Source organism: Streptomyces telluris (assembly GCF_024519335.1).
Lineage (GTDB): Bacteria > Actinomycetota > Actinomycetes > Streptomycetales > Streptomycetaceae > Streptomyces > Streptomyces telluris.
In genome coordinates this window covers 1-57671 of sequence record NZ_JANIID010000011.1, presented here as the reverse complement: position 1 = coordinate 57671, position 57671 = coordinate 1, and the positions used below count along the sequence as shown (strand labels likewise).

Genomic DNA, 57671 nt, shown 5'->3' with positions numbered 1-57671 from the left:
GGGCCGATATCGATGAGCCCGCTGCTGCAGGCAGCCAAGTAGTACTCGGTCCCGCCTATTCGCGCTTCCAGCACTCCGAGCATGACGGCGGCATCCGGGGTCAGCTTCTTGTCCGCCTGCATCGCGTGGTAGATCTCACCGACGGCGTCCCTCAATTGCTTGCTGTCGACAAGTTCCGGAACGCTGTGCCGCGGCTTATTCCCGCTTCTCACATGACCGCAGCGCGGGCACTTGTCGGACGCGTATCCGCCGTGCCGGAGATTCACTTCCCGATTCGGGCTCCGGGGCTCCACTTTCGCCATGTCCACCCTCCGTCAGTTTTCCGTGGCGCGGGGAAAATAGCACGCAACGGCCCGGCCGCCGGCCCCGGGCCGAAGCGCAGCGGCTACTTTTGGACGTGATCACGTGACGCTCGGTTGCCGCGACGTCACCTTGCGAACGTCGCCTCCGGGCCCGCTTTCGGTCCACCGGGCCATGACCTGCCGCAGGTCACGCCCACATCCCGGCAGACATCGGCGATGAGTCGCCACACATGTCGACAAAACGGTCAACAGCCGGATTTCCCAGTGGAATCCGACGAAAGCTGCGCACCCTCCCGCGCACCACCTGGCTTGATCATCGCCGCCCCGGATTCGGCCGTTGATAGTGTGCGCCCGAATTTCACCTTCACATACTCACGGCGGCCCGTGCCCGGCGCGGCCGATCGGTCAGGGAGGAATGCGTTGTGGCGATGACCGTCGGCGAACTCAAGGAATGGCTCAAGAGCCTTTCGCCGCCCACTCCGGAATTGGCGTTACCCGACGGCCTCCCGGACGCGTTAGGGGACCTCAAGGACGCGGTGAACCTCGGCGCCCTTTCGGACTGGTTCACCATGGGGGCCGCCCTCACCGAGATGGTCCCGGACCCGGACAAGCTCTGCGTCACCGGAATCATCGCCAAGGAAACCCCGAACCTCTCCCTCTGGTTCTTCAGCGATGACGAGGCCAACCCCGACGACGCCCCCGTCACCGGTGTCCAGATCGGCCTGTCGCTGAAGCAGCACGCCGTGATGTCCGTCCTCAGCGCTCTGGGGCTGCAGGACGTCCTGCTGGTCTACGAGATCCGCATCATGGACGGTGCCGCGGTCCGCGAGCTCTACGCACAGGCCGCCCTCGCCGCCGGCGGCGGGGACCCCCTTCTCATCACCTGCTCCCTCGACTTCGCAGCGGACCGGACCAGCTACGAATTCGCCGTGGAGCCCGAGGACGGAAGGGAATGGCACGTCGCCGAAGCGTTCTTCGGGCTGTTCGGCGTCACGCCACCGCCGGTCCTCAAGGACATCGCCCTGCACCGCCTCGTGCTGGCCTACGACCGGGGCAAGGACTCCACGGGATTCCGTATCGAGGTGGGCGCCGGATTCCCGCTGGGCGACACCACGGCCGACCTCGACGTGAAGGCGACCCTGTCGAAGTCCGGCGACAGCGGGACGTACGACCAGGAATACGAGGGGACCCTGGTCCTGGCCGTGCCCGCGCCGGGCGGGGGCGACGACGTCCGCACGCTGACGTTCACCGTCAAGGACGCCCAGCACGCCGAGTTCAGCGCGAGCTGCGAGGACTCCAAGGGCGTGTCCTTCACCGATGTCGCGACCCTGCTGGGCGTGGCGGAACCACCGGCGTTCCTGGCCGGTCCGACCGTCAGCGGCCTCACGGTCGGTTACGCGTCGGCCCGCAAGTCCATCGTGTTCGCCGCGAAGGAGAACGGCGGCGGCTCGCTCGTCGTCGTGTCGGACCAGCCGGCCGGCGGCACCCGCGCGTGGGCCATGCGCGCCGGCGTCGGGCTGGACGCCAAGCTCTCGGACGTACCACTGCTCCACGGGCAGATACCTGAAGGCCAGGACCTCGGCGTGTGCGGGCTGGGCATCCTGCTCACCTCCGACCCGCTGGACACCGCCCGCGTCAGCGAGCTCAACAAGGCGCTCGCGGCGAGCGACGGTTCGCTGCCGCTGCTGCCCGCCGACGGCCTGGGCAAGGGCCTGGCCTTCACCGTCGACCTCCAGCTGCCCGGCCACTCGGAGACGACGTCGGTCGTCGTCCGTGGCGACAGCAAGAAATCCAGGGCCGCAGCCCCGGCACCAGCAACGGCACCGGCCCTCGCCACGGCCGTGGCCACGGACACGGCCGCCGCCCCCGCCGGACTCCCCCTCGTCGCCTGGATCAAGGTCCAGCGCAACGTCGGCCCCCTGAACCTGAGCCGCGTCGGCGTGGGCTTCGCCGACGACACCGTGTGGGTGCTCTTCGACGCCACGCTCGGCATGGCCGGCCTCACCATCGGCGTCGACGGCCTGGGGATGGGAATCCGCCTGTCCGACCCCGTACCTCCGGAGTTCCGGCTGGACGGGCTGAGCGTCGGCTACTCCCGCCCCCCGCTGGCGATCAAGGGATCCCTGGTCAACCGGGCCAGTGACGACTACGACCCGTTGATCGAGGGCGCGCTGGCCGTTTCGGCGGAGGAGTTCGGCCTCACGGCGCTGGGCGCGTACGCACGGCCCACGGCCCACCCCGATCAGCCGTCCTTCTTCCTCTTCGGCAAGGTGAACGGCGAATTCGGCGGCCCGCCGCCCGTGCAGGTCACCGGCATCATGGCCGGCTTCGGGCTCAACACCGACCTGCGGCTGCCCGAGGGCGACGAGGTCCTGGACTTCCCGTTCCTCGCGGACATGTCGTCCCCGGAAACCGACCCGCTGAAGGTCCTCGGCAACCTGATGGGCGGCCAGGACGCCTGGGTGCGATCCGCATCGGGTCAGTTGTGGTTCGCAGCGGGCCTCGAGTTCAAGGTCTTCGAATTCCTCGACGGCCAGGCGCTGCTGGTGCTGGAGGTCGGCGACGACTTCGCCGTCGCCGTGCTCGGCACGGCGGAGGCCCGCTTCCCCAAGGACCAGTCCCTGCCCGCGTATGCCCGGGTGCGGCTGGGGCTGTCCGCCAAGTACCGGGCCAGTGAAGGCGTGCTGAAGCTGACCGCCCAGCTCGCACCCGGCTCGTTCCTCCTCGACGAAGCGTGCGTGCTCACCGGCGGATTCGCGCTCTACACCTGGTTCGACGGCCCGAACGCCGGTGATTTCGTCCTGACGCTGGGCGGCTACTACCCCGGCTACCCCGTGCCCGCGTACTACCCGCAGGTGCCGCGGCTGGGCTTCAACTGGCCGGTCACCCCGGAGCTGACCATCAGCGGCGGCTCGTACTTCGCGCTCACCCCCGGCGCCATCATGGCCGGCGGGGCACTGGACGTGAACTTCCGCTCCGGCGACCTGCACGCCTGGCTGACGGCCCACGCCCACATCCTCATCGAATGGGCCCCCTTCCACTTCGATGCCGGGATCGACGTGAGCATCGGTGTCAGCTACGTGCTCGACCTGTGGCTGGTGCGCGAGACGATCAGCGTCGAGGTCGGCGCGTCCCTGCACCTCTGGGGACCGCCGACGGGCGGTGAGGTCACCGTCCACCTCTGGTTCATCTCCTTCACCATCGGCTTCGGCGAGGGCAGTGCGAGCGGCGACAAGGCCGCGTCCTGGTCCGAGGTGGTCAAGCAGCTGCCCTCGGCGCAGGACGCCGTCCGGCTCGTCCCCATGGACGGCCTGATACCGGTGGAGTCCAAGGACGAGCCGGGCCTTTGGACCGTCGGCACCGGTGACTTCTCCTTCGCGGTGCGTACGGCCGTCCCGATCGGCAAGCTCTACCTCGGTGACCAGCAGCACGCGGTCGACGGTACGGACGTCGACATCCGGCCCCTCCGGGACGGCGGCGAAGCCCTCGACTCGACGCTCACGGTCACGCTCACCAGGGAATCCGCCGCGCAGGACCTGAGTGCCTGGGCCGCCACGCCGAACGTGGTGAGCCTGCCCGCGGCCCTGTGGGGCAAGTACGACGGCAAGCTGACCACCGGCAGCGCGCAGCGCGTCGACCACCAGCTGACCGGCGTCGACCTGCGGCTGCCGCAGCCCACGCAAGGCAGCACACCGGGGCCGATCAAGGCCGGGACGATCGCGCACGACGACCGGACACCGAACGGCAGACTGCCGCTGGTGCGGCCGGCCGCCGTTCGGGCCGCCGCCGCAGCGGAGTCCGCGCCCGTACAGGCCGAGGCCCCGCAGCCGGTCACCGTGGAGCTCGTCGCCGAGGCCGCCCCGGTGGCGGAGGTCCGCGCAAGCGTGGGCGCCGTCACCAGCGGTCAGGCCGGCGCACTGGTCGACCAGTCCCGCGACCGGCTCTTCGCCGCGATGGACTACCTGGGCGTGAGCCCCGGTCCCGGCACCAACGAGCGGCTCACGGCCACCGACGGCCTGGTGGCCGGTGACGTCACGGTCCAGCCCGCTCCCCCGGTCCCGGGCCGGCCGGCCGCGAGCGAGCGGCTGTACGTGCTGGGCGCGGGGGCGACCGTGACGCCGGTCGACGCGCAGAGCCTGACGGTGTACGAGCCGATCGCGCTGGCGAATCCGGGCCCGGCCTACTTCGCGGTCAGCCCGGACGGCAGTCGACTGACCACAGCCTCCCCGGGGCGCGAGCACTTCGACGCGTTCGACATCACCGCCAACCCACCAGGGAAGGCAGTCGGTCTGAAGCCCGCCCCGTTCTCGGTGCCGACGAACGCCAAGGGCGTGGCATTCGCACCGGACCACGCGTGGGCATACGTCACCTACGCGCAGCCGGATCAGATGCTGATCCTCGGCTTCCAGGGCGACACGCCGGCCTCGGGCCACACCTACGGCATCCTGACAGCGGACTGGAGGTCGGCCGAGCCCGCGGACGTGGTCACCGCCCTGCCGTGGGACCAGTCGGTCTACATTGCGCTGCCCAAGGAAGACTGCGTCATGAAGGTCGACGTCAGCAGTCTGGCCAACCCCACCGCGAAGGCGTACCTGCCCGCCGGCCCCTCCCCCACCCGCCTCGCCGCCGACCCCAAGGGCCGCTGGGTGTACGCACTCAACACGGGCAGGTCCACGGTGACCGTCATCGACGTCACCGCCAAGGCGATCGCCGCGACCCTGCGCACGGGCACCGCGCCGAGCGCGCTGGCCGCCTCCGCCGACGGCAAGCGGCTGTACGTGGCGAACGCCGTGACCGGCACCGTCTCGGTCTTCGACACGTCCGGCGATCTGCCCCGGGAAGCGGCCGAGCCCGTGTGGGTGGGCGCGCGGCCCGTCGCGCTCGCGGTGTCGGCCGCCGGTGACCGGCTGTACGTCGCCCGGTCCAAGGGCCCGGAGAACGGCGAGGTCGCGCCGCTCCACGTCGTGGACGTCGTGTCGGACCCGCCGGTCCTGCTCCCCGTCACCGTCCCCCTCAAGGACGAACCGGTGGCGCTCGCCGTCACCGTACCGCCGACGGTCACCGGCACCCCGGCGGTTCCCAGCATCACCCGAATCACCGAAGGCGGTGCGGCATGAGCCCCTCCGAGTACGCCCTGGATCCCGACCCGTCGCTGAACGTGCAGTTCGTCGACTCGCTGGTGCCCCGGCTCACCGCCGGGCGCTACACCCTCACCGCGCACCAGTCCCTGACCAAGGGCGGGAACCGGGTCGACACCGACAACTACCTGGACACCCCGGTGACCCAGGAGGTGGAGGTCCGCGCGCCGCGCTTCACCGTGCAGCCGGAGTGGATCCACGGCGCGTACCCGACGCCGGGCGCCAGCGGCTTGTACGACGACGTGCTGCCGCACGTCACGCTCGACCGCGCGACCCTGCCGTGGGAGCGGGACGAGGCGACGGCCAAGGACGGAACGCGCCTGCCGTGGCTGGCCCTCCTCGTCTTCGGCGAGGGCGAGCTGCCCGGCACCGACCCCCACTGTCTCGGGCGGACCGACGCGCGGACGGTGGCCGACCTGACCGGCACCGAGGACGGCGTCCTCCTGCCCCCGTTCGACCGGCACGCGGACCCGATCACCGACGACGATAAGCCGACGACCTGCCGCACCGTCCTGGTGCCGAGAACCGTCTTCCGCGCCGTCGCCCCCGCCCAGGACGAACTGCCCCTCCTGACCCACGTGCGCCGCGTCAACGAACAGCACCAGCGCGTGGCACCGGGCGACGACCTGATCCAGGTGGGCGACTACGCGGTCGTGGTCGGCAACCGGTTGCCCCGCGCCGCGGGCGGCCGCTACGTCGCGCACCTCGTCTCCCTGGAGGGCTGGCTGCCGTACCTGCCCGGTGGTGCCAAGGAGACGGAGGGCCCCGAGCAGGCGGTGCGGCTGGTCTCCCTGTGGTCGTGGGCGTTCGAGACGATCCCCGACCACGCACCCGGATTCGCCGCGCTCACCGAGCACTTCGTCGACAGCGAGGGCGAGGGCGGCTCCGCGCTGCTGCTGCGCGTACCGCTGCCGTCCGGCAAGCCGCTGTCCGGGTCCGACCAGCAGGAGATCGCCGACCGGCTCGCCAAGGGCTACCTGCCGATCTCGTGCCGCACCGAGTCCGGGCGCTCCACCTTCGGCTGGTACCGGGGCCCGCTGATCCCCCGGCCGGCCGAGCCGCAGTCCGACCGCGAACGCCGCCGCTGCGCGGCCGAGGCTCTGATCCACCTGGAGCAGTACGGGGTCTACGACGTCAGCCTCGCGACCGCGTTCACCGCGGGCCGGGGCGTCGCCCTGGCCGACCACCAGTTCGGCGCGGCGCTGCTGCGTCTGCGCGGCAAGGTGCAGCAAGCGGCGGAGAAGAAGAGCCGCGTGGCGACGGACACCGGGGCGCGGGCACGTATCGAGCATCTGGCGGCGAACGGCCTGGCCGGCCACCTCGGCGAGGTCCTGACCGCACCGGCCCGCGACCGTCAGGCCGTAGCCGCCCCCGTACGACGCCCCGCCGTCACCCCCGTGCCGGCCGCGACGGCGCTGCCCGCCACCGCCGGGCTCACCGTGGAGCGCCTGCGCGCCGACACCGAGCTGCACGCGAAGCTCACCGCGGCCGACGCCCCGCTCGTCGACCCGCACGACGACGACCTCGCCCTCGTCCGGAACCGGCTGCTGGGCCTGCGCAACCTCACGGGCGTGCCGTTCGCGCATCTCGTGCCCGACACGCGGATGCTGCCGTCGGAAAGCCTGCGCTTCTTCTACGTGGACCCCGACTGGACCGCGACGCTGCTCGACGGCGCGCTGAGCGTGGGACTCGCCCACACCTTCGACCTCACCTCGGACGAGCTGGTCTTCGGACCCACGGGCCAGGCCCCGCTGCCGCCCTTCACCGCGCCCGTCACCGGTCTCCTGCTGCGTTCGCAGCTCGTCAGCGGCTGGCCCGCGCTGGAGGTCCGGCCGTACACGGATCCCGAGGCCACCGAAGGAGAAACGACTCTGCCGGTCCTGCGCCGCGAGGCGCTCGCCGACGACGTCCTGCTCGTCCTCATCGAGGGCGTGCCGGGCCGGGTCGAGCTCGCCGAGCCGCAGCAGGGCGTCCACTTCGGCATCGACGAGCCGAACACGGACGACGAGACCGACCCGGTCAAGGACGGCATCATCCGGCTGCGGGCCCTCTCGGGAGCCGGCATCGGGAAGGAACTGGACCCGAAGCAGTATCCGTTCCCGGCGACACCCGGGCTCGGCGACTACCTGCGCGCCGCCTCCGGCACCGGCAACCCCGACACCGTGCTGAACGTGGCGAAACTCGCCGACGGGCTGAGGAAAGCCCTGGGCGTCAAGGACCGGCCGCTGAGCCCCAGCGAGTTCGCCATCCAGATGATCAACGCCGCGCAGCGTCGCACCTTCACCACCGCTCCCGAAGAGCACCATCTCACCACGACAGGAGACCACCCCAATGGCTGACCGCGACGACACCCTCATCGTCCCGGTGAACGTGGACGCCCTGGTGGTCAACCAAGACCTGCGCCAGCGCGACGGCCAGGGCTTCCGCCGCTGGCGGCCCGACTTCAACCTGCTGCGCCACAGCCTCAGCCCCGAGGTGGCCCCGTTCACCAACGAGGACCAGTGGAACGCCACCGGGGAGCACGAGAGTGACGACGCCTACAAGCAGTACGACGGCGTCTACGTGCGCTGGGAGCTGCCCGACGCGCTGCGCCAGGGCGGCGCGCGCACCCCGGGCGGGCGTACGGAGTTCCCGCTCGTGCCCAACCGCTGGCTCGTGGTCCGGCAGGTTCCGGGCAGGGACGACCTGACCACCGGCTGGGTGGTGGAGAGCGACTTCCTGGACCCCGAGGACGGCACGTCGCGCTTCATCCACCCCGTCAGGCCCGGCGCCGGGGACCCGGCGAACACGCCGTACCGCTCGACGATCATCACGACGCAGATCGGCAGGAAGCAGCCCATCGGTACCGGCGGCACCGCGTGGAGCGAGCCCGCCGACGCCTCGCGCAAGGAGCTGTTCCTCACCGCGGTCGGCCCCGGCATCATGACCTTCCACGCCTACCAGCCGTACCACGAGAACGTCTTCTCCCTGCACGACCCGCTGACGGGCGTGGACAGCGCGACCGTCAACTACCAGATCGTGGGCTGGTATTCGGACCCGGCACAGGAGGAGCTGCGCCGTCGCCTGGACGTCGCGGGCGCGACGGTCGGCTCCGTACTGGCCGGGCTCGGCTGGACGGTCACCGACCTCGCGGAGAGCTGGAAGCCCGGCAGCACGACGTACTGCGGCCGCGCACTCCAGGTGCAGTGGACCCGCGAGGGCGCCGCCCCGGACTCCGACCGCCCGGAGAAGACGGACGTCCGCGACCGGATCGCCGTCGGGAGCAGCGCGGACGAGGCGCACGCCGCACTGATCGCCGGAGCCCGCGCGGCCCTGCCCGACGGCTCCGGGAACGCCATCGACCACACCACCGACCCGGCCCTGCTGCACGCCCTCGCCGGCGGCCTGCTGAACACCCTCGACGAGCCCGACGGTGACGTGCTCACTGCCCAGGCCCTGCACAAGGGCTGGTTCCAGCAGATACCGGGCGGCTACGTATGGCGGCTCGCCGACACCAACGCCAAGGGCAACGCCTCCGGCGATCCGAAGTCGGTCACGTGGTCCGGCGTCTCACCCGAGCACGAGGCATGGCTGGCGGAGCTCAACGGCCACCAGCGCGCCTACGACGAGGCGGAGCGTGAACTCGCGGCGCTCCAGCAGCGCTTGTACGCCCTGTGGTGGATGCACAGCCTGCCGCTCATTCCGCCGCAGTACAGCCGCGAGCGGCTGCGCGCCGAGATCGACCCGTCGAACGGGGACGGCCTCGCCGCCCGGGTGGCCGTCGCGCAGGGCGACCTCCGGAACACGCTGCAGAAGGCCATCACCGACTGCATCAACGGCCACCCGCTGCCCGACGGCTACGAGCTGCGCAAGGAGACGCTCCCTCCCTTCTACCAGGCCACCGACCCGACAGTGGTGCTGGCCGGCGCGAAGAGCCACACCGCCCACAAGCCGCTGACGGGCGACGGGACGGCCCTCCCTTGCCGCATGCCGTCGCAGATCGTCGACGACGGGCGTGCGAACCCCTTCGCCTCGCTCACGACGGGCAGCGGACTGCCGCCGGTAGCGCCGGCCCTGCTGGTCGAGTTCGCGTGCGTGATCGACCCGAAGGACGCGGGAAAGTACACGCCCGACATCGCACCGGCCCCCTGGCGGCAGCCGTGGAAGCCGCTGCTGTTCCAGTGGCGCGTCGACCACTGGCAGGTCCCCTACGGCGACCTCAACGACCCGAACTGGACGTTCGACGGCAGCCACTACCAGTGGACGAACGGCTCGGCCGCCACCGGCGCCGTCGAGGTCACCGGGCGCCGCTTCCTCGTACCGCTGCCGCAGCACACGACGAGCGGCGGACTCGAACGGCATGCTGCCGGCCACCCCGACGCGGAGACGGCGAAGGCCCTCACCGCCGCGGCGGCGCAGGTCAAGGACCTGGACCTGCTCTCGCAGCGGCTGGACGGACTCACGGACGCCTTCGCCCTGCGCAACCCGGCGCCCGGCGTCAGCCCGCCCGGCAGGATCGGCGAGCTCGTCGGTGACGCGTTCCGCCACCTGCCCGACCCGGGCAAGCTGCCCGAGCCGTTCAAGGGCTGGCAGGACTCCGGCTTCACCCAGATCCGGGCCGGACAGTTCGAACTGCGCATGCTGAGCATCGTCGACGAGTTCGGCCAGAGCCTCGACGTCCTGCTGCCCGGCGACGCGAACACCTTCGTCCCGAAGGTGGGCGACAGCCTGCACACCGGCCCGAAGACCGTCGAGCCCACGGACCCGGGGCGGTTCGTCCAGCTGCCGCCGCGCCTGCTCCAGGCCGCCCGGCTGCGGTTCGACTTCGTCGCCGAGCACAACGACGCGCAGCTCGTCGACCTGACCGCGAACACCACGCCGGTGGGCGCGTGGATCGTCCCCAACTACGTCGACCGCTCCCTGCTCTGCTACGCGCCGACCGGCGAGCCCCTCGGCGAACTCCGCCTCGAACTCCGCGAGGGCGATGCGGGCGACGTGACGACCGTGCTCGGCTGGGGGCCCCTGCCGGACTCCCGGGTGCGCACGATCGACGACCTGCGGGACGCGCGGCCGCAGCTCTACGCGTTCGCCCGCGAACTGGCCGCGAAGGGCCCGGACGCCTTCGCGGACCTGTTGACCACCGTCGACCACACGCTCGCCGGCATCGACCCGGGCACTCCCTACGGCGACGAGGTCCTCGGCGCGCTGCTCGGCCGTCCGCTCGCCCTGGTCCGCGCCCGGCTCGGCTTCGAGCTGGACGGCCTTCCCGTCGCCGACGCGGGCTGGCAGTACGCGCTGGACTGGAAGACCCAGGCCGCGTGGGGCACACGCCCCGACGGGCAGCCCACGCCCCCGGAGATGGCCCACCTCGACTACCGGTGGCCCGTCCGCCTCGGCAACGCCGGCCAGAAGGGCGACGGCCTGATCGGCTACTTCTCCGAGGACGACTACGGGACGTTCTACGCGGTGGCCAAGCCGGACACCCGGACCGGCTACGTGGCCGAGATCGCCGACGCCAACTGGCCCCGCCTCCGGGCGGACTCCACGCAGCAGACGCACCTCACCCTCCTGCTCGACCCGCAGGCCACCGTCCACGCCACCACGGACGTCCTCCCGGTGACGACACTCCGGCTCCCGACGCGCTTCACGCGGACGGCCATGGCCGCGATGCAGGTGGCGCTGCGGCTCAGCCCGGTGCTGACCACGACGCGGAAGGTCCCGGGCAAGGACGTGGGCGCGGGTGGCGGTAACGCACCCGCGGGCTTCGTCAACGCCCTCGCCGTGCCGCACCCCGCTTCCCCGCAGGGCACGTGGGACTGGGCCGAACTGGTCGTCCCCGACGCGCCCGCCGGAGCCGGCCCCGCACCGCAGTGGGCCCACGAGCCGATCGTGCAGATCGACCAGGCGGCCCGGCTGGACGAGGACGGCCCGACCGTACGGACCGGCTTCCTGCGCCTGACCGGCGGCTTCGACTCCAAGTGACTCCGCAACACCAGCACCAGCACCTACCTGTACCCACCCCGAAAGGAGCCGACTCCGTGAGCGAGCCGGACGCCCCTCTGCTGGACTACGCCATCATCAGCGAGCCGTTCCCGCTGTACGCGTCGACCGGCGCCGACGACCCTGCGACGGCGCTGCACATCGTGGTCTCGAACGGCGGCGGCGACACCGTCTACTGCAGGGAGATCGTCTTCTCCCTCCCGGAGGGCGATCTCGCCCAGAGCCTGGTCGAGGCCGACGCGGGCGACGGACAGGCCCCGGACTGGACGGTGCAGCGCATCGAGCCGGGCACGCAGACCATCCTGCCGCCGGGCGACTACGCCCACTTCGCGGCCAAGCCGAAGGCGGGCGACGCCGCGGTCGACGTCTCCGGCATCACCATCACGCTGGAGAACCTGAAGATCAGTTCCCGGCCCGGCACGGCCCGGATCGAGATCCGTGAGGTCGCCACCACGAACACGGACAAGTGGCCCGAGAACCCGCACTTCACCAGGCTGGCCCTCACGAAGTTCCCGGCGCCGAAGATCCCTGTCATGGCCGTCTCCGACTTCACGGCGGACAGCCAGGAGGTCGCCGCCGGCACCACGGTCCGCCTCACGTGGAACGGCCCGTCGACCCTCGACTACACGGTCTCGCACGGCGGCACCCCGCACACGGTGGGCAAGAGCCACGAGTACAACACGACGATCGATCGCGATACGACGTTCCAGCTCTCGTACGTCACCGGCGGGACCACGCATTACCTGACGACCACGGTCACGGTGAAGAACCCGAAGTTGACGGGGCTGGAGGTGGACGGCGGACTCACGGTCACCGGCTCGACCGGCGTCGCGGGCCTGACGGTGGGCGGCGGCCTTTCGGTCACCGGCGCGACCGATGTCCAGGGGCTGACGGTGAACAAGGACCTCACCGCGAAGCAGGCACTGACCGTCAGCGGCTCCACCGAACTGCAGGCGCTCACCGTGGACAAGGACCTCAGTGCCAAGGCGACGCTCACGGTGACAGGCGCAGCGGGCGTGACCGGCGCCCTCACCGTCGGTGGGTTCCTCCAGGCAAATAGCGACATCACCGTCGCGTACGGCGGTACGACCAAGTTCACGACGTCCGGCCTCACGGGCATCGAAGCACCGTACGTCTCCGTCAACGGCAACGGAGTCGCACACGACAAGAGTTCGATCCATCTTGAAAACGGCTGGCTCGGCGGAGGCTACCTGTGGGCCCACGATGGCCTCGGTGACGAAGCAGAGGTGCATAACGGCGAGACGGACAACGCCCGGTCCTTCTGGACGGTCCACATCGCCTAACGGCGATCAGCCATCTGCCGCCCAGGCGCTGGGTCACCCCAGCGCCTGGGCACCACGGCCCGTCACCGCATACCCCGCCCCACGCCCCTCCGCCCGGGCCACGATCAGGCCCTCCTGGACACGGATCGCGACCTCGGCGGAGTCGTCCGCCGGGGCGCAGCCGATGGCCGCGGGGACCGCGCCCGTCTCGTCGAAGACGACGCGCGGGTGCGGTAGGTCCCCGGGCGCGAAAACCCGCCGCAGGCAGGCGATCAGATCGACGATCCTCAGCCGGGCCAGGCGGCCGGTCTCGGCGGGGTCGGCGGTTACGACGGCGAACGTCAGCCGGTCGCCCGATCGTGCAGAGCGCATTGCGTCCTCGGCCGCGGACAGGCGTCCGGCACCGAGCACGACGACCACGCCGTCGTCGTCGAGGTCGACCCGGCGGCCGGTGATCTCGTCGCGGAGGTCGCGGGGGGCCGTCCAGGCGTCTCGCGTGGGCCGGGCCGGAGGGACGTAGGGCAGGTGGGGCGGGTCCGCGTCGTCGAGGAGGGGGAGGCCGGCGAGGTGCTCGGCGGCGCGGGTCAGATCGAAGGGGTCGCCGGCGCCGGGGGCGTTCTCGGCGAGGCTCGCCGCGCCGTGGAGCAGGGTGAGGGTGAGCTCGGCCCGTCGTACCGTCCCCGTGCGCAGCGCGGCCCGCGGTTCGAGGGCCTGGGCGAGCAGGAGGGCTTCGAACCGGAGGAGTTCGGCCAGGGCCGCCCGGGCCGGTTCGGTGTCGAGGACGCCGGTCAGCGAGCGCAGCCGGAGGTGGCCACTGCCGGGGGTGTCGGCGGCGAACGGCAGTCGTTCGAGCCAGATGCGGGCGAAGACGCCCAGTGCCTGCGCGGCGGTGCCGGGTGATGCGGTGGGCGGTTCGGCCGCGGACCGGGCCTGTTCGGCGGTCTCTGCGAGTACCGCGAGGTAGAGCGCGCGCTTGCCGGTGAAGTTGGAGTAGACGGCGCCCCTGGTCAGGTCGGCGCGTTCGGCGATCCGGTCGACCTTGGCCTCGGCGTATCCGTGTTCGGCGAACTCCTCCCGGGCCGCGATCAGCACGGCCGCGCGGGTCCGTTCCTGCTGCTGTGCCCGGGTCAACCTCGCCATTCCATGGCCCCTTCCGCTCGCGCCGTGTCATGATACAGATGGCATCCAGATGATGGCGTCATCGGAATGTCATGAGCATCTGAAGCGAGGTGTGGGCATGGGCGTGGGCGTGGAGGACAAAGGGTTCGAGGTCGACGGGCTGGTCAAGAAGTTCGGCCGGACGACCGCGGTCGACGGGGTCAGCCTCTCGGCTCCCCGGGGGCAGGTGCTGGGGCTGCTGGGGCCCAACGGCGCCGGGAAGACGACCGTCGTACGCGTACTGGCGACCCTGCTGCGCCCCGACGCGGGCGAGGCGCGCGTGGCCGGGATCGACGTACGCCGGGATCCGGGGCGGGTCCGCCGGCGCATCGCGCTGTCGGGGCAGCACACGAGCGTCGACGACGAGCTGTCCGGGCGCTCCAACCTGGTCATGATCGGCCGGCTGCTCGACCTCCGGCGGGAGGACGCCCGCCGGCGGGCCGGCGAGTTGCTGTCCCGCTTCGGCCTCGACGACGCGGCCGACCGGCCCGTCGCCGCCTACTCGGGCGGGATGCGGCGCCGGCTCGACCTGGCCGCCGCCCTGGTGGGGCGGCCCGAGGTCGTCTTCCTCGACGAGCCGTCGGTCGGGCTGGACCCCGGCAAGCGCGACGAGCTGTGGCAGATGATCCGCGGGCTCATCCGGGACGGCGTCACGGTCCTGCTCACGACGCAGTATCTGGAGGAGGCGGACGCCCTCGCCGACGAGATCACCGTCATCGACCACGGACGGGTGATCGCGTCCGGCACCCCCGCCGCTCTCAAGCGCGAGGTCGGCGGGCACACGATCGTGCTCCGGCCGGCCGACGCCGCCGACCTCGGCCCCGCCGCGGCGATCGTCGCCCGGGTCGCCGGGCGGGAACCCGAGCGCTCGCGCCGCCACGAACTCGTCGTGCCGGTCGCCGGCGACGCGGAGTTCTTCGAGATCACCGCACAGCTCCGGGGGCAGGGCATCGAGGTCAGCGAGCTCGCGTTCCGCCTGCCCAGCCTCGACGAGGTCTTCCTGTCCCTGACCGGGGCGCCCGCAGCCGACACCGAGGACGCCGCAGCATGACCACGACCCTGCCGCAGGCTGCTCCCGGGGAAACCGGGCCCCGCCCCTTCGCCACGCTCCGGCACAGTGCGGTGCTCGCCCGGCGCAGCCTCGTGAAGACCACCCGCAACCCCGGCCCGATCATGAACGGCATCGTCACCCCGGCGCTGTTCATGGTCCTGTTCCTCTACCTGTTCGGCCGCCCGGTCGCCGGGACCACCGCCGACTACCTGCAGTACCTCTTCCCCGGGATCCTGGTCATGGGCGCCGGGCTGGCCGGCATGATCTCCACCGGGTCGGCCATCAACCTCGATCTGAAGAACGGCGTCACGGACCGGTTCCGCAGTCTGCCGATCAGCCGTACGGCGCCGCTGCTCGGCTCCGTGACGGCCGACATCCTCCGCTATCTGATCGCCGTGGCGGTGCTGTCCGGCATCGGCACGGCGCTCGGGTTCCGTGCCCGGGGAGGCTTCCTCGACGCGCTGGGGGCGGCCGGGCTCGCGATCCTCTTCGGTTTCTGCCTCAGCTGGGTCACGGTGTTCATCGGGGTCCTCGTCAAGAGTGCCGAGGCCGTGCTGTCGTTCAGCTTCATCGCCTTCCTGCCGCTCCAGCTGGGCAGCAGCCTCGCCGCCCCGACGGACACCCTGCCCGGGTGGCTCCGGGCGTGGGCGGACGTCAACCCCGTCACGCACGTCATGGACGCCTGCCGCGCCCTACTGAACGGGACGCCGGTCGCGAACAGCGTCGGCCTCACCCTGCTGTGGTCGGCGGGCTTGTTCGTCGTCTTCTGCCCGCTCGCCGTCCGCGCCTACGGCCGCCAGGAGTGACGGTGCCGCCCCGCCGCAGCCTTCCCGCACACCGAAGCGCATACCGAACCGCACACCGCATACCAGAAGGACACGACGTGAACCGGCCTCACATCCACGCCACGGACACGAACCTGTTGGTGCTGCACGCCCTGCGCTGTGCCGGCGCCGCCAGCCTCACCCGCCTCCATCTGGTCACGGGCCTCGACGAGTCCGACGTGGAGTCCGAGCTCATCGACCTCGGCGCCGCCGGGCTCGTCACGCGCATGTCCGGGGGCCTGCCCGGCTGGAGTCTCACGGACGCCGGCCGTGTCGCCGACGCCGAGCGGATCACCGGCGAGCTGGAGTCCGCCGGTGCCCGCAAGGCCGTGACGGCGGCCTACGACCGGTTCCTCGTGCTCAACCCGGAGCTGCTCGACCTCTCCACCGCGTGGCAGCTCCGCAACGTCGACGACGTGCTGAGCGCCAACGACCACAGCGACTCCGTCTACGACGCCCAGGTCCTCGAACAGTTCGCCGACCTCGACCGGCGCGTCACCCCCGTGTGCGCCGAACTGGCCGCCGCGCTCCCCCGGTTCGGCCGGTACCGCGTCCGCCTCGCCGAAGCCCTCCACCGGGCCGCCTCCGGTCATCCGGAGTACGTGACCGACAGCACCGCGTCGTACCACACCGTGTGGGCGGAGCTGCACGAAGACCAGCTCGCCACCCTCGGGATCCAGCGATGAAGAGGACGACGCAGTGGATCCGCACGATCTCCGCCGAGACCGAGGAGACGGCGGAGACGCTGGGCGGCAAGGCGCACGGCCTGGTTCTGCTGCACCGCCTCGGGCTGCGGGTTCCGGCCGGGTTCGTCGTCACCACCGACGCCTGCCGTGCCTTCCTCCGTGAAGGACGCCGTCCCGACGGGCTCGACGACGAGCTCGCGGCGGCCGTCACCGGCCTGGAACGCTCCACCGGGCGGGCCTTCGGCGGGCCGCACCGGCCACTGGCGGTGTCGGTGCGCTCCGGGGCCGGCGTCTCGATGCCCGGCATGATGAGCACGATCCTCAACCTCGGCCTCACGACCGGGGCCACCGAGGGCCTGGCCGCCGAGACGGGCGACCGGCGGTTCGCCCTGGACTCGCGTCTGCGCTTCCTGTCGAGCTTCGCCTCCGCGGTCACGACCGCGGACGTGGACGGCACGTCAGCCGCTCACGCAGGAGACGCCGCCGCCGCGATGAAGGCGGTCGAGGACCTCGTACGAGAACGCTGCGACCGGCCGGTTCCGGACGATGTGACCCGCCAGCTGGAGTGGGCGGTGGAGGCCGTGTTCTCGTCGTGGGACACGCCCCGCGCCCGCACGTACCGCACGCTGAACCGCATCCCGCACGACCTCGGCACGGCGGTCGTCGTCCAGCAGATGGTGTTCGGGAACCGCGACGCCCGCAGCGGCACCGGAGTCGCCTTCAGCCGCGACCCCAACACCGGGGGGAACGTCCCGTACGGCGAGGTCCTGTTCGGTCACCAGGGAGAGGACGTCGTCTCGGGCAGGTCGACGACCCGGCCGCTGGGCGAGCTCGCCGAGCGGGAGCCGGGCGTGTGGGCGGAGCTGCTCGACGCGCTGCGCCGGATCGAGGGGCACTACCGCGACGCCTGCTACGTCGAGTTCACGTTCGAGGCCGGCGAGCTGTGGATCCTGCAGGTCAGGCCGGGCCGCTTCGTCGGCGGCGCCGCCGTCCGCGTTGCCGCCGAACTCGTCGACGAGCAGGTCATCGGACGTCACGAGGCACTGCTCAGGGTCTCGCCGCAGCACCTGCGGCACGTCCGTACGCCGCGCATCGCGCCGTCCGAGGGGACCGACGTCCTCGCCCGGGGGCTCGGCGCCTGCCCCGGCGTCGCCGTGGGCCGCGTGGCGACCACGGCGGAAGGGGCCGTGCGCATGGCCCGGGACGCCCCGGTCGTGCTCGTACGGCCGGAGACCTCCCCGAACGACATGCACGGCCTCGCCGCCGCCACCGGGATCGTCACCGCGCGGGGCGGGCCGGCCAGCCACGCCGCGGTCGTCGCGCGCGCCATGGGCAAGCCCGCGGTGGTGGGCGTCAGCGGCCTCACCGTCGACGCCGGCAGCGGCTCCGTGACGGTCGGCGGCCGCACCGTCGGCGAGGGCACGCTCGTCACCATCGACGGGACCAGCGGCGAGGTCGCCCTCGGCACCCCCCGCGTCGTCGCGAACGCGGCCGACGAGCACCTCCACCGGCTGCTCGCCTGGGCGGACGACGTCTCGGGCGACCACTCCGCGCGCGACGAGGCCCAGCGCCTCGACGCGGCCCACACCATCCTGCGTCACCGCTGACCCGGGTCCCGGCCCTCACCGCACCGCCCGAATCATTGATCACGAGCCCGACCTGCAAGGAGATCGGCCATGGCAACTCGGCATGTGTACCTGGTACGGCACGGAGCGGCGGACCCGTTCGGTGAACTGACCGACGTAGGGCAGCAGCAGTCGGACCTGGTCGGGCAGCGCCTGGCCGGCCTTCCGATCGACGTGGTGTGGCACTCGCCCCTGCCCAGGGCGGTGCGGTCCGCGGGCATCATCGGCACCCATCTGCCGAAGGCCGACGTGCTGGAGGCGCCCGAACTGATCGACCACGTCCCGCACGTACCGGAGCAGGCGCCGCCGGCCTGGGCGCCGTTCTTCGACGGGTACGGCGCCGAGGAGGCCGAGGAGGCGGAGCGCCGTTCCTCCGCTCTGACCGCCAGGTTCGCGCGCCCCGCCGCCACCGAGACGCACGAGGTCCTGGTCACCCACGCCTATCAGGTGGCCTGGCTGGTCCGGGACGCCCTCGGCGCGCCTCCGGTGCGCTGGCTGGGCCTGAACTGCGGGAACACGGCGCTGACGGTGATCGAGTACCGCGACGGGTCGGAGCCGACGATGCTGCTCTACAACGACATGGGGCACCTGCCGGCCGATCTGCGGTGGACGGGGTTCGGGGCCGGCGTGCGGCCGTGAGGCCGTGAGGCGGGCGGCCGGCGGTGGCGGGTCCGCCGGTGCCGCCGTCACCGCCGGTCGTTCAGGCCCGTCCGCTGCCCGCCGCGGTCCAGGCAGCCGGGTCCTCGGTACGGTCGCGTCGTCCCGCGCCGAACGTGGGCGGGTTGACGTCGTGCATCTGCGGCGAGAGGTAGATCTTCCGCCGCAGGCCGGATCCTCCCGGCCGCCAGGAGACGTAGTTGTGGACTCCGGTGCCCGCGTCGAGCGGACGGTGGGCCACGTCGGCCAGGAGCCGCTCGTAGCGCCGCGCGGCACCGGGCTGCGCGGCGAGGAACCGGCGCATCCGGTCCCGGATGAGGGCGTCGTCGGGGGCGTAGGTCCACAGGGGCACGTAGAGCGTGGCCTGCGTCCGGTCCACGCCGCCCGCGTCGGCCAGGGACACGCAGGTCACGGCGGGCTGGGTGCTGAAGTCCGGCCGCTCGCCGGCCAGCCGGCACAGCGACCGGACCTCGCCGGCCCGGAAGCCCGGGTAGCCGGCGAGGGTCGCGGCCATCTCGCCGGCGCTGCCCGCGAAGTGCCGGGCGTAGACCTTCACCCGGGCGGTGGCGTCGTTGGCGAGGTCCAGGGAGAGCAGAAAGGGCACGCCCCGGCCTCTGTCGTCCGGGCCGGCGCCGAACACCGGCCTCCGTGCGGACAGCCCGAGGCGTTCGAGCGCCGCGTCGAGCAGGTCGAAGTTCCGCAACGGGCCCTCGACGTCGAGGTAGAACCAGACCTTGAACCGGATCGGCCCTTCCCGGCGGGCCTCGGCGCCGTACATCGCCACATGCGTACAGGCCGCGTCGTCGGGCAGCAGCACCTCGGCCACGGCCGACCACCGCTCGGCGTCGACGCCGTACCGCTCGACGAGCGTCGACATCACCTTCCGTGCCGCCGCCGGGTCCTTGGCCGGTACCCCGGGCGCCAAGGGCTCGACGGCGAACTGAAGTGCGGGGTGGGCTCCATCGAGCTCGGCGGCGAACTCGATCGGCGACCCGTCGGGAGAGACGTCGGACAGGGGAAGCTCGTCGGCGGCCGCCGTGCCCCAGCACCGGGTCATGGTGTGGAAGGCCGCCACGAGGCCGGCTCCGCCCGCGCCCAGACCCAGGGTCCGGGCCATGCGTTCCAGCGTCGCCGCACCGGCCCCTCGGACCGGTATCAGATCGTTGACCACAATTCTTCCTTCGGCTGGGTCGGTTCACGAATCGGAGGCCGACCGCACCGGTGCCGCACGGGCCCGGTGCCGTCGGCACGGCGCGCCTCGGTGAGCAGCCGGGATGCGGTTCTCAGCCCGGACGGCCGGGGGTCACGCCCGCTCGTGCCGCATGGCCTCCACGAGGCTGCGCGGCCGCATGTCGGCCCAGTGCTCCTCGATGTACTCCAGGCACGCCTGGTGCGTGTCGGAGGGGTGGGCGACGTCCCAGCCCGCCGGTACGTCGATGGCGGCCGGCCACATCGAGTACTGGCCCTCGTCGTTGACCAGGACGGTGAAGGTGCCCTCGGTGTCGTCGAACGGGTTGCCCATCAGTTCTCCTCCTCAGGAGTGGTGGCCGGGTCGGGGGTGGTGGCCGGGACCGGGATGACGGACCGCAGGTGCTCTTCGAGGATCGGGGCGATCAAGGCGAGCGACGGCGGCGTCGTGATCCGGCTGTGGCTGGTCGGGATCGGGTGGTAGGTGATCGTCCCGGCGACGATGTCCCGCCAGGACTCCGGGTCGAGCACGCGCTCGGGTTCCTCCGCCGCCCCGAAGATCAGCATGTCGGCGTCGACGCGCTCGGGCCGGTACTCGGCGGCGAGGGAGATGTTGCGGTGCAGGATCTCCATCAGCAGGCCGAACTCGTCCTCCTTGATGGTGCCCAGCACCGTGCTCGTGGTCCGGGCCAGCTCGGAGAACTGTGCGAACGTGAGCTTGCGGCCGGGCAGTGCGGAGACGTCGACGCCCAGCACCTCCAGGATGCCCGCGTACACCACGGCGGTGGCCTCGACCACCTGCTGCTGTTCCCGCTCGGTGAGGGGCCTGGCCGGTTCGGAGTCCAGCGCCACGATCAGGCCGACCCGCTGGCCGGCGCGCTCCAGCCGGGCCGCCATCGCCTGGGCGACGACGCCGCCGAAGGACTGCCCGAGCAGGTAGTACGGGCCTTCCGGCTGCACTCGCCGCATCTCCGCGATGCAGGCGTCCGCGACCTCCTCAAGGGTCTCCGGCAGCCCGTCCGGGCTGCTCAGGCCGGGCGACTGCAGGCCGTACACCGGGAAGTCGGGGCTGAGGTACAGCAGCAGGTCGGCGTAGCCCCAGCAGATCGCCGCGCCCGGGTGCACGCAGAAGAGCGGCGGCAGGGTTCCCTGCGTCCGCAGCGGCAGCAGGATGTCGAAGGCGTCGTGCCCGCCGCCCGTGCCGAGCTGCTCGGCCACCTGGGCGACGGTGGGGCCGCCGAAGAAATTCCGGATGGGCACCTCCACGCCCAGCACTTCGGTGATCCGGGCGATGAGCTTGTTGGCGAGCAGCGAGTGGCCGCCGAGGTCGAAGAAGTTGTCGTCCACGCCGACCTGAGGGAGCCCCAGGACCTCGGCGAAGAGCGCGCACAGGATCTCCTCCTGCGGGGTGCGCGGCCCGTGGCCGCCCGCTCCGGCGAGCTCCGGCTCCGGCAGCGCCCGCCGGTCGACCTTGCCGCTGGGCGACAGCGGGAAGTCCGTCACCGGCACGATCGCCGCCGGCACCAGGTGCGCGGGCAGCGTCCGGCGCAGGCCCTCCCGTACGGCCGCCACGTCGAACGCGCCCTCGCCCCCGGCGGGCACCACATATCCGATGAGTGCGGGCTCGCCCTGCCGGTCCGCCCGGGCCACCACCACCGCCCGTGCCACGTCGGGCCGTTCGGTCAGCGCGGCCTCGACCTCGCCCGGTTCCACCCGGAAGCCCCGGATCTTGACCTGGTCGTCGTAGCGGCCGGCGAACTCCAGCTCGCCCTGGTAGGTCCAGCGGCCCAGGTCCCCGGTGCGGTACATGCGCTCGCCGGGCGGGCCGTAGGGGTCGGCGACGAAGCGGCTCGCGGTGAGGTCCGGGCGGTGCAGGTAGCCGCGGCCGATGCCGGGACCGGCGACGTACAGCTCGCCGTCGGTGCCCGGCGGCAGCATCTTGAGCCGCTCGTCGAGCACGTAGACGCGGACCTGCGGGTTCGGCCGTCCGATGGTGACCGGTCCGGTGCCCAGGGGCTCGGTCATGGTGCAGGCGACGGTGGTCTCGGTCTGCCCGTAGACGTTCATCATCCGGCGGCCGCCCTGTGACCACCGCTCCGCGAGGCCGGGGGTGCACTCCTCTCCCCCGACGATGACGCCGCGCAGCCCCGGCAGCCGGGACGGCGCGTCCGGCGGCATGGACGCCAGGACCGAGGGGACGGTCATGAAGTGCGTGATCCGTGCCGCGTCCAGCTCCCGGGCCAGCGGTTCGCCGGAGGTCAGCTCCGGGTCGGGCAGGACCAGCTCCGCCCCGGCGGCGAAGGCGACGAGGAGGTCGAAGACGGAGATGTCGAAGCCGGGCGAGGCCAGTTGCAGCACCCGGTCGCCCTCGGCGAGCTGCCACCGGTCCCGCCAGAACGCGACGGAGTCCGCCAGGCCGCCGTGCGTGACGACCGCGCCCTTCGGTTCCCCGGTGGATCCCGACGTGTGGATGACGTACGCGGGATGCTCCAGCCGTACCGCCGCCGTGTGCTCGCGGTCCGTCAGCCCGGTGTCCGGAAGCCGACGCCAGGCCGCGACGGTGTCCGGGTCGTCGACGTCGACGACCTCCACGCCGGATCCCACCCGCGCGGCGCCGTCGGCGTCGGTGATCACCAGGAGCGGCGCGGAGCCGCCGATCAGGCGCTTGACCCGCTCGTCCGGAGAGGCCGGGTCGATCGGCAGGTACGCCGCACCGCACTTGGCGACGGCGACGACGCTCGCGACCTGCCGGGCGCTGCGCGGCAGCAGCACGGCGACGACGTCCTCCGGGCCGGCACCGCGCCCGACGAGCGACCGCGCCATGCGGTTCGTCTCGGCGTCCAGCTCGGCGTACGTCCACCGGGTGGTGCCGTCGCCGACCGCGGCGGCGGACGGGGCGGCGGCGAACCAGGTGTTCAGCAGCTCGGGCAGCGTGCCGGGGGCGGGCTCCGGGAGGTCCGGCTCCGGGAGGGAGCGGGAGCGGGGCCGTACGGGGTTTCCTGCGGGTTTCACGTCTGTGCCTCCGATCGGCTCATCGGGACTGACGACGATCTCGTGTAGGAGGCGCGCCAGCTCGTCGAGCAGGCTGTCGATGGTGTCCGCGTCGTAGAGGTCGGTGGCGTACTCCGCCGCGATGTTGATGCCGCCGGCGCCGCCGGTCCCGTCGTAGGTCTCGGTGACGCTGACCGTGAGGTCGACCCGGGACACCCCGGACGCCACCAGGCCGGGGTACGGCCGCGCGGTCACGCCCGGCAGCGCGAGACCGGCGTCGGGGTTGTTCTGCACCGCCAGGTGCACCTGGTACAGGGGGTGGTGGGCGGTGGAGCGCTGCGGGTTGAGCTTCTCCACCAGGTGGTCGAACGGGACGTCCTGGTGGGAGTAGGCCGCGAGGCTGACCTCCCTCACGCGTGCGAGCAGCTCCGTGAAGCTCGGGCGGCCGGAGGTGTCGATCCGCAGCACCAGGGTGTTGACGAAGAACCCGACCAGGTCGTCGAGTGCGGCGTCGGTGCGTCCGGCGATCGGCATGCCGACCGGGATGTCCGTCCCCGCGCCCCGGCGGGTGAGCAGCGCGCCGAACGCCGCCTGGAACACCATGGACAGCGTCGAGCCGCCGTCCTTGGCCAGGGCGAGCAGGTCCCGGTGGAGTGCGGCGGCGAGGTCCGTGGACCTCATCTCGCCGCGATGGCCGGCGACCGCGGGACGGGGACGGTCGGTGGGCAGGGTGACCACGTCGGGCAGGTCGGCCAACTGCCCGGTCCAGTACTCCAGCTGCCGGTCCAGCAGGCCGTCCTCGTCGAGCAGCCGCCGCTGCCAGAGGGCGTAGTCCGCGTACTGAACGGGCAGCGGCGACCACGACGGTGACTGTCCGCGGCAGCGGTGGCCGTAGGCGGAGGCGATGTCCTGGGCCAGTGGCCGCAACGACCAGCCGTCGGCGGCGATGTGGTGCAGGACCAGCACCAGCACCCACTCATCGGATCCGAGAGCGAACAACTCCGCCCGCAACGGAATCTCGCGGGCGAGGTCGAAGGCATGGCGTGCGGCCTCTCCCATCAGGCCCTCGACCTCGTCCTCCGTCGTCTCACGCACGGTGAGTGCGACCTCGACGCCGTCGAGAATGCGCTGGTACGGGGTGCCGACGCGCTCGGCGAACACCGTCCGCAGCGCTTCGTGCCGCCCCACCACATCGGTGAGCGCCGCCCCCAGCGCCGCCACGTCCAGCCGGCCCGACAGGCGCAGCGCGAGAGGCGAGTTGTACGTCGCCGACGGGCCTTGCAGCTTGTGCAGGAACCACAACCGCTGCTGCCCGAACGACAACGGCACGGTCTCCGGGCGCGCCACCGCCGTCACCGCGGGCCGTACGGAGGTGGTGTCCTCGGTCCGGGCGTGTTCGACCCACGCGGCCAGCTCGGCGACCGTCGGCGCCGCGAAGACGACCCGCAGCGGCACCTCGACGCCCAGCACGGCACGGATGCGGCTGATCAATCGGGTGGCGAGCAGGGAATGCCCGCCGAGGTCGAAGAAGCCGTCCTCCACCCCGACCCGGGCGACGCCGAGGATCTCGGCGAAGAGCGCGCACAGCATCTCCTCCTGCGGGGTGCGCGGATCACGGCCGCCGGCCGAGCGGATCTCCGGCTCCGGCAGTGCCCGGCGGTCGAGCTTGCCGTTCGGGGTCAGCGGCATCCGCTCGACGGCGGTGATGGTCGCCGGGACCATGTAGTCGGGCAGCAGCTCCTTGAGCGTCGCCCGCAGGCCGGACACCAGCGCACCGGCCGAGCGGGCGACCGCGGGCACGTTCGACGTCACCGGGACCGGCCGGCCCCGGTAGACGTCCGTCAGCGGGGCGGCGTCGTCGGCGCCGGGCAGCACGACGAACTCGAACCAGCCGCTGCGGCGCGGCGACCAGGTCATGGCGACGCCGTGGCCGGCCTGCCGCGCCCAGGACCGCACCGCCTGCGGATCCACACGGTCCGCGCCCGACGCGCCCGACGCGCCCACCGCATTCGCCGCATCCGCCGCGTCCACCGCGTCCGGGCCGTCGAGGGCCTCCAGCGCGGTCACGCCGCCGGCCAGGCGGTCGTTGGGCACGTCGACGACCCGGACCGGCGAACCGGCCGTGCCGTCGGCGCCCACCGCTCGCTCAAGGTCGTCCAGGCCGGTGACGTCGCGGCCCCAGACCAGGACCGGGGCATCCGCGAGCGAGCGGGCCGGGCTGCCCTTGTGCAGGACGACTTCGTACCGGTAGCCGGTGAGTTCGTTGCGGGCCGCGCCGTCCTTCAGCCGTATCTCCGCGCCGGACGCGCCGCAGGCGTCGGCGACGGCGGTGAAGAACTCGGGGGCCAGGAGCAGCTCCTTCTCCGTGACCACCGCCTGCTCGACCGTGGAGCGCCGCGTGCCGGGGTCGCGGTGGTGGTGCACGGCGGCGTGCAGCATGCGCAGCAGCCCGTGGTGGCGCACGTCGCCGAGGACCACGCGGCCGCCGTCGGCCACCAGGTCCCACACCTTGGTCAGGACGTCCCGGAGGTAGTCCGCGGAGGGGAAGTACTGCACGACCGAGTTGATGACGACCGTGTCGAAGTGCCCGGCGGGCAGCCCGGCGACGTCGTGGGCCGGTTGGCAGCTCAGCCGTACGTGGTCCCAGCCCCGCCCGGTCACGAAGTGACGCAGCCGGTCGATCGCGAGCGCCGAGAAGTCGGTGCCCCAGTACTCGTCGGCGGTCTCGGCCAGGGGCACGGCCAGCAGCCCGGAGCCCACGCCGATCTCCAGGATCCGGCGGGGTCCGAACCGCAGGACCTGGCCCACGGCGGCGTCGCGCCACTCCCGCATCTCGCTCACGGGGAGGGGCTCGCCGGTGAACGAGCTGTTCCAGCCCACGAAGTCCTCGCCCGGCGCGCTCAGGTCGCCGTACACCGAGTGGTACACGTCGTGCCACTCGCTGATCTGCGCCTCGGCCGCCTCTGCCGCGTCGGCCGGTTCGGCCGAACCTCCGGCGAGGACCACGTAGGCGGCCAGTGACGACGTCTCGCCGTCACCACGAGCCACCACCGCCGCCTCGCTCACCTCCGCTTGGGCTTCCAGCACACGCCGGACCTCGCCGGGCTCCACGCGGAACCCGCGGATCTTCACCTGCTCGTCGGAACGGCCGAGGTATTCCAGCTCGCCGTCCGCGTTCCACCGCGCCAGGTCACCGGTCCGGTACATGCGCGCACCCGGCCCGCCGAAGGGATCGGCGACGAAACGTGACGCCGTCAGTCCGGCCCGGCCCAGATAGCCTCGGGCGACCCCCGCACCGCTCACGTACAACTCGCCCGGCACTCCCGCGGGAACCAGCCGCAGCGCCTCGTCCAGCACGTACAGGCTGGTGTTCACGGCAGGGCGGCCGATCGTCACGTGCGGCTCGTCCAGATGGCCGGTCTGGCTGGCGACGACGGTGCACTCCGTGGGCCCGTACGCGTTGACCATCCGCCGCCCCGGCGCCCATGCCCGGACCAGTTCGGGCGAGCACGCCTCCGCGCCGACGACGAGCGTCCGGAAACCGGTCAGCTCGGTGGGCGCCGAAGGGGGCAGGGTCGCCAGCACCGACGGCGGGATCAGCGCGTGAGACACCGCGTGCTCGGCGAGCGCCGTGGCGAGCTCGGCTCCGACCAGGCGCTCGGGCGAGGCGACGACCAGCGCGGCGCCGGCGTCGAGGGCCCACACCAGCTCCAGGACCGACGCGTCGAAGGCGGGCGAGGACAGCTGGAGGACCCGGCTGCCGGGGTCCGCCGGGCACCGCTCGCGCAGCGTCGCCGCCAGGCCCGTCAGACCGCGGTGGGTCACCACCACGCCCTTGGGCACGCCCGTCGAACCCGACGTGTAGATGACGTACGCCGGGTGGTCCACGGTGGCCGCAGGGTGACCGGCCGGGACGTCCTCGGCCGGACCGGCTTGGGCCGGGGTGTCCTGAGCCGTGGTGTCCTGAGCCGGGACGTTCTCGGGAGACCACGCGCCGATGTCGCCGGACACTTCGACCGTGTCGAACCCGCTCGCCGTCGCGGCCCGCTGCTCGTCGACCACGATCGCTCGGGGCCGGGCGTCGGCGAGCACGTGGTCGATGCGCCGCCGCGGATAGGACGGGTCCACCGGGAGGAACGCCGCGCCGGTCTTCGTCACGCCGAGCACGGCCGCGATCTGGACCGCTCCCCGCGGCAGCAGCACCCCGACCACGTCCTCCGGGCCCACGCCCTGCTCCCGCAGCCTCCGGGCGATCCGGTCCGAGGCCGAGTCCAGCTGCGCGTACGACCAGCTCCGCGCCCCGTCGACCACGGCCACCGCGTCCGGCCGGGCAGCGGCCTGCCGCTCCCACAGCCGGCCGAGCGTGACCGCCTCGGCGGATGCGTCCGTCGCCTCCCTACGCCCCCAGTCGTCGAGCAACCGCACCCGTTCGTCGGACCCGAGCAGATCCACCTCGCCCAACCGGCTCCCGGGCGCCGAAACCATCGCCCGCAACACCCGCACCCAGCGGCGGGTGAACGCCTCCACCGTCGAGCGCTCGTACAGATCGGTCGCGAACTCCACGACCCCCGTCAGCCCCGCCGGACCGCCGTCGGCGCCGGTGCGTTCGGTGATGCTCAGCGAGACGTCGAACCGGGAGGTGCCGGTGCCGTGCCCCTCCTGCCGGACCCGCAGGCCCGCGAGGTCGAAGTCGGCCTCGGCGTTGTTCTGGAGGACCAGGGCCACCTGGAACAGCGACTGGTGGGCCGCGGAGCGCTGCGGGTTGAGCGCCTCGACCACCTGCTCGAACGGGACGTCCTGGTTCGCGTACGCCGCCAGGCTGGTCTCCCGCACCCGGGAGAGCAGTTCGGCGAAGGTGGGGTCGCCGGAGGTGTCGGTGCGCAGCACCAGCATGTTGACGAAGAACCCGACCAGGTCGTCCAGCCGCTCGTCGGTGCGGCCCGCCACGCCGGCGCCGAGCACCACGTCGGTCCCCGCGCCGAGCCTGGTGAGCAGGCCGGCCAGGGCCGCCTCCAGGACCATGAAAAGCGTCGAGCCGGTCGACCGGGCCAGCTCCATGAGGTCGTGGTGCAGTTCCGCGTCGACGGCGAAGGTGCTGATGCCGCCGACGTACCCGGCGACGGCGGGGCGCGGGTGGTCGGGGGGCAGGGTGACCTGGTCGGGCAGGTCCGCCAACTGGCCCTTCCAGTAGTTCAGCTGGCGACTGAAGGCGCTGTCCGGGTCGGTGTCGTCACCGATCAGGTCCCGCTGCCAGAGCGTGTAGTCCGCGTACTGCACGGGCAGCGGCGCCCATGCCGGGACCTGCCCGCGGCACCGGTCGCGGTAGGCGGCGGCGATGTCCTGGGCCAGCGGGCGCAGGGACCAGCCGTCGGCGGCTATGTGGTGCAGGACCAGCGCGAGCACCCACTCGTCGTGCCCGAGGGCGAACAGCTCGGCCCGCACCGGGAGCTCGTGGGAGAGGTCGAAGGGGTAGCGCGCGGATTCCAGCAGCAGCCCTTCGACCTCGTCCTCGGCCGCCTGGCGCACCGGCAGCCCGACCTCGGTGTCGTCGAGCACCTGCTGGAACGGCACGCCCTCCCGTTCCCCGAACACCGTCCGCAACGCCTCGTGCCGGCCCACCACGTCGGCGAGCGCCGCCCGCAGCGCCGCCACGTCCACCGGGCCGGTCAGCCGCAGTACCAACGGCATGTTGTAGGTGGGCGAGGGGCCCTCAAGCTTGTGCAGGAACCACAGGCGCTGCTGGGCGTAGGACAGGGGCAGGACGTCCGGCCGCGGCATCCGGTCCAGAGCGGTTCGTGCTCCGGTGGGCCCCTCGTCGAGGCACCGGGCGAGAGCAGCCGGGGTCGGCATCTCGAAGAGGGTCCGCAGCGCCACCTCGGCGCCGAGCGCGGCCCGGATCCTGCTGATCAGCCGGGTCGCGAGGAGGGAGTGGCCGCCGAGGTCGAAGAAGCTGTCCTCCACACCTGCCCGAGGCACGCCCAGCACGTCGGCGAAGAGGGCGCACAGGATCTCCTCCAGCGGCGTACGCGGGGAACGACTCCCGTCGGCCGCGTCGAACCCGGGCTCCGGCAGGGCGGCCCGGTCGAGCTTCCCGTTGGGCGTCACCGGGAACTCGTCCAGGACCGCTACGGCTGCCGGCACCAGGTGATCGGGCAGCGTACGGCGCAGCTGCTCACGCAGGTGTGCGCCGGAGACCGTCCGCGGATCGGCGAGGACGTACGCGTAGAGCGTCAGGAAGCCCTGCTGGTCGGGCCTGGCCAGCACGGCCGCCCGGGCGACGCCGTCCTGCCGCTCCAGTACGGCCTCCACCTCGCCCGGCTCCACCCGGAACCCACGGATCTTCACCTGCTCGTCGGACCGGCCCAGGTATGCGAGCTCGCCGTCCGCGTTCCACCGGACCACATCGCCCGTGCGGTACATCCGGGCGCCGGATCCCGCGAACGGGTCCGCCACGAACCGGGAGCCGGTCAGCCCCGGCCGGCCCAGATACCCTCGTGCGAGTCCGGGGCCCGCGATGTACAGCTCGCCGCGCACGCCCGGGGCCACCGGCCGGAGGAGGTCGTCAAGGACGTACGTCCGCGTCCCCGCCAGGGGCGCGCCGATCGGGTACGACTCGCCCGACAGCGGGCGGCTGATGGTTGCTGCCACCGTCGTCTCGGTCGGTCCGTACAGGTTCGTCATGCGCCGGCCCGTCGACCACCGCCGCACCAGGTCCGCAGAGCACGCCTCGCCGCCGACCACCAGGCTCCGCAGGCCCGCCAAGCCCTCCGGCGGCATCGTCGCCAGTACCGACGGCGGGACGAAGGCGTGCGTCACCCCGGCGCCCGCGATCAGCGACGCCAGCTCCGCGCCCGCCGAACGCGTCTCCTTCACGATGACGAGTGCCGCCCCGGCCCCGATGGCCATCATCAACTCGAGTACGGAGGCGTCGAAGCTCGGTGAAGCCAGTTGGAGGACGCGGCTGCGGGCGTCGACGGCGGCGCGCTCCACGGCTCCGGCCGCCAGGACGGCCAGGCCCGCGTGCGTGACCACGGTCCCCTTCGGCCGCCCGGTCGAGCCGGACGTGTAGATCACGTACGCCGCGTTCTCCACCCGCGACGGGACGCGGCGATCGGCGTCGACCGGGTCGCGATCCACGCCGGCGATGCCGTCATCGGTGCCGCCGCCGGTGTCGCCGCCGACGACGACCGTTTCGACGCCGGAGGCCGCATCCCGGCCCGCCTCATCGGTCAGCACCACCTTCGGGGCCGCGTCAGCGAGCAGGAACTGCACCCGCTCCGCCGGATAGCCGGGATCCACCGGCAGGAACGCCGCCCCGGCCTTGGCCACTCCCAGGACCGCGGCGATCTGCCGGGCCCCACGCGGCAGGAGCACCCCCACCACGTCCTCCGCGCCCACACCCCGGTCCAGCAAGGACCAGGCGACGGTGTTCGCCCGCGCGTTCAGCTCCGCGTACGACCAGCTCAACTCTCCGTCGGTCACCGCCACCGCATCCGGCGATGCCGCCACGCGGTGCTCGAACAGGGCCGACAGCGTGGAGGGCGGCTCCGGCGCCACGCGCGACCAGCGGTCGAGAACCTGCTCGCGCTCGTCCGCGCTGAGCAGCTCCACCTGTCCGATCCGCTGCTTTGGGTTCCGCACGACGGCGCGGAGGAGCCGTAGCCAGCGCTCGACGAACGCCTCGACCGTGGTCCGGTCGTACAGGTCGACGGCGAACTCGACGGCGCCCGTGACGCCCGCCGGGCCGTCGGCGTCGCGCTGCTCGCCGAGGCTGATGAACAGGTCGACCCGGGACAGGCCGGTGCTCACCCCCTCCAGGCGCGTACGCAGCTCCGGCAGTTCGAAGCCCGCGTCGGGGTTCTCCTGCAGCCCGAGCAGGATCTGGAAGAGGGGCTGATGGGCGGCCGAGCGCTGCGGGTTGAGCTTCTCGACCAGGAACTCGAAGGGCACGTCCTGATGCGAGTACGCGGCCAGGCAGGTCTCGCGGACCCGCCCCAGCAGCTCGGCGAACGAGGGGTCTCCGGAGACGTCCGTACGCAGCACCAGCGTGTTGACGAAGAACCCGACCAGGTCATCCAGCGCCTCATCGGTACGGCCTGCTATCGGTGTCCCCACGGGGATGTCGGCTCCGGCGCCGGACCGGGACAGCAGCGCGGCCAGGGCCGCCTGCAGCACCATGAACAGTGTCGCGCCCGAGGTACGGGCCAGCTCCAGCAGGTCCCGGTGCAGGTCCGGGTCCATGGTGAACATGGTGACGTCACCGGCGTAGCTCGCCACCGCCGGACGGGGCCGGTCCGTCGGCAACGTCACCTGCTCGGGCAGGCCGTCCAGCTGCCGCGTCCAGTACTCCAGCTGCCGGTCCAGCAGCCCGTTCTCGTCGAGCAGCCGCCGCTGCCAGAGCGTGTAATCGGCATACTGGACGGGCAGCGGCGACCACGACGGTGCTTGTCCGCGGCAGCGGTGGCCGTAGGCGGTGGCGATGTCCTGGGCCAGTGGCCGCAGGGACCAGCCGTCGGCGGCGATGTGGTGCAGGACCAGCACCAGCACCCACTCATCCGATCCGAGAGCGAACAACTCCGCCCGCAACGGAACCTCGCGGGCAAGGTCGAACGGGTAACGCGCTGCCTCCTGCATCAGCTCCGCGACGTCGCCCTCGGCCGCCTCGCGCACGGTGAGTGCGACCTCGACGCCGTCGAGAATGCGCTGGTACGGGGTGCCGGCGCGCTCGGCGAACACCGTCCGCAGCGCTTCGTGCCGCCCCACCACATCGGTGAGCGCAGCCCCCAGCGCCGCCACGTCCAACCGGCCGGACAGGCGCAGCGCGAGAGGCGAGTTGTACGTCGCCGACGGGCCTTCCAGCTTGTGCAGGAACCACAACCGCTGCTGCCCGAACGACAACGGAACCAGCTCCGGGCGCTCCACCGCCGTCACCGGCGTCTGTGTCGCATCGGCCCCTGCGGCGAGCACCTCGGCCAGGCCCGCCGGTGTCGGCGCCCCGAAGAGCGCGCGGGGTTCGAGGTCGCAGCGGAAGACGCGGCGGATCCGTATGACGAGCCGGGTGGCGAGCAGGGAGTGGCCGCCCAGGTCGAAGAAACTGTCGTCGATGCCCACCTCCGGCACGCCCAGGACTTCGGCGAAGAGGTCGCAGAGCAGTTCCTGGAGCGGTGTCCGGGGCGCGGACTCCGGCGCGACGTCGTGCGCGGGCTCCGGCAGCGCCGCTCGGTCGACCTTGTCGTTCGGGGTCCTCGGCAGGGAGTCCAGGACCAGCACCGCCGCGGGCACCATGTACTCCGGCAGCCGGTCGATCAGGTGGCCGCGCAACTGGTCCACGTCGAGGTGCCGTCCCACGGCGGGGACCGCGTACCCGAGCAGGCGCGTCCCCCGGTCGTCCTGCCGGGCGACGACCACGGCCTGGGCGACGTCGGGGTGCCGGCGGAGCACGGACTCCACCTCGGCCGGTTCGACCCGGTAGCCCCGGATCTTCACCTGCTCGTCGGAACGGCCGAGGTACTCCAGCTCACCGTCCGCGTTCCACCGCACCAGGTCACCGGTCCGGTACATGCGTGCACCCGGCCCGCCGAAGGGGTCCGCGACGAACCGCGACGCGGTCAGCCCCGCCCGCCCGAGATAGCCGCGCGCCAGTCCGGCGCCGGCGACGTACAACTCCCCCGGCGCCGCCGTGGGCACCGGCCGCAGCGCTTCGTCCAGCACGTACACCCGGGTGTTCAGGACGGGCCTGCCGATCGGCGCCGGGCCGGGACGCAGGGGGTCGCTCAGCGACGCGCAGACGGTCGTCTCGGTCGGCCCGTAGGCGTTGATCAGCCGTCGGCCGGGAGACCACCGCTCGGTCAGCTCCGGCGGGCACGCCTCACCGGCCACCACCAGCGTGGCGAGGTCGGGCAGGGCCGCCTCGGTGTCCTCGGGCACCGTGTCCAGGACCGTCGGCGGTACGGTGAGATGGGTGATCCGCTGCTCCCGGAGCACCGTCGCGAGCTCGGCGCCGGCCAGGCGTTCGGCGTCGTGGACGACCAGCGTGGCACCCGCGCCGAACGCCATCACCAGCTCCCACACGGCGGCGTCGAAGCCCAGGGCGGCGAACTGCAGCACCCGGGACCGCTGCGTGACGCCGAGCCGCCGGGCCTGGGTGGCCGCCAGGCTCGCCAGGCCGCGGTGGGTCACCACCACGCCCTTGGGCTCTCCGGTCGATCCCGATGTGTAGATCACGTACGCCGGGTGGTCCACGCCGAGCGGGAGCCTCTGCTCTGCGGCGGGGGCGGTGTCACCAGGGGGCTCGGCGCCGATGTCCTGCGGCATGACGAGGACGTCGAACTCACCCTCTGGTAGCGCTGTTTGCTCGCCGGCGACGACTACTCGGGGCCGGGCGTCGGCGAGCACGTGGTCGATACGCCGCCGCGGATAGGACGGGTCCACCGGGAGGAACGCCGCGCCGGTCTTCGTCACGCCGAGCACGGCCGCGATCTGGACCGCCCCCCGCGGCAGCAGCACCGCGACCACGTCCTCCGGGCCCACGCCCTGCTCCCGCAGCCTCCGGGCGATCCGGTCCGAGGCCGAGTCCAGCTGCGCGTACGACCAGCTCCGCGCGCCGTCGACCACGGCCACCGCGTCCGGCCGGGCGGCGGCCTGCCGCTCCCACAACCGGCCGAAGGTAACCGCCTCGACGGAAGCGTCCGCACGCCCCCAGTCGTCGAGCAACCGCACCCGTTCGTCGGACCCGAGCAGATCCACCTCGCCCAACCTGCTCCCGGGCGCCGAAACCATCGCCCGCAGCACCCGCACCCAGCGGCGGGTGAACGCCTCCACCGTCGAGCGCTCGTACAGGTCGGTCGCGAACTCCACGACCCCCGTCAGCCCCGCCGGACCGCCGTCCGGGGTGGAGGCCTCGACGAAGTTGACGGAGAGGTCGACCCGGGAGACGCCCGTGGCGACGTCCTCGGCGCGCGTGACAAGACCCGGCAGCGCGACGCCCTGTTCGGCGGTGTTCTGCAGGCCGAGCAGGATCTGCACCAGGGGGTGACGCGAGGTGGAGCGCTGCGGGTTGAGCCGCTCTACCAAGTGCTCGAAGGGGAGGTGCTGGTGGGCGTAGGCGTCCAGGCTCACGTCCCGGACCCGGTCGAGCAGGTCGTCCAGCGTCGGGTCGCCCGAGGTGTCGGTGCGCAGCACCAGCATGTTCACGAACAGCCCGGCCAGGTCGGCCAGGGCGTCGTCGTCGCGCCCGGCGATGGGTGATCCGACGGCGATGTCGGTGCCCGCGCCGAGCCGCGTCAGCAGGCCTGCGAGGCCGGCCTGGAGGATCATGAAGAGGGTCGTGCCGGTGGCGCGTCCCCGGTGGACGAGGGCCGCGTGCAGGTCGGGGTCGATGTCGAAGACCACCGTCTCGCCGCGGTAGCTCGCGACCGTGGGGCGCGGGTGGTCCGGGGGCAGGGTGACCTGGTCGGGCAGGTCGCTCAACTGCCGGGTCCAGTACTTCATTTGTCGGCTGAAGGCGCTGTCCGGGTCGGTGTCGTCGCCGAGCAGGTCCCGCTGCCGGAGCGTGTAGTCCACGTACTGCACCGGCAACGGCGCCCACGCGGGCTGCTCTCCCGCCCGCCGCCGGGTGTACGCGGCCGTGAGGTCGGACATGAGGATCTGGAGCGACCAGCCGTCGGCGGCGATGTGGTGCAGGACCAGCACCAGCACCCAATCGTCGGGCCCGAGGGCGAAGAGCTCGGCCCGCAGCGGTATCTCGTGGGACAGATCGAAGGGGTGACGCGCGGCCTCCGCCATCAGCTCCGCGACCTCGGCCTCGGCCGCCTCACGGACCGGGAGCCCGACCTCGACGGCGTCGAGCACCTGCTGGAACGGCACGCCGGCCCGCTCCCCGAACACCGTCCGCAACGCCTCGTGCCGGCCCACCACATCGGTGAGCGCCGCCCGCAGCGCCGGCACGTCCAGTGCACCGGACAGGCGCAGCGCGAGAGGCGAGTTGTACGTCGCCGACGGGCCTTCCAGCTTGTGCAGGAACCACAACCGCTGCTGCCCGAACGACAACGGAACCAGCTCCGGGCGCGCCACCACCGCCGTCACCGGTGCCGCGGCCCGGGTGTCCCCTGCCAGATGCTCGGCGAGCAGTCGTGCTGTGGGCGCGTTGAAGATCGTCCTCATCGGGACGTCCATGTCCAGTACGGCCCGGATCTTCGCGCCCAGCCGGGTCGCGAGGAGGGAGTGGCCGCCGAGGTCGAAGAAACTGTCCTCGGCACCGACCCGGCCCACGCCCAGCACGTCGGCGAAGAGGGAGCACAGGATCTCCTCCAGCGGCGTACGCGGGGAGCGGCCACCGCCGATCGCTTCGAAGACGGGGTCCGGCAGGGCGGCCCGGTCGAGCTTCCCGTTCGGGTTCACCGGGAACTCGTCCAGCACCATCACGGCCGCCGGTACCAGGTGGTCGGGCAGCGTAAGGCGCAGCTGCTCGCGCAAGCGAGTGCCGGAGACCGTCTGCGCGTCGGCACGGACGTACCCGTAGAGCGTCAGGAAGCCCTGCTGGTCGGGCCTGGCCAGCACGGCGGCCCGGGCGACCCCGTCCTGTCGCTCCAGCGCGGCCTCCACCTCGCCCGGCTCCACCCGGAAGCCGCGGATCTTCACCTGCTGGTCCGACCGCCCGAGGTATTCCAGCTCGCCGTCGGCGTTCCACCGGACCAGGTCACCGGTCCGGTACATCCGCGATCCGGCGGGGCCGAACGGATCCGCCACGAACCGGGAGCCCGTCAGAGCCGGCCGGCCCAGATACCCTCGTGCGACTCCGGAGCCCGCGATGTACAGCTCACCCCGCGCGCCCGGAGGCACCGGCCGCAAGAACTCGTCCAGCACGTACGTCCGCGTCCCTGCCAGCGGCGCGCCGATCGGGTACGACTCCCCCGACAGCGGGCGGCTGATCGTCGCCGACACCGTCGTCTCCGTCGGGCCGTAGAGGTTCGTCATCCGACGGCCTGCCGACCACCGCCGCACCAGGTCCGCCGAGCACGCCTCGCCCCCGACCACCACGCTCCGCAGGCCTGCCACGCCCTCCACCGGCACCGTCGCCAGCACGGACGGCGGGACGAAGGCATGGCTCACGCCGGAGTCCGCGATCAGCGATGCCAGTTCCGCGCCTGCCGAACGGCCGGGTCCCGGCATCACGAGGGTGGCTCCGGCCGTGAAGGCGCCGAGAACCTCGGCGATCGACACGTCGAAGCTCGGCGAAGTCAGCTGAAGGACACGGCTGCCGGCGTCGATATCGGCGCGCTCCACGACCCCGGCCGCCAGCGCGGCCAGACCCGTATGCGTGACCACGGTCCCCTTCGGCCGCCCGGTCGAGCCGGACGTGTAGATCACGTACGCCGCGTTCTCCACTCGCGAGGGCACGCGACGATCACTGTCCACCGGGTCGCGATCCACGCCGGCGATGCCGTCATCGGTGCCGCCGCCGGTGTCGCCGACGACGACGACCGTCTCGACGCCGCACACCACGTCATCCCCCGCCGGGTCCGTCAGCACCACCTTCGGAGCCGCGTCGGCCAGCAGGAACTGCACCCGCTCCGCCGGATAGCCGGGATCCACCGGCAGGAAAGCCGCCCCTGCCTTCGCCGCCCCCAGCACCGCCGCGACCTGCCACGCCCCACGCGGCAGGAGCACCCCCACCACGTCCTCGGCGCCCACGCCCCAGTCCAGCAACGACCAGGCCACGGCGTTCGCCCGCGCGTTCAGCTCCGCATACGACCAGGTCACCCCGTCGTCCACCACCGCCACCGCATCCGGCGACACCGCGACACGTTCCTCGAACAGTGCCGACAACGTGCGCTCGGGAACGGTCGCCGCGTCGGCCCCGGACAGCGCCGTGACGTGTGCGCGCTCGTCGTCCGACAGGAATGCGACCTCGTGGAGGCGCTGTCCCGGTGCCGACGTGACCGAGCTCAGCAGCCGCAGCCAGCGGGACACGAACGACCCGACCGTGCCGGCGTCGTAGAGATCAGTGGCGTACTCGATCGCTCCCCGGATCCCGCCCGGTGTGCCGTCGGCCTCGAACGTCTCGGTGACGTTGATCGTCAGGTCGAGGCGGGCGACACCGGTGGACGGCTCCTCGGTGCGCACCCGTACGCCCGGCAGCTCGAAGCTCGCGTCGGCGTTGTTCTGGACCACCAGCAGGATCTGGAAGAGGGGCTGGTGAGCGGCCGAACGCTGCGGGTTGAGCTTCTCGACCAGGAACTCGAAGGGCACGTCCTGATGCGAGTACGCGGCCAGGCAGGTCTCGCGGACCCGCCCCAGCAGCTCGGCGAACGACGGGTCACCCGACACGTCCGTACGCAGCACCAGCGTGTTGACGAAGAACCCGACCAGGTCATCCAGGGCCTCATCGGTGCGACCGGCCACGGGCGTTCCCACCGGAACGTCCGTCCCCGCGCCCGACCGCGCCAGCAACGCCGCCAGACCGGCCTGCAACACCATGAACAGCGTCGCGCCCGAGGAACGAGCCAGCTCCAGCAGACCGCGGTGCAGCTCCGGGTCCACCGTGAACATCGCCACGTCACCGGCATAGCTCGCCACCGCCGGACGGGGCCGGTCCGTCGGCAACGTCACCTGCTCGGGCAGGCCGTCCAGCTGCCGCGTCCAGTACTCCAGCTGCCGGCCCAGCAACCCGCCCTCGTCCAGCAGCCGCCGCTGCCAAAGCGTGTAATCGGCATACTGCACCGGCAACGCCGACCACGACGGCACCTGCCCGCGGCACCGGTCGCCATAGGCCGTCGCGATGTCCTGGGCCAACGGCCGCAACGACCACCCGTCGGCGGCGATGTGGTGCAGGACCAGCACCAGCACCCACTCATCCGACCCCAGAGCGAACAACTCCGCCCGCAACGGAACCTCGCGGGCAAGGTCGAACCGATGGCGCGCGGCCGCCTGCACCAGCCCGGCGACCTCGTCCTCGGCCGCCTCACGCGCCACGAGCTCGACCCGGACCCCGTCGAGCACCTGCTGGAACGGCACGCCGTCCCGCTCGCCGATCACCGTCCGCAGCGCCTCGTGCCGACCCGCCACATCGGTGAGCGCAGCCCCCAGCGCCGCCACGTCCAACCGGCCCGACAGCCGCAGCGCCAACGGCGAGTTGTACGTCGCCGACGGGCCCTCAAGCCGGTGCAGGAACCACAACCGCTGCTGGGCGAACGACAACGGGACGGACTCCGGGCGGGCCACGGCCGTGACGGGGGGCCGGACGGTGTCGTCCGCCCTGGCCTGCTCGATCCACACGGCCAGTTCGGCGACCGACGGGGCTGCGAAGACGGCCCGCAGCGGCACTTCGACGTCGAGGACCGTACGGATGCGGCTGATCAGCCGCGTCGCGAGGAGCGAGTGCCCGCCGAGGTCGAAGAAGCCGTCCTCCACGCCCACCCGCGACATCCCAAGGATCTCCGCGTAGAGCGCGCACAGGATCTCCTCCTGCGGCGTCCGGGGATCGCGACCGCCCGCCGGGAGGACTTCGGGCTCCGGCAGCGCCCGGCGGTCGAGTTTGCCGTTCGGGGTCACCGGCATCCGCTCGACGGCCGTGATGGTCGCCGGGACCATGTAGTCCGGCAGCAGTTCGTTGAGGGTCGTCCGCAGGCCCGACACCAGCTCACCCGCCGCCCGGGCCACGGCCGGCACGTTCGACGTCGCCGGAAGCGGCCGGCCGTCGCCGTCCCGGTAGACGCCCGTCAACGGCGCGAAGTCATCCGTACCGGGCAGCACGACGAACTCGAACCAGCCGCCTCGACGCGGCGACCAGGTCAGCACGGCACGACGCCCCGCCCGCTGCGCCCAGGACCGCACCGCCTGCGGATCCACGCACACCGCGTCCGCGTCGGCATCCGCGTCGGCGTCGGCGTCGTCCAGTTCGCCGTCAAGGCCACGCAGCACGGCCACGCCGCCGGCCAGGCGGGCGTTGGGAACGTCGACGACCCGGACCGGTGATCCGGTCATGTCGTCGGCGCCCACCACACGCTCAAGGTCGTCCAGACTGCTCACGTCACGGCCCCACACCACCACCGGGGCGTCCGCGACCGATCGCGCCGGTCCCTTGTGCAGGACCACCTCGTACCGGTACCCGGTCAGCTCGTTGTGCGCCGTGCCTTCCTTGAGCCGCACTTCCACGCCCGACGCGCCGCAGGCGTCGGCGAAGGCGGTGAAGAACCCGGGGGCCAGGAGCAGCTCCTTCTCCGTGACCACCGCTTGTTCCACCGCGGACCGCATGGCGTCGGCGCCCATGCCGGGGTCCCGGTGCTGCTGCACGGCGGCGTGCTGCATCCGCAGCAGCCCGTGGTGGCGCACGTCCCCGAGCACCACCCGGCCGCCGTCGGCGACCACGTCCCACACCCCCGCCAGGACGTCCCGCAGGTAGTCCACGGACGGGAAGTACTGCATCACCGAGTTGATCACGACGGTGTCGAAGTGATGCACGGGCAGCCCGGACAGGTCGTGCGCGGGCCGGCAGCTCAGCCGCACGTGGTCCCACTCCCGCCCGGCCGCGTAATGGCGCAACCGGTCGATCGCGGTCGCCGAGAAGTCGGTGCCCCAGTACTCGTCGACCGTCTCGGCCAGCGGCACCGCCAGCAGCCCGGAACCGGAACCGATCTCCAGGACGCGGCGGGGAGCGAAGCGCAGGATCTGCCGCACGGCCGCGTCCCGCCATTCCCGCATCTCGTCCACGGGCAGGGGATCGCCGGTGAACGAGCTGTTCCAGCCGATGAAATCCTCGCCCGGGACACCCAGCTCGCTGTACACCGAGTGATAGATGTCCTGCCATTCGCCCATCTGGACCTCGGCGGCCACCTCCGTGCCGCCGGCCAGGACCACGTAGGCCGCCAACGACGCCGCCGTCTCGTCGCCGCGGCGGACGACCACCGCCGCTTCCCGTACCTCCGGCTGGGCTTCCAGCACGCGCCGTACCTCGCCGGGCTCCACGCGGAACCCACGGATCTTGACCTGCTCGTCGGACCGGCCCAGGTACTCCAGTTCGCCCTCGGCGTTCCACCGCACGACGTCGCCGGTCCGGTACATCCGCGCGCCGGGCTCGCCGAAGGGGTCGGCCGGGAAGCGCGACGCCGTGAGCCCCGGCAGCCCCAGATACCCTCGGGCCACTCCCGTGCCGCCCACGTACAACTCGCCCGGCACCCCTGCCGGAACCAGTCGCAGCGCCTCGTCCAGCACGTACAGCCGTGTGTTCACCACGGGGCGGCCGATCGGTGCCCGGGGGCCGGTCAGGTCGGAGGTGTGCGAGGCGACGACGGTGCACTCCGTGGGCCCGTACGCGTTGACCATCCGCCGCCCCGGCAGCCACAGCGCCACCAGCTCGGGCGAGCACGCCTCGGCGCCGACGCTCAGGGTGTGGAAGTCGGGCAGGCGTCCGGCCGTCTCCGGGGTCAGGGTGCTCAGCGCGGACGGCGGGATGTGGGCGTGGGTGATGCGGTGCCCGGCGAGCGCGGCGGCGAGTTCGTCCCCGGCCAGCCGGTGCTGGTCGGCGATGACGAGCCGTCCGCCCGCGCCGAAGGCCCAGACGGTTTCCAGAACGGACGCGTCCACGCTGGGCGAGGACAGTTGGAGGATCCTGCTGCCGGGGTCCGCCGGGCAGCGCTCCTGCAGCGTCGCCGCGAGGCCCGCCAGGCCGCGGTGCGTCACCACCACGCCCTTGGGCACGCCCGTCGACCCGGACGTGTAGATCACGTAGGCCGGGTGGTCCACGGCGAGCGGGCGTGTCCGGTGCGCGTCGGTCGGGTCGACATCGGTCAGGTCGACACCTGTCAGGCCCGCGTCGGCCGGGTCGGCCTCGGCGGCGTCGGTGCCGTGCTCGTGAGTCGTCGGGTCGTCCGCCGAGCCGAGGACGACGACGCGGGACGCCAAGGCGCCGGGGAGCGCGTCGACCGTTTCGGGGGCCGCGAACACGATCCGGGGCGCGGAGTCCTCGACGACGTGCCGGATGCGCCGGGCGGGGAAGACGGGGTCGATGGGGACGTAGGCGGCGCCCGCCTTGAGGACGCCCAGGACGGTTGCGACCTGGTCGGCCGAGCGGGGCAGCACGACGCCCACCAGGTCCTCGGGGCCGATGCCTTCACCGATGAGCCAGTGGGCCACGCGGTTGGCCCTGCGGTTGACCTCGGCGTAGGTCCGGCTGCCCCGTTCGTCGGTGACCGCGACCGCCTCCGGGGCGGCGGCCGCCCGTTCCTCGAAGATCCGGGCGAAGGTCGTGGCCGGGGCGTCCTGCTCGTACCGGCCCCAGCCGACGAGGGTCTCCCGGTCCGCGGCGGTGGTGATCTCCAGGTCGGCGACGGGCCGTTCGGGGTCCTCGATCGCCTGGCGCAGCAGTTGCGTCCAGCGGGCGACGACGGATCGTACGGTGGCCGCGTCGTAGAGGTCGGTGGCGTACTCGACGGTGCCGGTGATGCCCGCGGGGCGTCCGTCGGGCCCGGTCCGTTCGGTGACGCTGAACGACAGGTCGAAGCGGGCGGTGCCGGTGGGCACCACCTCGGAGCGGACCGCGAGCCCGGGCAGGTCGAAGCGGGCGTCGGCGTTGTTCTGGAGGACGAGCGCGACCTGGAACAGAGACTGGTGGCCCGCCGAGCGCTGCGGGTTGAGCGTCTCGACGACGTGCTCGAAGGGGACGTCCTGCCGTCCGTAGCCGTCCAGGTTGGTCTCCCGGACGCGGCGCAGCAGTTCCGAGAAGCGGGGGTTGCCGGAGGTGTCGGTGCGCAGCACCAGCATGTTCACGAAGAGCCCGACCAGTTCGTCGAGCTCCGGTTCGCTCCGGCCGGCCACGCCCGCGCCGATGGGGATGTCGGTGCCGGCGCCGAGGCGGGTGAGGAGCGCGGCGAGGGCCGACTGCAGCACCATGTAGGCGGTCGCGCCGCTGCGGCGGGCCAGGGCGAGGATGCCGGTGTGCAGGTCGGCGTCCAGGTGGATGTCGACGACGTCGCCGCGGTAGGTCGCCACGGCGGGCCGGGGGCGGTCGCCGGGGACCGTGGCCAGGTCGGGCAGGCCGTCGAGCCGGCGGCGCCAGTAGGCGAGCTGGTTCGTGAGGGGGCTGTCGGGGTCGTCCTCGGTGCCGAGGAACTTGCGCTGCCACAAAGCGAAGTCGGTGTACTGCACCGGTAGCGGCGGCCACTGCGGTGCAGTGCCCAGGCGGCGCGCGGAGTAGGCCGTGACCAGGTCGCGGGCGAGCGGCGCGCCCGACCATCCGTCGCCGGCGATGTGGTGGATGACGATCATCAGTGCCGCGTCGTCGGGTGCGAGGGTGAGCAGCCGGGCGCGGACGGGGACGTCATGCGCCAGGTCGAACTCCCGGGCGGCCGGCTCGCGGAGGGCGTCGTCCAGCTCCGCCGGCTCCACCGCGTGAACGGGGACGTCGATGCGGGCCTCGGCCGGTTCGAGGACGTGCTGGTAGGGCTGTCCGTCGTGTTCGGGGAAGACGGTCCGCAGCGGTTCGTGGCGGTGGACCACGTCGTTCACGGCGTGCACCAGCGCGGTGGTGTCGAGCGGGCCCTTCATCCGCAGGGCGAAGGCCATGTTGTACGTCGCCGAGGGACCTTCGAGCTTGTGGACGAACCACAGGCGCTGCTGGGCGAACGACAGCGGCACCCGGGCGGGCCGGGGTGCCGGGGTCAGCTCCGGGCGGGAGGCGCCGGTGGCGGAGCGGTCCAGCCGGGCGGCGAGCAGTGCCGGTGTCGCGGCGCCGAAGAAGGTGCCGAGGTCGACGTCGATGCCCAGGGCCGCGCGGATCCGGCCGGTCAGGCGAGTGGCCAGCAGGGAGTGGCCGCCGATGTCGAAGAAGTTGTCCTCGAAGCCGACCTGGGGCACTTCCAGGACTTCGGCGAACAGGGTGCGGAGGACGTCCTCCAGGGGCGTACGGGCGGCGCGCTCCGGTCCGGTGGGGAGGAAGCCGGGTTCGGGCAGGGCCTCGTAGTCGATCTTGCCGTTCGGGGTCAGGGGCATGCTGCCGAGCTGGACGACGAGGGCCGGTACGAGGTAGCCGGGGAGGCTGGTGCGCAACTGGGCCAGCAGCGCCGGCGCGTCGACCGTGGCGCCCGCGGCCGGGACCACGTACGCCACGAGCCGGCGTTCGCCCCGGGGGTCGGTCCGTACGGCGACCGCGGCCCGGGCGAGGTCGGGCCGCCGGTGGAGCACCTCGGCGAGCTCGCCGGGTTCGCCCCGGGCACCCCGGATCTTGACCTGGTCGTCGACGCGGTGCAGGAATTCGAGCTGGCCGTCCTCGCCCAGCCGGGCGACGTCTCCGGTGCGGTACATCCGGGAGCCGGGCGGGCCGTAGGGGTCGGCGACGAAACGGGCCCCGGTGAGCGCGGGGCGCCCCAGGTAGCCGCGGGCCAGGTTGGCGCCGGCGATGTACAGCTCGCCGGGGGTGCCGGCGGGGACGGGGGTCAGGCGGTCGTCGAGCAGGTGGACGCGGGTGTTGGCGATGGGGGTGCCGACGGGTGCGGACGGTCCGGTCAGCGGCGCGCTGAGGGTGGCGGCCACGGTGGATTCGGTGGTGCCGTAGCCGTTGACGAGGCGGCGTCCCGCCGACCAGCGGGTGACCAGGTCGGGCGAGGAGACCTCGCCGCCGATGTGCACCGTGGTGAGGTCGGGCAGCCGCACCTCGGCACCGGCCGGCAGGGTGGCGAGCACCGATACCGGGACGGTGGCGTGGGTGACGCGCTGCTCGCGCAGGACCCGCAGCAGGTCGTCCCCGGCCAGTTGGCCGGCGCCGGGGAGCACGAGGGTGCCGCCTGTGGCAATGGCGGTCAGCAGCTCCCAGATGGCGACGTCGAAGCCCAGGGAGGCGAGCTGGAGGACCCGGGGCCGGGTGGCGGGGCCGTACTCCCGGCGGACGGCCGCCGCCAGGTTCACCGTGCTGCTGTGGGCGACCGCGACGCCCTTCGGGGTGCCGGTGGAGCCCGACGTGTAGATCACGTAGGCGAGGTGGCCGGGGTCGAGGGGCGCGGTCCGGTCGCCGTCGGCGGGGTCGCGGTCCGGCAGGCCGGCGCCGAACGCGGCCGGGTCCAGGACGGGCCCGGTGAAGCCCGGGACGGCGTCGGCGGCCAGCACCAGGTCAGGTGCGGCGTCCGAGAGCAGGTAGGTGATGCGTTCGGCCGGCAGCGCGGGGTCCAGGGGCAGGTACGCGGCACCGGCCTTGAGGACGCCCAGCAGGACGGCGACCTGTTCCAGGCTCCGGGGCACGGCGACGCCCACCAGCCGCTCCGGCCCGAGCCCGCGCTCGATGAGGCCCCGGGCGACCTGGTTGGACCGCGCGTTGAGCCGCCCGTACGACCAGGTGGTCGTGCCGTCGGTGGCGGCGGGCGCCCCGGGGGCGGCCGCGACGGTCGCCTCGAACAGCTCCGGAACGGTCCTCGGCGAGGCCGGCAGTGCGTTCACGTGAACTCCAGCGGTGCTCGGGCTTCCAGCGGGCAGAGTCGAGCCGCGGCGCGCGTCCGTGGACCGGCCGCTGCGGGGAAGGCGTTCCGGGAGGGGAAGGGCGTTCCCGTACGGAAAAAGGTTCTGGTGGGGTCAGGCGTGCTTGAGCAGGCCCCGGTCGATCTCCAGGGCGTTGCGCGCGCGGCCCACGAGGTACTCGGGGCGCGGCTCGCCGGCCGGGCGCGGGGCCTGCGGGACCGGGTTGTAGGTGAGGATCAGCAGACGGCGGGGGTGCGGGGAGACGTTGGTGTTGGAGCCGTGCACCATCTGCGGGCTGAAGAACAGGACGCTGCCCCGCCCGGCCTTGGGGGCGACCATCTCGTGCCGCTCCACGACGTCGGAGAGCTCGCGGGGGGACAGGGCGTAGCGGTCCGGGTCGATGTGGCCCGTGCCGTCCCCGGCGGTCACGCGGTCGCGCTCCAGGGTGCCCAGGGTGTGCGAGCCGCGCAGGAAGATGACCGGGCCGTTGAACTCCGTGCAGTCGTCCAGCAGCAGTGCGACGTTCACCTGTGACGGGGCGGGCATGCCGTCGGCGTCCCGCCACACGATGTAGTCCTGGTGCCAGGCCCATCGCTCTCCGGCGAAGGACTGCTTGACGTTGACCTTCATCTGGTGGACGTACAGCTCGTCACCGGCGATCTGCCGGGCCGGGCCGAGGAGGCGCTCGGTCCGGGCCAGCCGGTGGAACACGGGGTGGCGCAGGTGCGAGGCGTAGACGGCGCGCAGCGTGCGTCCGTCGCTCTCGGTGACGACCTGGGGTCCTGGTGTCCGGGCGTCCTCCGTCAGCGCGTCGCAGAGCAGGTCCACCTCGTCGGCGGTGAACAGGTCCTCCTGCACCACGAAGCCGTCCCGCCGGTAACGGTCGAGGTCGTCCTGGGTCAGGGCCATGGGGGTCCCTCCGTATGCCGATGCGGGGACGGCTCTCGGTGGCGGGCGGCTGGTGGCGGGCTGTGGGTGGCGCGCGGTGGCAGATGGCGGGCTGGTGGCGGCTGGTCCGGTCGGCGGCTTCCGGTGGGCGGGCCCGCACGGCCATGCCGTCGGCGAGCACGGACACCAGAGATCGTCACGCCGCCCGCGACACCGGCACAAGGGATGCGGACCCCAGGTGATCCCCAGGGTCCGCCGCTTCAACTCCCCTCTGGGGTCGCTGCGTCGAGTGCCCTGGGGAGGTTCTCCCGGGAGGTGACGCGCAGTTTCCGGTAGGCCTGTGTGAGGTGCCATTCCACGGTCTTGACGGTCACGAACAGCGCCTGCGCGATGTCCCGGTTGCTCAGCCCCCGGGCGGCCAGGTCCGCCACGCGCCGTTCGGCGGGCGTCAGGGCGGAGGGGGACCTCTTGCGCCGGCCCGGGCCCCGGGGCGGGGCGTCGAGGGACCGCAGCTCCTCGCAGGCCCGGCGGTGCACTGCGTACGCCTCGCAGTCACCGGCCAGTTCGGCGGCGAGGTGGAGCTGCTCGCGTGCCGCGGAGGTCTTGCCGGCCCGGAGGAGCACGCTCCCGTACGTGTAGAGGGTGTGGGCCCGTTCGAGGAGCGCCGACGAGCCGTCCAGCACGTCGACGGCCTCCTCCAGCAGGCGCAGGCCTCGGTCCGCGGGCACCACCGGGGCGAGCGTCCGCAGGACGACGGCCAGGGGGCGTGCGGCTCCGAAGGCGTGGGCCCGGGCGAGTTCCTCCTCGCCGAGTGCGCGCGCGTCCTCGGCCCGTCCGCTGGCGTGGAGGGCCGTGATCACCGGGGCCCAGGCGCCGACCGCCTCCGCCGCCAGGCCGAGTTCCGCATCCAGCCGCCGGCCTTTCAGCAGGTCCGCCAGGCCTTCACCGGGGTGTCCGAGTTCGAGCCGCAGCCTCCCTCGGGCGCGCAGGAGGAAGAGGTGGGCGAAGGTGTCGCCCTCGGCGTCGAGGAGTTCGCGTGCCGACAGCGCGGCGCCGGCCGGTTCCAGGTCGCCCTGTTCGATCAGCGCCTCGACCAGCGCGGCCACCGCGACCGGCTGGACGGCGCTGGGGCTGCCCTCCGGCTCGCCGGCCTCCAGGGCGCCGGCGGCGAGCTGGGCGGCGGCGGACACCTGGCCGAGCTGCAACTCGACGTAGGCCTGGAGGCACTGGTCGAGGTGGAAGAGGTTCACGCCCCGGCGCCGCGATGCGTCGCCCAGGGCCCGGGCGGCGCGGCGGGCCTCCGGGAGGCGGTCGCAGACCACCAGGGACCAGGCCGCGGTGAGGGCCGCGCCCCAGCCGACGCCGTGCTCGGCCGCCGGCTCCGCCCGGCGCAGCGTGTCCGCGGCGAGGTCCGCGACCTGCGCGGCGTCCGTTCCGTTCCGCAGCAGGTCGAGGAGGGCGTCCCCGACGAATCCGTCGGTGCTCGGCCCGGTCGCCCGCTCCCGGATCCGGTCCAGGTGCCGCCGGATCCCGGTCAGGTGGTGCCTGCGGAGGTCACGGGCCCCCGGGGACAGCCTGGCGATGCAGGACAGCGCGTCGTCCAGGTGCGCGACGGCGTCCGCCTCGTCCAGTTCGACGATCGTGTCGGCCAGCACGGTGACGGCTTCCTCGAACCGCGAGCCCAGTGCGAGCGCCCAGGCCAGGTCCCGCGCGACGGCACTCCGGGCGTCCGGGTCGGTGGTGTGCTCCAGGGCTTCCCGGAGGTGGACGGCGGCCTCCTCGTGGTCGACCGACAACTCGGCGGCGCCGAGCCTGCTGAGGACCGCCGGCAGGTCGTGGCCGGCCGGTGGTTCGCGCAGGGCGCGCCGCAGGTAGCGGACGGCGTCCGGCTCGCACCGCCCGGTGGCCGACGCGGCGGCGTCCAGGAGGCTTCGGACCGCCCGGCGGTCGCCCTGGGGCGGCGCTTTCAACAGGTGTCCGGCGACCTGTTCCGGCGGGGCGCCGACGGCGGCCAGGGCGCGTGCCGCGCGGGCGTGCAGCCGGCCGCGGGTGAGCAGCGGTGTGCTGTGCTGGACGGCCATGCGGATCAGCGGTTGCGCGAACCGCAGCACCGGGCCGTCGACCAGGATCTCGGCGTCGATCAGCGCGGCGAGCGCCTTCTCGGCGCCGGCCGGGCTGAGGCAGGCGATGTCTTCCACGATCCGTGGATCGGTCACGCGGCCCAGCAGTGCGACCGTCTGGGCCAGTTCGAACGAGGGGTCCGGGAGGCTGCGCAGCTTGCGGACGACCCATCGCACGAGGCTGCGGGGCGCGTGCTCGGAGAGCCGGTCGAGGCTGGTCCCGGCGGGGATCGCAGGGCTCGGAGGGCTTGCGAGGCTCGTGGGGTCGGCATGGTGCCCGGGCTCGGTGGGGCTCCCGGGTCCGTCGGGGCTCCCCGGCCCGGTGGCCGCCTCGTCGAGCACGGCCCTCACCAGCATCGGGTTGCCGTGGGTGGCCTCGAAGAGCGTCTCGGCGAGGGCGGCGGGGTCGGGCCCGCCGAGGGTCTCCGCGCAGACCTGTTCGAGGGCGTGCAGGCTGAGCGGCGCGGGCCGGAGCACGGTCGACTCGAAGGAGGTGACCACGGCGCCCAGCAGGTCGGCGGCCGGGCCGGGGCCGCAGGGCTCCACGGCGACGGCCAGCACCATGTGGCTGCCCGCGACGCGGGCGGCGAGGTAGCTGAGGAAGCGCAGCGACGGCAGATCGGCCCACTGCGCGTCGTCGATGACGATCACGAGGCGCCGGTCACCGGCGAGGTCGAGGAGGATGCGGTGCAGTTCGTACAGCAGCGGGTGCCACCCCGCCGCGTGCGCCTCGTCCGGCAGCTTGCCGTGCAGCAGGTGCGCGATGCGCGAGCCGTGCGGCCCGGCGGGCGGGGTGTCGTCGTCCGCCGATTCGACCAGTTGCGCCACCGCCCCCAGGGCAAATGACGCCTCGAATTCATTGCCCCTGGCGTGGAGGACCAGGAATTTCCTGTCGACCGCTTTGGCCTGCAGGAGGTGCAGCAGACTGGACTTTCCGGTCCCCGCAGCGCCTTCGACCGCGAGAATTCCGCCGATTCCATCGCTCAAGTCGTCGAGCTTCCGCTCGATCCCGGTTATTTCCGCCTGCCGTTCGAGCAGTCCGGCCCGCGGCCCGTCCCATGCGTTGATTATCACGGTTGGCGATTCCCCCAAATTGCCTGGCCGAGAAGGTTCACTCCTGGAAAACTATTGAGGTTCCTGACGGATCGGACATCAAAGAGGACATCATCAAGGACTTCGACGTAGACATCGGGGTGGACATCGACGTGGAGATCAATGCAGACGTCAATGTGGACACGGCCTTCGTCTGAACTTCCGGAAAGAAGCCCGAAGATCGAACACTAGCCTAAGCGCTGCGACGCCGGTCTCACAGCGGGCGGACGACCGAAGAACGACCGATTCGAGCCGACGCGCCGGGGCCCCGCCGGGACGCCGGCACCGCCGCCCGGCCCCCGGCGATGGTGGCGCCGACCCCAGTTTTTCGGGCCGGCGACCCCGGAATCGGACCATCCGCCCCGTGGCACGTTTCTGGGGTTCTGCCCAGGGCGGGCGGCAGGCATGATCGGGAGGTCCCGCCCACCCTAGGAGCCGCAGGTATGCCACGTGCTCGACCGGTCACCGCGCCCTGCTCTCCGGAGCTCTGCGACCCGGAGCTCTACGCGCAGGGGCGCCCCGAGGAACTCTGGCAGCGGATGCGGCAGTCCGGACCCGTGCACGAGGGCGAGTACGACGGCCGCCGGTTCCACGCCGTCCTGTCGCACGCCGGAATCGCCCAAGTCCTCAAGGACTCAAGGAACTTCACCTCCCAGCAGGGCATGCGGCTGGATCAGAACCCCGCCGCGACGGCGGCGGCCTCGGGCAAGATGCTGATCATCACCGATCCGCCCCGGCACGGCGAGATCCGGCGCATCGTCAACGGCGCTTTCACCCCGCGCATGGTGGCCCGGCTGGAGCACACCATGCGCGAGACGGTCACCGCCGTGCTGGACGAGGCGCTGGAGGCCGGCGAGTGCGACTTCACCCTGGTGGCGGCCAGGCTGCCGCTCTCGGTGATCTGCGACATGCTCGGAGTGCCGCCGGGCGACCGGAACTTCATGCTCGACCGCACCATGGTGGCCTTCGGCTCGGGAGAGAGCGCCGACGCCGACCCGCTCGCACCGGCCCAGGCACACGCCGACATCCTGGCGTACTACGCTGACCTGCTGGAACGCCGCCGACGCGAGCCACGCGAGGACATCATCACCGCGCTGGCGCACGGCACGGTCGACGGCGTCCCCCTCACCGACGAAGAGATCTTCCTGAACTGCGACGGCATCGTGTCGGGCGGCAACGAGACGACACGGCACGCCGGCGCCGGCGGCCTCCTGGCCTTGGTCCGGAATCCACAGCAATGGGCGTCGCTGCGCGAGGCCCCGGAGCTGCTGCCGGGCGCGGTGCAGGAGATCCTGCGCTTCACCAGCCCCGCGATGCACGTCCTGCGGACCGCCACCGCCCCCGTCGAGCTCGCCGGTCGCACACTCGCCGCCGGCGACCAGGTGGCGCTGTGGCTGGCGGCGGGCAACCGCGATCCCGCCGTGTTCCCGGACCCCGACCGGTTCGACGTCACCCGGCGGCCCAACCCGCATCTCGCCTTCGCGGCCGGAGCCCACTACTGCCTCGGCGCGGCGCTCGCCACCAGGGAACTCTCCGTCCTGTTCGAGGAGTTGCTGCGGCGCGTGCGCAGTGCCGAGCTGACCGGTCCGCCACGGCGGACACGGTCGATCCTGATCCGGGGGTACGAGGCCCTGCCCGTACGGCTCCTTGCCGACTGACCTGCTGGCCGACCTGCCGGCCGGCCCGCCGATTGCCCTGGCGGTTGCCCCATCGGTTGCCCCATCGACCGTCCCGCCGCGTGAGCCCGAGGAGGCGATCATGAGCGAAAAGCGGGCCGCACCCGCCGTACCCCTCGCCCCAAGGCAGGAGGTGCGCCTCCCGGGCGGCCGGCGGGTGTCGTGCACCAGCCCCGCCGAAGCCCTGCTGATCTGGCGGGAGGCGACAGGCGACGGTCTGTACGGAGTCGCCGCACGACAGCTGCGCCCCCACGACACAGTGCTCGACATCGGCGCCAACGTCGGGCTGGTTTCGATCGCCTTCGCGGACGTACAGCGAACGCTCCGGATCGTCGCCGCGGAGCCGGTGCCGGACGTCTTCGCCTGCCTCCGGGACAACCTCGGCCGCCACGTCCCGGGCGCGACGCCGGTGCGGACGGCCGTGGGGACCGCGCCCGGCGTCCAGGACTTCACCTACTACCCGGCCGCGCCCGGCAACTCCGGCTTCTACGCCGACCGAGCCGCCGACGACGCCCTCACCAGGACGTTCCTGCGCCGCAGCGGACTCGACGAGGAGTCCGTCGAGATGATGACGGACGGACTGCACGACGGCTGCACGATCGAGGTCCCGGTCACCACCGTCTCCGCACTCATCAGAAAGCACGCCCTCGGGTCCGTGGCACTGCTCAAGGTGGACGTCGAACGCGCGGAGCTCGACGTCCTGCGCGGGGTCGAAGCCGCCGACTGGCCGCGCATCGACGCCGTCGTGGCGGAGGTCCACGACGAGGGCGGCCGGCTCGCGCAGCTGTGCGGGCTGCTGCAGGACGCGGGGCTCGTGCCGCAGGTACGGCAGGACCCCAGCCTGCGCGACACCGAGATGTACGAGGTCTACGCCCGCCGGGCCACCCGGGCGGAGCCGGGCCGATGAGCGCCGAGCGGGCGGAGCTCGTCACGCTGGGCGGGGAGCGGAACCGGACGGACACGATGAACCGTATGGGCCGGACGGATCGTATGGGTCGGATGGGTCGGATGGCCTGGATGGAGCGGCCGACGAGCACCGCGACGCAACGGACGCTGATCTGCGTGCCTCACGCGGGCGGCAGCGCCGCGGCCTTCCACGCCTGGCACCGGGCGTTCGGCCCGCGCGGAACAGCCGTCCGTGCCGTGCACTGGGAACGCCCGGACGGATCGGAGCACCGCTGCGGCATCGAGGCCCGCGCCGCCGCCCTCGCGGCCGCGGCGCGGAAACTGCCAGGGCCCTGGATCCTGCTGGGCCACAGCCTCGGCGCACTCATCGTCGCCGAGGCGGTCCACCAACTGGAGAACTCCCCCGGCCCGCTCCCGGAACGCGCGGTGCTCTGCGCGAGCGCGCCTCCCGGCACGCCCCGTTCCTTCCCGGCCGATGTGCTCCAGGCGTCCGACGAGCGCATGGCCTCCTACGTCCGACGGCTCGGAGGCACGGACGAACGCATCCTCGCCGACGCCGAGTTCGGCCCCCGCCTCCTGGCCGCGCTCCGCGCCGACCTGGACCTCATCGAGCGCTACGCACCGGACTTCACGCGCCCGCTCGCGACGCCCGTCTCGGTGTACGGCGCCACGGCGGACCGTGACGTCCCGGTCGAGTCCCTGGAAGGATGGCGGCGGTGGGCCCCGAAGGCCCAGGTGCGCGTCTTCGACGGCGGCCACTTCTTCCCGCACGAGGATCCGGCCGCGATCTGCCGGGCCGTCATGGCGGACTGCGGGCAGGGCGACCCGGACCCGTCCTTGCGGTAGCCGGACCGCTCATCGCCGTAACCCCTGGAGCGTCGGCACGAAGGGTGGCACGGCGGCGGTACCGCTCACCCGGGGCGGTCGAACGCCCCTGGGCGAGCGATGCGTGCAGCCGACCGGCGATCAAGCAGTCACGCCACCGGCCCCGTCCAGCCGCAGCGGCAGCCGTTCGAGCTTCCGCATGCCAGACACCGGCTGCCAGTTCAGCTCCTCGGGGCGCACGGCCAGGGTGAGGCCGGGCCGGCGGGCGAACAGCCGGTTGAGGGCGATTTCGGCCTCGTGGCGCGCCAGCGCGGCGCCGAGGCAGTAGTGCGGCCCGGCACCGAAGGAGACGTGCGCCTCCCCGCGGTTCTCGTGCTGCCGGGTGACGTCCAGCCGGTCGGCCTCCGCGAACTCGCGCGGGTCCTGGTTGGCGCCGCTCAGCGCGGCCATCACCGCGTCCCCGGCCTGGAACGCCGCCCAGCCGAGGTCGGCGTCTTCCGTGACGTACCGCATCCGCGACACCAGGACGGGCCCGCACCAGCGCAGCAGTTCCTGCACGGCCTGAGGCATCAGCTCCGGTTCGGCACGGACCAGGGCCAGCTGGTCGGGGTGGGTGAGCAGCGCCCAGACGCTGTTGGCGAGGAAATTGGCCGTGGTGTCGTGCCCGGCTATGACGAGGCTGAGCACCATCGTGACCAGCTCCCGGTCGGTGAGGCGGTCGCCGTCCCGCGCCCGGATCAGTTCGCTGATCAGGTCGTCCGCAGGCCGGGACCGGCGGCGGTCGACCAGTGCGTGCGTGTAGTCCACCAGGGGGCCGATCGTCTCGCCCAGGTGCTCCTGGTCGAAGGAGAGCGCGTGGGTCCAGCGCAGCCACGCGGGGCGGTCGGCGCTCGGCACGCCGACGAGTTCGCAGATCACCGTGATCGGCAAGGGGTAGGCGAACAGGCTCAGGAAGTCGGCGACGCCGTCCTCGGCATGTGCCTCCAACCCGTCCAGGAGCTCGTCCGTGAGCCGCTCGATGCGCGGGCGGAGGGCGAGCATGCGGCGCGCGGTGAATGCGGGCGACACCAGGCGGCGCAACCTGCTGTGGCTCTCCCCGTCGCTGTCGAGGAGGGTGTCGGCGAGGTACGGGATGAGGTCCTCGGCGAGGCCGAGCTTCCGCATCGCGTTGACCTGCATGCGCGGCGCGCCGCCGCCGGGGACCGAGGCCGGGTCGTTGGCGAACCGCGGATCGGTGAGCACCGACCGCACGCCCTCGTGACGTCCGACCACCCACATCAACGACCCGTCCAGCGAGCGCATGGGGCAGGCCGCCGCTTGCTCCCGTAGATGCGCGTAACCGGCGTGGGGGTCGGTGAGAATGTTCGGCGGCGCACCACCCGCTTCGGCAGAACCGTGCTGCTTGCTTCCGGGCTGACCACTCATCTCTGCCCTCCGTCTGCTCGTGGCGACATACTCAGGGATTGGCGACCGGCCCGCGGAAACCGTTTCCACTCGTTGGATGGAAACGCTGAAGCGCGGAACGCGCATTCACAGAAGACCACGGGTCAGGGTTCCGCAGACCACGAGTCGAGGTTCAGCGCGCGGGCATAAGACGAGGGCGTCCCATGTCAGGACACAAAAGCAGTCCCGGACACCCTCCAAAGGGACTCCGCCCCCGGATGGACGGCGAGTTGAAGGCTTCAACGAGGGGTTACCGCACGCCTTTTCATGCCACACCGGGCCGCCCCCCCGGTCGATCCCCGGCCCATCCCCGGTCCATCCGCGGGCCATCCCCTGGCCGCCTCAGGCCGCGTCAGCCGGTGACCCCGGGTACCACCAGACCGGACTCGTACGCGATCACCACCGCGTGGGTCCGGTTCTGCGCACCGAGCTTGGTCAGGACGTTCCCGACGTGTGTCTTCACCGTCTCCAGGCTCACCGTGAGCGACTCGGCGATCTCCGGGTTGGACATGCCGGTGGCCATCAGGCGCAGCACCTCCTCCTCGCGCCCCGTCAGCGCCGCCGTCGGCAGCGCCTCGGTGGAGGACAGCGGACGGGGGGTGACCATCCGGCGCAGGGCGGCCGGGAAGAGGATCGCTTCCCCGGCCGCCACCACCCGCACCGCCTCCGCGATCTGCCGGACCGGAAGCCGCTTGAGGACGAACCCGGCGGCCCCCGCGCTGAGCGCGGCGGTGACGTAGTCGTCGTTCTCGAAGGTGGTGATCACGATGACCTTCGGTGGTTCTGCCACGCCCGGCTCGGCCAGCAGCTGCCGGGTGGCCTCGATCCCGTTGCGGCGCGGCATCCGCACATCCATCAGGACCACGTCCGGCCGCAGCCGCCGCGCCTGCTCGACCGCCTCGACGCCGTCACCGGCCTCCCCGACCACGGCGATCCCCGGCTGTGCCGCGAGCAAGGTGCGGAGACCGCTGCGGGTCACCTCGTCGTCGTCCGCGATCAGGAGGGTGACGGGAGTGCCGGCAGGGCTGGTGGTGGCGGAGCCTGTGCCGGTGCTTGTGCCGGTGCCGGTGCCGGTGCCTGCGCCTGTGGCGGAGCCGGCGCCTGTCGCGGCGCCTGTCGCGGCGCCCGTGCCGGTCATGACGGCTTCGCGCGTCTCAAGGCCGGTGGCAGCGTCTGCGCTCGTGTCAAAGCCGATCATGCCGACAACCGTACCGGCAGCCGGACCGCCAGCCGCCAGTGCCGCGGCCCGGCCGGGCCGACTTCGATCTCACCGTGCAGCAGCCTCACGCGCTCGGCCAGCCCGGGCAGGCCGTGCCCGGATGTCGGGAAGGCGCCCCGGCCCGTGCCCTTCCCCGTACCCGCGCTCGTCCCCTCCCCGGTCCGGTTGACCACAGTGAGCTCCAGGCAGTCCGCCGCGGCCGCCACGCGGACCTCGATCGGACCGCCCGCCCCGTGCCGCAAGGCGTTCGTCAACGCCTCCTGCAGGATCCGGTACGCGGCCCGGGAGAGCGTCCCCTGCACCTGCGTCAGCTCGCCCGACAGCTCTGGCTCCACCACCGCGCCCGCATGCCGCAGCCGGCCCAGCAGTTCGGGCAGATCAGCCAACGTGCGGGTGGGCGCGGTCTCCGACTCCTGCTCGCGCAGCACGCCCAGCACGTAGTCCAGGTCCTCCAGCGCGGCCCGGGCCGACTCCTCGATGCTGCGCAGGGCGGCCCGCGCCGCGACCGGGTCGGCGGAGAGTACCTCGCCCGCGACCGCCGCCTGGATCGTGGTCGCCGTCAGCGTGTGCCCGATCGAGTCGTGCAACTCGTGGGCCAGCCGGTTGCGTTCGGCCAGGGCCAGCTCCCGCTCGGCCGCCAGCGCGAGCTGCTCGGCCGGCGACGGCCCCAGCAGCTTCGGCGCCGACCACCGCAGAGCGTTCGTCACCACGACGCACGCAGTCGCAGCCAGCAGGACACATCCGAGCGCCAACGCCCAGCTCTGCCAGCCGCCCACCACCCGTACCGTCCGGCCGGACAGGCTCAGGCCCGCCTCGGCGCCGAGCGGGAGGGTCAGGCCCGCGAGGAGCAGCAGTCCACTCACCAGCGCCCCCGTCCACCCCAGTGCCACGTGCAACAGCAGCCAGGCAGGAGTCCGCCAACGGTCAGCGGCGGGGGCAGGAGCGGGAACGGGGTCCGGCAACGGCACCCTCAGCAGCCGGCGGGCGGACACGATCAGCACCCGCCGCGTGATGCGGGCCGGCCCTGCCGCGCCGATCAGTGCCGCCCAGAGCAGCAGGGTGAGAACGAGCTGCACTCCATAGGGAGCGGAGGGCCACACCAGCGCCGGCAGCATTGCGACGGGCAGCATGGGAAGGCTCGCCAGCGCGCCGCAATAGGCGAACAGCGCACCCGAATACGTGGAGCCGCGCAGCAGCGGCCGGACATGCTTGATCATAATCCGCCCAGTATGACCCGGTAGCTCACCGGGGTCCTCCCTCGATCGGGGGAGCTCTGTCTCCTGCTTTCCCGCGATGTGCACCGAGCCCGCAGAGGCCAGGATCTTGCCCTGAACATCCGGCCGGAGGACGGCCCGCCGGCCCGTGAAGGGCGGCGGCCCCTTCACCACTCCCCCCGTGAGGACGAGCATTACTGTGCGAAACATACGAAACGCGCGAGACAGACGAATAGCACCTCTCCTGAGCGTCGGCATCGCGACGGCCTTCGTTTCGGCGCTGACACCCGCAACAGCGTTCTCCGCGCCTGGCGCCTCTGCAGCGAAGGACCCTCTGCGGCAGTACGCACAGCAGACGCCCCATTGGCAGCGTTGCGGTGCAGGAAGCCCCGCCACCTTTCAGTGCGCGACTCTCAAGGTGCCGCTGGACTACAGCGATCCCGGCGGCAAGGAGATCGACATCGCGGTATCCCGGCTGAAGGCGAGCAGCGCGAAGGAACGTCGCGGCGTTCTGCTGCTCAACCCCGGCGGCCCCGGCGGGCCGGGCCTGGACATGCCCGTCGACCCGAACGTGAATCTCCCCGAGGAAGTGAAGAGACAGTACGACATCATCGGGTTCGACCCGAGGGGCGTCGGGCGGAGCTCTCCTGTCAGCTGCGATCTGACCGACGACGAAGAGAACTTCGAGCGCCCGTACAAGGCCGGCACCTTCGCGAAGGATGTGGAGTGGGCACGTACGGTGGCCGACAAGTGCCGCGCCAAGGCGGGTGACACCCTGCGGCACCTCACCACCCGCAACACCGCTCGGGACATGGACGTCATCCGTGCCGTGCTGGGCGAGGAGAAGCTCTCCTACCTGGGGTTCTCCTACGGCACCTACCTGGGCGCCGTCTACACGCAGATGTTCCCCCGGCGAACCGAGCGGTTCGTGCTGGACAGTGCCACCGACCCCGCGCGGTTCGGGCGGGGCGTCTTCCAGGGGATGGCGGAGGGGACCGAGCCCGCCTTCACGCGGTGGAGCGAGTGGACCGCCCGGCGGCACACGACGTACGGACTGGGGAACACCCCGGCCGAGGTCCGCAGGACCTTCTGGGACCTGATCGCCCGGGCCGACCGCGAACCCGTCGTCCACGACGGAAAACCCCTCACCGGCGACGACATCCGCGGCGAGCGTGCCATGTTCTTCCACGTCCGGAACGCCGCCCGAAGGGTCGCCGAACTGAAGCAGGCCGCCGAGGGCAAGGAGCCGGCCCCGTCCGGCATACCTAGGCAGGACCCGGCCCCCGTTCCGCCGGCGCCCGCCCCTGACATCCCCTCGGACAACGCGACCGCGAGCGCCTGGGCCGTCATATGCGCCGACACCCGCACGTCCTGGCCGGACGACCCCGAGCAGTACCGCCGCGACGCGATCCGCGACAAGGCCCGGTATCCGCTGTACGGCGATGTCGCGTCCAACATCAAGCCGTGCGCCTTCTGGAAGCAGGGCAGCGAGCCCGCGACAGTGGTGAACAACGAGGTCAGCGCTCTGATCCTGCAGAACGAGTGGGATCCCCAGACGCCCCTGGCCGTCAGCCAGGGCATGCGCCGCGCTCTGCACGGCTCCCGGATGGTCACCGTCGCCGGCGGAGAGGGACACGGCGTCTTCGGCACCGGCTCCTGCGCGGACCGGAGCGCCACGGTCTACCTGACCACGGGCAGGCTCCCGGACAGGGACCTGACCTGCCGAGCGCCGACTGCGTAAGGGAACGGGACCGGTGGCCGGCGCCGGACATCCTGCGGGCGGGCGACCGGCCCGGCACCCAGCGGGCGGCAGCCGGCAGGTCGCCCACAAGGCCGCCCGGATCGTCGCCGCGGAAGTCTCCCGCTTCCTCGGCGGCAAGCCCCTGGCCCACTGCGCCAATCCGGAGGTACTGGCGGCCTGACGCGGGGGTCGATGGCGGGGCTCGGCGGGGGGGTCCGCGGGGG

General features: G+C 72.6%; 25 protein-coding genes (1 of these 25 running past the window's edge). 15 read left to right on the top strand and 10 right to left on the bottom strand.

From position 1 onward, the window contains the following. Positions 1-155 carry the 5' end (the start) of a hypothetical protein gene (locus NQU55_RS14635; RefSeq protein ID WP_168096784.1) on the bottom strand. Its footprint begins 421 nt before the window's first position, so 155 of the gene's 576 nt are visible here — the first part of the coding sequence; it begins with the start codon at positions 153-155; its stop codon lies off the left edge, out of view. Positions 156-730: 575 nt separating this feature from the next. Here NQU55_RS14635 and NQU55_RS14630 point away from each other — a divergent pair. Genes NQU55_RS14630 through NQU55_RS14615 form a run of 4 tightly spaced genes read left to right on the top strand, consistent with a single transcriptional unit; the run spans position 731 to position 12723 of the window. Further along, a complete protein-coding gene (locus NQU55_RS14630; protein ID WP_308402237.1) occupies positions 731-5419 on the top strand; it encodes a DUF6603 domain-containing protein in 4689 nt (1562 codons plus the stop codon). Next, complete coding sequence (locus tag NQU55_RS14625; RefSeq protein WP_168094915.1) at positions 5416-7779, top strand: hypothetical protein; 2364 nt, start codon at positions 5416-5418, stop codon at positions 7777-7779. Before NQU55_RS14630 ends, NQU55_RS14625 begins: the two co-directional genes overlap by 4 nt. Then, positions 7772-11401, top strand: a complete 3630-nt coding sequence (locus NQU55_RS14620; protein WP_168094916.1) for a hypothetical protein — start codon at positions 7772-7774, stop codon at positions 11399-11401. The genes NQU55_RS14625 and NQU55_RS14620 overlap by 8 nt, the downstream gene beginning before the upstream one ends. Before the next feature lie 56 nt (positions 11402-11457). After that, positions 11458-12723, top strand: a complete 1266-nt coding sequence (locus NQU55_RS14615; protein WP_256790648.1) for a hypothetical protein — start codon at positions 11458-11460, stop codon at positions 12721-12723. 33 nt (positions 12724-12756) lie between these two features. Here the strand turns inward: NQU55_RS14615 and NQU55_RS14610 are convergent, their stop codons facing one another. Then, the gene (locus tag NQU55_RS14610; protein WP_168094527.1) at positions 12757-13842 is read right to left on the bottom strand and encodes a TetR/AcrR family transcriptional regulator; all 1086 of its coding nucleotides are present in this window, start codon (positions 13840-13842) and stop codon (positions 12757-12759) included. A gap of 97 nt (positions 13843-13939) precedes the next feature. Between NQU55_RS14610 and NQU55_RS14605 the strand changes: the two genes are divergently transcribed. The 5 genes from NQU55_RS14605 to NQU55_RS14585 all read left to right on the top strand — a co-directional run bounded on the left by NQU55_RS14605 (position 13940) and on the right by NQU55_RS14585 (position 18685). Continuing rightward, a complete protein-coding gene (locus tag NQU55_RS14605; RefSeq protein ID WP_168094528.1) occupies positions 13940-14911 on the top strand; it encodes an ATP-binding cassette domain-containing protein in 972 nt (323 codons plus the stop codon). Continuing rightward, a complete protein-coding gene (locus NQU55_RS14600) occupies positions 14908-15717 on the top strand; it encodes an ABC transporter permease (RefSeq protein WP_168094529.1) in 810 nt (269 codons plus the stop codon). The genes NQU55_RS14605 and NQU55_RS14600 overlap by 4 nt, the downstream gene beginning before the upstream one ends. Before the next feature lie 77 nt (positions 15718-15794). Continuing rightward, positions 15795-16421 carry a transcriptional regulator gene (locus NQU55_RS14595; RefSeq protein WP_168094530.1) on the top strand — a complete coding sequence of 209 codons (627 nt, stop codon included), beginning with the start codon at positions 15795-15797 and terminating at the stop codon, positions 16419-16421. Next, positions 16418-18028, top strand: a complete 1611-nt coding sequence (locus tag NQU55_RS14590) for a pyruvate, phosphate dikinase (RefSeq protein WP_168094531.1) — start codon at positions 16418-16420, stop codon at positions 18026-18028. The genes NQU55_RS14595 and NQU55_RS14590 overlap by 4 nt, the downstream gene beginning before the upstream one ends. A 69-nt stretch (positions 18029-18097) precedes the next feature. Further along, positions 18098-18685, top strand: a complete 588-nt coding sequence (locus tag NQU55_RS14585; RefSeq protein ID WP_168094532.1) for a histidine phosphatase family protein — start codon at positions 18098-18100, stop codon at positions 18683-18685. A 61-nt stretch (positions 18686-18746) separates the two neighbouring features. Here the strand turns inward: NQU55_RS14585 and NQU55_RS14580 are convergent, their stop codons facing one another. The 5 genes from NQU55_RS14580 to NQU55_RS14560 form a co-directional block, all read right to left on the bottom strand. Continuing rightward, on the bottom strand, positions 18747-19820 hold the full coding sequence (locus NQU55_RS14580; RefSeq protein ID WP_168094533.1) for a tryptophan dimethylallyltransferase family protein: 1074 nt from the start codon (positions 19818-19820) through the stop codon (positions 18747-18749). 186 nt (positions 19821-20006) lie between these two features. After that, positions 20007-20225: an MbtH family protein gene (locus tag NQU55_RS14575; RefSeq protein WP_168094534.1), complete on the bottom strand. Its 219-nt coding sequence runs from the start codon at positions 20223-20225 to the stop codon at positions 20007-20009. Next, complete coding sequence (locus NQU55_RS14570; protein WP_256790647.1) at positions 20225-44305, bottom strand: non-ribosomal peptide synthase/polyketide synthase; 24081 nt, start codon at positions 44303-44305, stop codon at positions 20225-20227. The genes NQU55_RS14575 and NQU55_RS14570 overlap by 1 nt, the downstream gene beginning before the upstream one ends. Before the next feature lie 132 nt (positions 44306-44437). After that, positions 44438-45232: a phytanoyl-CoA dioxygenase family protein gene (locus NQU55_RS14565; protein WP_168095403.1), complete on the bottom strand. Its 795-nt coding sequence runs from the start codon at positions 45230-45232 to the stop codon at positions 44438-44440. A gap of 239 nt (positions 45233-45471) precedes the next feature. After that, positions 45472-48405 (bottom strand): ATP-binding protein, encoded by a 2934-nt coding sequence (locus NQU55_RS14560; protein WP_256790646.1) that lies wholly within the window; start codon positions 48403-48405, stop codon positions 45472-45474. A 2-nt stretch (positions 48406-48407) separates the two neighbouring features. Here NQU55_RS14560 and NQU55_RS14555 point away from each other — a divergent pair, with 2 nt between their 5' ends. The 4 genes from NQU55_RS14555 (at position 48408) to NQU55_RS14540 (ending at position 51851) form a co-directional block, all read left to right on the top strand. Further along, complete coding sequence (locus NQU55_RS14555; RefSeq protein WP_168095401.1) at positions 48408-48581, top strand: hypothetical protein; 174 nt, start codon at positions 48408-48410, stop codon at positions 48579-48581. Positions 48582-48866: 285 nt separating this feature from the next. Further along, complete coding sequence (locus NQU55_RS14550) at positions 48867-50081, top strand: cytochrome P450 (RefSeq protein ID WP_168095400.1); 1215 nt, start codon at positions 48867-48869, stop codon at positions 50079-50081. 100 nt (positions 50082-50181) lie between these two features. After that, positions 50182-51006, top strand: a complete 825-nt coding sequence (locus NQU55_RS14545) for an FkbM family methyltransferase (protein ID WP_256790645.1) — start codon at positions 50182-50184, stop codon at positions 51004-51006. 110 nt (positions 51007-51116) lie between these two features. After that, entirely contained in the window at positions 51117-51851 is a 735-nt protein-coding gene (locus NQU55_RS14540) for a thioesterase II family protein (protein ID WP_256790644.1), read from the top strand. Between the two features lie 120 nt (positions 51852-51971). Here NQU55_RS14540 and NQU55_RS14535 read toward each other — a convergent pair whose 3' ends face one another. From NQU55_RS14535 to NQU55_RS14525, 3 genes are all read right to left on the bottom strand, one after another. Beyond that, positions 51972-53255 (bottom strand): cytochrome P450 family protein, encoded by a 1284-nt coding sequence (locus NQU55_RS14535; protein WP_168096304.1) that lies wholly within the window; start codon positions 53253-53255, stop codon positions 51972-51974. Between the two features lie 370 nt (positions 53256-53625). After that, complete coding sequence (locus tag NQU55_RS14530; protein ID WP_240976981.1) at positions 53626-54411, bottom strand: response regulator transcription factor; 786 nt, start codon at positions 54409-54411, stop codon at positions 53626-53628. A gap of 56 nt (positions 54412-54467) precedes the next feature. Continuing rightward, a complete protein-coding gene (locus NQU55_RS14525) occupies positions 54468-55709 on the bottom strand; it encodes a sensor histidine kinase (RefSeq protein ID WP_168096303.1) in 1242 nt (413 codons plus the stop codon). 229 nt (positions 55710-55938) lie between these two features. Between NQU55_RS14525 and NQU55_RS14520 the strand changes: the two genes are divergently transcribed. After that, positions 55939-57447 (top strand): alpha/beta hydrolase, encoded by a 1509-nt coding sequence (locus NQU55_RS14520; RefSeq protein ID WP_372504725.1) that lies wholly within the window; start codon positions 55939-55941, stop codon positions 57445-57447. Positions 57448-57460: 13 nt separating this feature from the next. Beyond that, complete coding sequence (locus tag NQU55_RS14515; RefSeq protein ID WP_372504722.1) at positions 57461-57628, top strand: hypothetical protein; 168 nt, start codon at positions 57461-57463, stop codon at positions 57626-57628. Positions 57629-57671 lie beyond the last annotated feature (43 nt).

What these genes read in the sequence shown, in the direction of transcription:
- NQU55_RS14630 (WP_308402237.1), top strand. Translation starts at nt 731, where the DNA reads ATGACCGTCGGCGAACTCAAGGAATGGCTCAAGAGCCTTTCGCCGCCC.
- NQU55_RS14625 (WP_168094915.1), top strand. Translation starts at nt 5,416, where the DNA reads ATGAGCCCCTCCGAGTACGCCCTGGATCCCGACCCGTCGCTGAACGTG.
- NQU55_RS14620 (WP_168094916.1), top strand. Translation starts at nt 7,772, where the DNA reads ATGGCTGACCGCGACGACACCCTCATCGTCCCGGTGAACGTGGACGCC.
- NQU55_RS14610 (WP_168094527.1), bottom strand. Translation starts at nt 13,842, where the DNA reads ATGGCGAGGTTGACCCGGGCACAGCAGCAGGAACGGACCCGCGCGGCC.
- NQU55_RS14605 (WP_168094528.1), top strand. Translation starts at nt 13,940, where the DNA reads ATGGGCGTGGGCGTGGAGGACAAAGGGTTCGAGGTCGACGGGCTGGTC.
- NQU55_RS14600 (WP_168094529.1), top strand. Translation starts at nt 14,908, where the DNA reads ATGACCACGACCCTGCCGCAGGCTGCTCCCGGGGAAACCGGGCCCCGC.
- NQU55_RS14590 (WP_168094531.1), top strand. Translation starts at nt 16,418, where the DNA reads ATGAAGAGGACGACGCAGTGGATCCGCACGATCTCCGCCGAGACCGAG.
- NQU55_RS14585 (WP_168094532.1), top strand. Translation starts at nt 18,098, where the DNA reads ATGGCAACTCGGCATGTGTACCTGGTACGGCACGGAGCGGCGGACCCG.
- NQU55_RS14580 (WP_168094533.1), bottom strand. Translation starts at nt 19,820, where the DNA reads ATGGCCCGGACCCTGGGTCTGGGCGCGGGCGGAGCCGGCCTCGTGGCG.
- NQU55_RS14575 (WP_168094534.1), bottom strand. Translation starts at nt 20,225, where the DNA reads ATGGGCAACCCGTTCGACGACACCGAGGGCACCTTCACCGTCCTGGTC.
- NQU55_RS14565 (WP_168095403.1), bottom strand. Translation starts at nt 45,232, where the DNA reads ATGGCCCTGACCCAGGACGACCTCGACCGTTACCGGCGGGACGGCTTC.
- NQU55_RS14550 (WP_168095400.1), top strand. Translation starts at nt 48,867, where the DNA reads ATGCCACGTGCTCGACCGGTCACCGCGCCCTGCTCTCCGGAGCTCTGC.
- NQU55_RS14545 (WP_256790645.1), top strand. Translation starts at nt 50,182, where the DNA reads ATGAGCGAAAAGCGGGCCGCACCCGCCGTACCCCTCGCCCCAAGGCAG.
- NQU55_RS14540 (WP_256790644.1), top strand. Translation starts at nt 51,117, where the DNA reads ATGGAGCGGCCGACGAGCACCGCGACGCAACGGACGCTGATCTGCGTG.
- NQU55_RS14535 (WP_168096304.1), bottom strand. Translation starts at nt 53,255, where the DNA reads ATGAGTGGTCAGCCCGGAAGCAAGCAGCACGGTTCTGCCGAAGCGGGT.
- NQU55_RS14530 (WP_240976981.1), bottom strand. Translation starts at nt 54,411, where the DNA reads ATGACCGGCACGGGCGCCGCGACAGGCGCCGCGACAGGCGCCGGCTCC.
- NQU55_RS14525 (WP_168096303.1), bottom strand. Translation starts at nt 55,709, where the DNA reads ATGATCAAGCATGTCCGGCCGCTGCTGCGCGGCTCCACGTATTCGGGT.